This window comes from Sorangium aterium, assembly GCF_028368935.1.
Taxonomy (GTDB): domain Bacteria; phylum Myxococcota_A; class Polyangia; order Polyangiales; family Polyangiaceae; genus Sorangium; species Sorangium atrum.
Genome location: NZ_JAQNDK010000002.1, coordinates 2,305,101 through 2,362,355, shown reverse-complemented (window position 1 = coordinate 2,362,355; position 57,255 = coordinate 2,305,101). Strand labels below are relative to the sequence as shown.

Annotated in this window: 45 protein-coding genes (1 of these 45 cut by a window edge); 21 read left to right on the top strand and 24 right to left on the bottom strand. The window is 72.0% G+C overall.

Annotated elements, in window-relative coordinates; genetic code table 11:
* Positions 1-200, bottom strand: partial view of a right-handed parallel beta-helix repeat-containing protein gene (locus POL72_RS23855; RefSeq protein ID WP_272097821.1) — the 5' portion only. It extends 1,480 nt beyond the left edge of the window; 200 of the gene's 1,680 nt are visible here — the first part of the coding sequence; the start codon lies at positions 198-200; its stop codon lies beyond the left edge, outside the window.
* A gap of 133 nt (positions 201-333) precedes the next feature.
* The gene (locus tag POL72_RS23850; RefSeq protein WP_272097820.1) at positions 334-1,272 is read right to left on the bottom strand and encodes a helix-turn-helix domain-containing protein; all 939 of its coding nucleotides are present in this window, start codon (positions 1,270-1,272) and stop codon (positions 334-336) included.
* A 170-nt stretch (positions 1,273-1,442) separates the two neighbouring features.
* Between POL72_RS23850 and POL72_RS23845 the strand changes: the two genes are divergently transcribed.
* Together POL72_RS23845 and POL72_RS23840 are read left to right on the top strand one after the other, a co-directional pair.
* On the top strand, positions 1,443-1,898 hold the full coding sequence (locus tag POL72_RS23845; protein WP_272097819.1) for a nuclear transport factor 2 family protein: 456 nt from the start codon (positions 1,443-1,445) through the stop codon (positions 1,896-1,898).
* Positions 1,895-2,800: an NAD(P)H-binding protein gene (locus POL72_RS23840; protein ID WP_272097818.1), complete on the top strand. Its 906-nt coding sequence runs from the start codon at positions 1,895-1,897 to the stop codon at positions 2,798-2,800. Before POL72_RS23845 ends, POL72_RS23840 begins: the two co-directional genes overlap by 4 nt.
* Positions 2,801-2,928: 128 nt before the next feature.
* Here POL72_RS23840 and POL72_RS23835 read toward each other — a convergent pair whose 3' ends face one another.
* The 3 genes from POL72_RS23835 to POL72_RS23825 form a co-directional block, all read right to left on the bottom strand.
* Complete coding sequence (locus tag POL72_RS23835; protein WP_272097817.1) at positions 2,929-3,561, bottom strand: MarC family protein; 633 nt, start codon at positions 3,559-3,561, stop codon at positions 2,929-2,931.
* 116 nt (positions 3,562-3,677) lie between these two features.
* Positions 3,678-4,148: an MgtC/SapB family protein gene (locus POL72_RS23830; RefSeq protein WP_272097816.1), complete on the bottom strand. Its 471-nt coding sequence runs from the start codon at positions 4,146-4,148 to the stop codon at positions 3,678-3,680.
* Positions 4,149-4,266: 118 nt separating this feature from the next.
* On the bottom strand, positions 4,267-4,665 hold the full coding sequence (locus tag POL72_RS23825; protein ID WP_272097815.1) for a low affinity iron permease family protein: 399 nt from the start codon (positions 4,663-4,665) through the stop codon (positions 4,267-4,269).
* 316 nt (positions 4,666-4,981) lie between these two features.
* Here POL72_RS23825 and POL72_RS23820 point away from each other — a divergent pair, with 316 nt between their 5' ends.
* Both POL72_RS23820 and POL72_RS23815 read left to right on the top strand, forming a co-directional pair.
* On the top strand, positions 4,982-7,420 hold the full coding sequence (locus POL72_RS23820; RefSeq protein WP_272097814.1) for a molybdopterin oxidoreductase family protein: 2,439 nt from the start codon (positions 4,982-4,984) through the stop codon (positions 7,418-7,420).
* A gap of 16 nt (positions 7,421-7,436) precedes the next feature.
* On the top strand, positions 7,437-7,928 hold the full coding sequence (locus POL72_RS23815; protein ID WP_272097813.1) for a ferritin family protein: 492 nt from the start codon (positions 7,437-7,439) through the stop codon (positions 7,926-7,928).
* A 12-nt stretch (positions 7,929-7,940) separates the two neighbouring features.
* On the opposite strand, the gene POL72_RS23810 is transcribed toward POL72_RS23815, so the two are convergent.
* Entirely contained in the window at positions 7,941-10,214 is a 2,274-nt protein-coding gene (locus tag POL72_RS23810) for a peptidase associated/transthyretin-like domain-containing protein (RefSeq protein WP_272097812.1), read from the bottom strand.
* Positions 10,215-10,267: 53 nt separating this feature from the next.
* Positions 10,268-11,824, bottom strand: a complete 1,557-nt coding sequence (locus tag POL72_RS23805) for a dipeptidase (RefSeq protein ID WP_272097811.1) — start codon at positions 11,822-11,824, stop codon at positions 10,268-10,270.
* A 265-nt stretch (positions 11,825-12,089) separates the two neighbouring features.
* Here POL72_RS23805 and POL72_RS23800 point away from each other — a divergent pair, with 265 nt between their 5' ends.
* Entirely contained in the window at positions 12,090-12,536 is a 447-nt protein-coding gene (locus POL72_RS23800) for a hypothetical protein (RefSeq protein WP_272097810.1), read from the top strand.
* Between the two features lie 189 nt (positions 12,537-12,725).
* Complete coding sequence (locus POL72_RS23795) at positions 12,726-14,618, top strand: DEAD/DEAH box helicase (RefSeq protein ID WP_272097809.1); 1,893 nt, start codon at positions 12,726-12,728, stop codon at positions 14,616-14,618.
* A gap of 333 nt (positions 14,619-14,951) precedes the next feature.
* Here the strand turns inward: POL72_RS23795 and POL72_RS23790 are convergent, their stop codons facing one another.
* The 3 genes from POL72_RS23790 to POL72_RS23780 form a co-directional block, all read right to left on the bottom strand.
* Complete coding sequence (locus tag POL72_RS23790) at positions 14,952-15,194, bottom strand: anti-sigma factor family protein (RefSeq protein WP_272097808.1); 243 nt, start codon at positions 15,192-15,194, stop codon at positions 14,952-14,954.
* 6 nt (positions 15,195-15,200) lie between these two features.
* Positions 15,201-15,941 (bottom strand): RNA polymerase sigma factor, encoded by a 741-nt coding sequence (locus POL72_RS23785; RefSeq protein WP_272097807.1) that lies wholly within the window; start codon positions 15,939-15,941, stop codon positions 15,201-15,203.
* A 100-nt stretch (positions 15,942-16,041) separates the two neighbouring features.
* The gene (locus tag POL72_RS23780; RefSeq protein WP_272097806.1) at positions 16,042-16,893 is read right to left on the bottom strand and encodes an alpha/beta fold hydrolase; all 852 of its coding nucleotides are present in this window, start codon (positions 16,891-16,893) and stop codon (positions 16,042-16,044) included.
* Positions 16,894-17,186: 293 nt separating this feature from the next.
* Here POL72_RS23780 and bioA point away from each other — a divergent pair, with 293 nt between their 5' ends.
* Positions 17,187-18,488 carry an adenosylmethionine--8-amino-7-oxononanoate transaminase gene (gene bioA, locus POL72_RS23775; RefSeq protein WP_272097805.1) on the top strand — a complete coding sequence of 434 codons (1,302 nt, stop codon included), beginning with the start codon at positions 17,187-17,189 and terminating at the stop codon, positions 18,486-18,488.
* A 142-nt stretch (positions 18,489-18,630) separates the two neighbouring features.
* Entirely contained in the window at positions 18,631-19,476 is an 846-nt protein-coding gene (locus tag POL72_RS23770; RefSeq protein WP_272097804.1) for a GFA family protein, read from the top strand.
* Positions 19,477-19,550: 74 nt separating this feature from the next.
* On the opposite strand, the gene POL72_RS23765 is transcribed toward POL72_RS23770, so the two are convergent.
* The 3 genes from POL72_RS23765 to POL72_RS23755 are packed head-to-tail and all read right to left on the bottom strand — an operon-like array spanning position 19,551 to position 22,342.
* Positions 19,551-19,982: a SpoIIAA family protein gene (locus POL72_RS23765; protein WP_272097803.1), complete on the bottom strand. Its 432-nt coding sequence runs from the start codon at positions 19,980-19,982 to the stop codon at positions 19,551-19,553.
* A gap of 10 nt (positions 19,983-19,992) precedes the next feature.
* The gene (locus tag POL72_RS23760; RefSeq protein WP_272097802.1) at positions 19,993-20,829 is read right to left on the bottom strand and encodes an acyl-CoA desaturase; all 837 of its coding nucleotides are present in this window, start codon (positions 20,827-20,829) and stop codon (positions 19,993-19,995) included.
* Between the two features lie 19 nt (positions 20,830-20,848).
* Positions 20,849-22,342 carry a B12-binding domain-containing radical SAM protein gene (locus tag POL72_RS23755; protein WP_272097801.1) on the bottom strand — a complete coding sequence of 498 codons (1,494 nt, stop codon included), beginning with the start codon at positions 22,340-22,342 and terminating at the stop codon, positions 20,849-20,851.
* Positions 22,343-23,137: 795 nt separating this feature from the next.
* Here POL72_RS23755 and POL72_RS23750 point away from each other — a divergent pair.
* Complete coding sequence (locus POL72_RS23750) at positions 23,138-26,575, top strand: DUF8508 domain-containing protein (protein ID WP_272097800.1); 3,438 nt, start codon at positions 23,138-23,140, stop codon at positions 26,573-26,575.
* 50 nt (positions 26,576-26,625) lie between these two features.
* On the opposite strand, the gene POL72_RS23745 is transcribed toward POL72_RS23750, so the two are convergent.
* On the bottom strand, positions 26,626-27,540 hold the full coding sequence (locus POL72_RS23745; RefSeq protein WP_276596882.1) for a LysR family transcriptional regulator: 915 nt from the start codon (positions 27,538-27,540) through the stop codon (positions 26,626-26,628).
* Between the two features lie 93 nt (positions 27,541-27,633).
* Between POL72_RS23745 and POL72_RS23740 the strand changes: the two genes are divergently transcribed.
* The gene (locus tag POL72_RS23740) at positions 27,634-28,506 is read left to right on the top strand and encodes an oxidoreductase (protein ID WP_272097799.1); all 873 of its coding nucleotides are present in this window, start codon (positions 27,634-27,636) and stop codon (positions 28,504-28,506) included.
* Between the two features lie 111 nt (positions 28,507-28,617).
* Here the strand turns inward: POL72_RS23740 and POL72_RS23735 are convergent, their stop codons facing one another.
* Together POL72_RS23735 and POL72_RS23730 are read right to left on the bottom strand one after the other, a co-directional pair.
* Positions 28,618-28,818, bottom strand: a complete 201-nt coding sequence (locus POL72_RS23735) for a hypothetical protein (protein WP_272097798.1) — start codon at positions 28,816-28,818, stop codon at positions 28,618-28,620.
* Positions 28,819-28,860: 42 nt separating this feature from the next.
* Complete coding sequence (locus POL72_RS23730; RefSeq protein ID WP_272097797.1) at positions 28,861-29,328, bottom strand: hypothetical protein; 468 nt, start codon at positions 29,326-29,328, stop codon at positions 28,861-28,863.
* 202 nt (positions 29,329-29,530) lie between these two features.
* On the opposite strand from POL72_RS23730, the gene POL72_RS23725 reads away from it, so the two are divergent.
* Positions 29,531-30,973 carry a sigma 54-interacting transcriptional regulator gene (locus tag POL72_RS23725; RefSeq protein WP_272097796.1) on the top strand — a complete coding sequence of 481 codons (1,443 nt, stop codon included), beginning with the start codon at positions 29,531-29,533 and terminating at the stop codon, positions 30,971-30,973.
* A gap of 22 nt (positions 30,974-30,995) precedes the next feature.
* Here POL72_RS23725 and POL72_RS23720 read toward each other — a convergent pair whose 3' ends face one another.
* On the bottom strand, positions 30,996-31,394 hold the full coding sequence (locus POL72_RS23720) for a hypothetical protein (protein ID WP_272097795.1): 399 nt from the start codon (positions 31,392-31,394) through the stop codon (positions 30,996-30,998).
* Between the two features lie 516 nt (positions 31,395-31,910).
* Between POL72_RS23720 and POL72_RS23715 the strand changes: the two genes are divergently transcribed.
* Both POL72_RS23715 and POL72_RS23710 read left to right on the top strand, forming a co-directional pair.
* The gene (locus POL72_RS23715; protein WP_272097794.1) at positions 31,911-32,489 is read left to right on the top strand and encodes a hypothetical protein; all 579 of its coding nucleotides are present in this window, start codon (positions 31,911-31,913) and stop codon (positions 32,487-32,489) included.
* A 116-nt stretch (positions 32,490-32,605) separates the two neighbouring features.
* Positions 32,606-33,262, top strand: coding sequence for a hypothetical protein (locus POL72_RS23710; protein WP_272097793.1), 657 nt, complete (start codon positions 32,606-32,608; stop codon positions 33,260-33,262).
* Between the two features lie 106 nt (positions 33,263-33,368).
* Here the strand turns inward: POL72_RS23710 and POL72_RS23705 are convergent, their stop codons facing one another.
* Both POL72_RS23705 and POL72_RS23700 read right to left on the bottom strand, forming a co-directional pair.
* Entirely contained in the window at positions 33,369-35,954 is a 2,586-nt protein-coding gene (locus tag POL72_RS23705) for a bifunctional serine/threonine-protein kinase/formylglycine-generating enzyme family protein (protein ID WP_272097792.1), read from the bottom strand.
* 124 nt (positions 35,955-36,078) lie between these two features.
* A complete protein-coding gene (locus POL72_RS23700; protein ID WP_272097791.1) occupies positions 36,079-37,629 on the bottom strand; it encodes a hypothetical protein in 1,551 nt (516 codons plus the stop codon).
* A gap of 547 nt (positions 37,630-38,176) precedes the next feature.
* Here POL72_RS23700 and astD point away from each other — a divergent pair.
* On the top strand, positions 38,177-39,646 hold the full coding sequence (gene astD / locus POL72_RS23695) for a succinylglutamate-semialdehyde dehydrogenase (protein WP_272097790.1): 1,470 nt from the start codon (positions 38,177-38,179) through the stop codon (positions 39,644-39,646).
* 429 nt (positions 39,647-40,075) lie between these two features.
* On the opposite strand, the gene POL72_RS23690 is transcribed toward astD, so the two are convergent.
* From POL72_RS23690 to POL72_RS23675, 4 genes are all read right to left on the bottom strand, one after another.
* The gene (locus tag POL72_RS23690; protein ID WP_272097789.1) at positions 40,076-41,365 is read right to left on the bottom strand and encodes a cytochrome P450; all 1,290 of its coding nucleotides are present in this window, start codon (positions 41,363-41,365) and stop codon (positions 40,076-40,078) included.
* Between the two features lie 168 nt (positions 41,366-41,533).
* Positions 41,534-42,226: an ROK family protein gene (locus POL72_RS23685; protein ID WP_272097788.1), complete on the bottom strand. Its 693-nt coding sequence runs from the start codon at positions 42,224-42,226 to the stop codon at positions 41,534-41,536.
* Positions 42,227-42,459: 233 nt separating this feature from the next.
* Positions 42,460-43,527 (bottom strand): pectin acetylesterase-family hydrolase, encoded by a 1,068-nt coding sequence (locus POL72_RS23680; RefSeq protein ID WP_272097787.1) that lies wholly within the window; start codon positions 43,525-43,527, stop codon positions 42,460-42,462.
* A 75-nt stretch (positions 43,528-43,602) separates the two neighbouring features.
* The gene (locus POL72_RS23675; protein ID WP_272097786.1) at positions 43,603-44,208 is read right to left on the bottom strand and encodes a hypothetical protein; all 606 of its coding nucleotides are present in this window, start codon (positions 44,206-44,208) and stop codon (positions 43,603-43,605) included.
* 375 nt (positions 44,209-44,583) lie between these two features.
* On the opposite strand from POL72_RS23675, the gene POL72_RS23670 reads away from it, so the two are divergent.
* The 6 genes from POL72_RS23670 to POL72_RS23645 all read left to right on the top strand — a co-directional run bounded on the left by POL72_RS23670 (position 44,584) and on the right by POL72_RS23645 (position 52,656).
* Positions 44,584-45,525, top strand: a complete 942-nt coding sequence (locus POL72_RS23670) for an aldo/keto reductase (protein WP_272097785.1) — start codon at positions 44,584-44,586, stop codon at positions 45,523-45,525.
* Positions 45,526-45,530: 5 nt separating this feature from the next.
* Complete coding sequence (locus POL72_RS23665) at positions 45,531-46,364, top strand: 3'(2'),5'-bisphosphate nucleotidase CysQ family protein (protein ID WP_272097784.1); 834 nt, start codon at positions 45,531-45,533, stop codon at positions 46,362-46,364.
* 6 nt (positions 46,365-46,370) lie between these two features.
* A complete protein-coding gene (locus POL72_RS23660) occupies positions 46,371-47,519 on the top strand; it encodes an NAD(P)/FAD-dependent oxidoreductase (RefSeq protein ID WP_272097783.1) in 1,149 nt (382 codons plus the stop codon).
* 113 nt (positions 47,520-47,632) lie between these two features.
* Entirely contained in the window at positions 47,633-48,475 is an 843-nt protein-coding gene (locus tag POL72_RS23655; RefSeq protein WP_272097782.1) for an SDR family NAD(P)-dependent oxidoreductase, read from the top strand.
* Between the two features lie 220 nt (positions 48,476-48,695).
* Positions 48,696-50,453, top strand: coding sequence for a hypothetical protein (locus POL72_RS23650; protein ID WP_272097781.1), 1,758 nt, complete (start codon positions 48,696-48,698; stop codon positions 50,451-50,453).
* 256 nt (positions 50,454-50,709) lie between these two features.
* The gene (locus tag POL72_RS23645; RefSeq protein ID WP_272097780.1) at positions 50,710-52,656 is read left to right on the top strand and encodes a sigma 54-interacting transcriptional regulator; all 1,947 of its coding nucleotides are present in this window, start codon (positions 50,710-50,712) and stop codon (positions 52,654-52,656) included.
* A gap of 379 nt (positions 52,657-53,035) precedes the next feature.
* On the opposite strand, the gene rsgA is transcribed toward POL72_RS23645, so the two are convergent.
* Positions 53,036-54,100, bottom strand: a complete 1,065-nt coding sequence (gene rsgA, locus POL72_RS23640) for a ribosome small subunit-dependent GTPase A (protein WP_272097779.1) — start codon at positions 54,098-54,100, stop codon at positions 53,036-53,038.
* An 821-nt stretch (positions 54,101-54,921) separates the two neighbouring features.
* On the opposite strand from rsgA, the gene uvrB reads away from it, so the two are divergent.
* Entirely contained in the window at positions 54,922-57,081 is a 2,160-nt protein-coding gene (uvrB, locus tag POL72_RS23635; RefSeq protein WP_272097778.1) for an excinuclease ABC subunit UvrB, read from the top strand.
* The last annotated feature ends 174 nt before the right edge of the window (positions 57,082-57,255 follow it).

The window sequence follows — 57,255 nt, the reverse complement described above, 5'->3', positions numbered from 1 at the left end:
GTGGCCTCTCCGAAACGACCGTAGGCCGGGACGCCCGGCGTGGAGCCCCCGACGCCGCTCCCGCCAGAGGTGGCGCCCCCGACACCGCCGGCGCCAGGCGTGGAGCCTCCGGCGCCGGCGGTGGACTCCGCATCATCGCCATCGCCGCCGCACGCCGCCATCGCGACGAGCAGGACACCTATCCTCGCGCCTTGCCGCATCCGCAGGAGGATACGGCATCAGCAGGGCGCGCCGCGCCGAAAGCCGCGCACCACGCGCCGGTGCGTGGGAGCTGGTGTTCAGAGCCGGGTGGACATGATACCGGCTGCGCGGCTCAGCGGCGCCTCCGTCGCGTCAACCTGCGCGTCTGACGGTGGGCGCGCGGTCGTCTCGCCGCCTCGCCTGCCGGTAGCCGATGGGGCTCACGCCGTGGGCGCGCGCGAAGGCGCGCGCGAACGCGGGCTCGCTGTCGTAGCCGACGCGGGCGGCGACGAGCTTCACCGGGAGCGTCGTCTCGCCGAGCAGGACCGCGGCGCGCTCGAGGCGCAGCCGGCGCACGTGATGGCCGAGCGGCTCGCCGAGGAGCGCCGTCGCGCGCGCCGCGAACGCGGATCGCGAGAGCCCGGCCGCTCGCGCGAGGTCCCCGAGCTCCCACGCGCGCTCGGGCGAGGCGCGCACCCGCGCGAGCGCGGCCGCGATCGGCTCGTCCCGGAGCGCGTCCCGCCGCGGCAGCGACGCCGCAGGGTCGCGCAGCGCGCTCGCGAAGAGCGCGTGCGCCCACGCCTCGCCGACCGAGCGGCGCAGCGCCGCCGAGAGCGCCGGCGGGCCGGCGAGCAGCGCGAGCGTGTCGTTGAGCCAGCGCGCGAGCCCCGGCGCCGCGCCCGCGACGTGCACCGCGGGCGGCAGCAGCGCGACCCACGGGGCGCCGGCCGCGTCGACGTGCAGGTCGACGACGACGAGGCGCGTCTCCGGCGGGGCCTCCGTGGCCAGGGCGTCGTCGGCCACGGCGCGCATCCCGCGACAGAGGGCCTCCGGGTGCGCGAGCGAGGTCGTCGGCCGATCGCGGATGGCGTGCTCCTCGGCGCGCGGCAGGAACACGAGCTCTCCCGCGCCGAGCGCGAGCCGCCGGCGCGCGACGTCGATCCACCCGCCGCCGCGGAGCGCCGCGTACACGCGGGCAGAGGCGCGCTGCGCCGGCTGCCGCTTGCCCCAGCGATCGCCGAGCGCGAAGCGCTTCACCTCGGCCTCGCGGAGCACGACGCTCCGGGCCAGCTCGTCGAACGCGGCGGACATGGCGTGATCGACTCTACACCACGCGGCGGGCCGCGCCACGCCGGCGCGCGCGACCCGCCGAGAGAGCGACGCCGGCCGTGGATCGTGGACGCGCGGATCGTGGAGCCGGACGCGCGGCAATCGCGGCGTCTCTACGCTGGCCTCGTCGACACGAAAGGAAAGGACACTCCATGACCCACCCCCTCCCGCATCCCCGGCCGCTCGACGCCGCGCAGGCGCTCGACGCGCTCCTCGATCTCATCGGTCGTGACATGAATGGCTGGCTCGACCTCTTCGCCGACGACGCAACCGTCGAGTTCCCGTACGCGCCGGCGCTCGGCGCGCCGGCGCGCCTCGAGGGCAAGGAGGCCATCCGGCGCCATTTCGAGGGCATCCTCCAGAGCTTCCACGGGCTGGAGCTCCGGGACGTGCGGCGGTATCCGACGACCGATCCCGACGTCGCGCTCGCCGAGGTGCACGGCTCGGCGACCATCGGGCCCGCGCGCAAACGCTACGAGCAGGACTATGTGATGATCGTCGCGACGAGGAACGGCCGCGTCGTGCGCTACCGCGAGTACTGGAATCCAGCGCCCGTCCTCGAGGCCTTCGGCGACGAGCTCAACACGCATCGCGAGGGAGCGTCATGAGAACGCGCGCGGGGAGCGACGGGCCGCTCGTCCTGATCACCGGCGGGACGGGCACCACCGGGCGAGCCGTCGCCTCGCGGCTCGCGGCCGCCGGCGTGCGCGTCCGCACCGCGAGCCGCGCGGCGCCCGCCGCTCGCGACGGCGTGGAGCACGCCCGCTTCGACTGGGCCGACGCCGCGACGCACGATGAGGCGCTCCGCGGCGCCGATCGCGTGTACCTCATGGCGCCCGCGATGGTCGAGGATCCCTCGGCGCTCATGCTGCCCTTCGTCGAGCGCGCGCTCGCGAGCGGGGCTCGCCGCCTCGTCCTGCTCAGCGCGTCGGCCGTGGCGGAGGGGAGCCCCGGGCTCGGCCTCGTCCACCGCGCGCTCCGCGAGCGCGCTCCGGAATGGACCGTCCTCCGACCGTCGTGGTTCATGCAGAACTTCATCGACCCGCGCCACCCGCACGCGGCGGCGATCGCCGGGCGCGGCGAGCTCACGACCGCGACGGGCGGCGGCCGCGTCGGCTTCGTCGACGCCGACGACATCGCGGAGGTCGCCGCGCGCGCGCTCCTCGACGACACGCCGCACAACACATCTCACGTCATCACCGGCCCGGAGGCGCTCAGCTATGATGACGTGGCGGCCATCGTGTCCCGCATCGCCGGCCGCGCGATACGCCACGTCCGCGCCGGCGAGGAGGACGCCCGCGCGTACCTCGTCCGGGCGGGTATCCCATCGCTCTACGCCGCGTTTCTCGTGAGCCTCGACCTCGCCATCCGCGACGGGGCCGAGGACCGCGTCACCGACGTCGTTCAGCGCGTGACGGGCCGCCCGCCCCGCGCCTTCGGCGACCTCGCGCTCGCCCACGCGCACGTCTTCCGTGGGGAGCCCAGCGCGCGCGGCGGCCCGGCCGCCTAGCGACGTCCGATCCGCCGGGCCCCGCCGCGTCGAGCCGACAGGCGAGCTCGACGACGACCGCCTTCACTCGCTCCCGACCTGCCCGACCCGACCGCGATGACACACCCCTCGTCCAGCTCCACGGGGCGTCACCCGTGCCAGAGCTCCTTCACGCCGTCGGCCATGAACTGCACGGCGATGGCGGCCAGGATGAGGCCCATGACGCGCTCGAGCACGGCCATGCCGGACGCCTTGAGCGCCCGCTGCACGAGCCCTGCGCCGCGCAGCACGAAGTAGGAGGCCACGAAGGTGATGGCCACGCCCGCGAGCACCAGCCCCATGGCCACCGGGTCATTGCCCCCGCGCGCCATCAGCACCATCACCGTGGCGAGGGCGCCCGGCCCGGCGAGGAGCGGCATGGCCAGGGGCACCAGCGCCACGTCCTCCTTCGCGATGCCCTCCTGCTCCTCCGACGGGGTGGTGCGCGTCGCCGAGGAGCGGGCGCGCAGCATGTCCAGCGCCGTGACGAGCAGCAAGAGCCCGCCCGCGACGCGGAACGCGGCCAGCGAGATGCCGAAGACCCTGAAGACGACGCCGCCGAAGAGGGCGAAGAACAGCATGAGCCCGCCGGCGACCGCGCACGCCCGCCGCGCCGTGCTTCGCACCTTCTCCGGCGGATCGCCCGCGGTCATCGTCAGGAACAGCGGCACGATGCCGAGCGGATCCACGACGAAGAAGATCGCCGACAGCGACACGAGGAAGACCGAGACGTAATGGGCCATGCTCATCGGATGCGTCGCGGACCCCGCGGGCCAGGCGCATCTCCCACATCCTCGACGGCCGCGCCAGAACAGCGTCGAGGAGGGACGAAGCCCTCGTCGAGCCGCGCCGCGCGCCGCTACGCGGCCCCGTTCTCGTCATCCTCTGTCGAGATGCGGCGCTCGACGCGCCTTACGACCGTGAGGACGAGCAGGGTAATTGCGCTCCCGGCCACGACGAGCCGCCACAGCCCGTATCCAGCGCTGATGCCGAGCGCAGCGGAGACCCAGATGGCCGCGGCGGAGGTGAGCCCTGTCACCCTCGGTTTGCCGCCGGAGTGCTGCGAGAACCGGAGGATCTCACCCGCGCCCAGGAATCCGATGCCTGCCGCGATGCCCTGGACGACGCGGCTGGCCGAGTCCGCCGAGGCTTCCAGCGCGGCCATGACGAAGATCGCGGAGCCGACGCTCACCAGCATGTGCGTCCGCAGCCCGGCCGGCTTGCCGGCGGCGTGGCGCTCCCAGCCGACGAGCGCGCCCGAGGCGAGCGCGAGACCGAGCCGGAGGAAGAGGTTCAACAAGGTGCTCCGGGACGGATCCAGCGGGCTCATGTCCGACGCCGTAAAGGTCTGAGTGCTTGAACGCAAGGGCCCTCGACCACGTGCCTGGCACGGTGCCTGGAACCGTTGGTGTCTGCTCGGGGTCGGGCCACAGGGGCTGTCTCTGGGGTCAGGCGTCGGGGCAGTCGGTGTCGTCCGGCGCCTTGCGCGCGGCCCTCGCAAGCGCCTGATAGCGTTTGCGAGACCGCTCGAGCGCGCCCTCCTCCAGCTCCTCGAGATCCATCAGCGCGTTGTGGGCGCCGTGCGTCGCGCGAATCAGCTCGTCCAGCTTGAGCTGCATCGCCTCGGTGTCGCGCGTCTGCGTGTTCTGGATCAGGAACACCATGAGGAAGGTGATGATCGTCGTCCCCGTATTGATCACGAGCTGCCACGTGTCGCTGAAGTGGAAGAGGGGTCCGGTGACCGCCCAGACGACGATGACGGCCACGGCGAGCACGAACACCTTGGGCCGCCCGCAGAGGTAGGACGTCTGCTTCGCGAATCGCGCGTACCACGTCTTGTTGTGCACCGTCGCTCCTTTCCACGACCGCTCGCTCGGGCTCGGGCCTCGGTCCTCGTGAGTGCAAGCGCCGAGCCACGGCTCCGGCCGCGCGGGACTCCGCGCTTGAGCAGCGCCAGGGCGCGAGATCGCGAGCCGCAGCCCGTGCGCCGCGAACAGCCGGCGGGGGCGGAACCTCCGCAGCGCTCGGGCGCACCGCCGCAGAGAGCGTTCGTTGTCGAGGCCGGCGGACTACACCAATGACGCGCGTGCAGGCGCTTCTGTAGCAAAATGCATCACTCGCCCGACTCGCTGTTGCGCGCGACGAGCGGTAATCGGAACACCCATGCTGGACCGGATCGCGGATCCCTGGGGCGTCCGGACGCCGTACGGGCGGGACGAACCGTGGCCGACACGGGTCGATCAGCTCCTCGATCCCGGCCTCGCCGAGGGCGACGTGGAGCGCTGGGTGCATTCCGCCTGCGTGCTCTGCGCGAACGGCTGCGCCCTCGACATCGCGGTCAAGGACGGGCGCATGGTCGGCGTCCGCGGGCGGGGCGCGGACCACCCCAACCACGGTCGCCTCGGGCCCAAAGGCCTCTTCGGCTGGCAGGCGAACCGCGCGCGCGACCGGCTCACCCGGCCGCTCGTCCGCCGCGGCGAGAGGCTCGTCGAGGCCGACTGGGACACCGCCATGGGCGCGATCGTCGCGCGCTCCAGGGAGATCCGGGCGAAGCACGGCGCCGGCGCGTTCGGCTTCTACAGCTCCGGGCAGCTCCTGCTCGAGGAGTACTACACGCTCTCGCTCCTCGCCCGCGGCGGCCTGGGCACGCCGCACGTGGACGGCAACACCCGCCTCTGCACCGCGACGGCGGCGCAGTCGATGCGCGAGAGCTTCGGGTGCGACGGGCAGCCAGGCTCGATGTCCGACGTGGACCACTGCGATACGCTGTTCCTCGTCGGCTACAACGTCGCCGAGACGCAGACCGTCTTCTGGATGCGCATGCTCGATCGGCTCGATGGCCCCGACCCGCCGCGGCTCGTGGTCGTCGACCCGCGCCGCAGCGTCCCCGCGCGGCGCGCCGACGTCCACCTCCCTATCAAGGGCGGAACCAACGTCGCCCTGCTCAACGCGATCCTCCACGAGATCCTCAGGAACGGCTGGCTCGATCGCGCGTTCGTCGACGCATACACGATCGGCCTCGACGCGCTGGCCGCGCTCGTCGACCGCTACCCGCCCGCGCGCGCGGCGTCGATCTGCGGCGTGCCGGCCGATCGGATCCGCGAGGCGGCGCGCGTCCTCGGCTCCGCAGAGCGCCTCTTCTCCGCCTGCCTCCAGGGGGTCTATCAGTCGAACCAGGCCACCGCCGCCGCCGTCCAGGTGAACAACATCCACCTCGTCCGGGGGATGATCGGGCGGCCCGGCTGCGGCATCATCCAGTCGAACGGGCAGCCGACCTCGCAGAACACCCGCGAGACGGGCTGCAACGGCGAGATGCCCGGCTTCCGCAACCACCGGAACCGGCGGCACATGGAGGAGCTCGCGCGGATCTGGAACGTGGATCCCCTCGTGATCCCGAGCTGGGGAGCGCCCACCCACGCGATGAAGATCCTCCGCTACGCGGCGGAGGGCTCGATCAAGCTGCTGTGGATCATCGCCACCAACCCCGCGGTCTCGATCCCCGAGCTGCGCCGCCTCCGCTCCACCCTGGATCAGGAGCCCCTCTTCGTCGTCGTCCAGGACGCGTTCCTCACCGAGACGGCGCGCCACGCCGACATCGTGCTGCCCGCGGCGATCTGGGGAGAGAAGACTGGCACGTTCACGAACACGGACCGGACGGTGCACCTCACCGAGAAGGCCGTCGAGCCGCCGGGCGAGGCGCGGTCGGATCTCGATATCCTCCTCGATTACGCGCGGCGGATGGATCTCCGGGACAAGGACGGCGCGCCGCTCGTCAAGTGGCGCACGCCCGAGGAGGCGTTCGAGGCGTGGAAGGTGTGCTCGAAGGGCCGCCCCTGCGATTACACAGGAATCACCTACGACAGGCTTCGCGGCGGCGGGATCCAGTGGCCGTGCACCGACGAGCGCCCGGAAGGGACGCCGCGGCTCTACACGGATCACCGCTTCTTCAGCGATCCGGAGGTCGCGCAGGACTTCGGCCACGATCTCGACACCGGCGGCGCGCGCTCGGAGACGGAGTTCCGGGCGCTGAACCCGGCTGGCCGCGCGTTCCTCCGCGCGTCCGAGTACCTGCCTCCCATCGAGGAGGCGGACGACGAGTACCCGTTTCTGCTCACCACGGGGCGGACGATCTACCAGTTCCACACGCGGACGAAGACGGCGCGCGCGCCGCAGCTCCAGCGGGCCGCGCCCGACGCCTGGGTCGAGATCGCCGCGCCCGACGCGCGCCGGCTCGCCATCGAGGAGGGCGACTGGGTCCGCGTCGAGTCGCCGCGCGGCCACGTGGTGGTGCGCGCGCGGATCAGCGAGATCCGCGAAGGCGCCGTGTTCCTTCCCTTCCACTACGGCACCTGGGACGAGGACCCCGGGAGCCACCGCTGGCCGCGCGCCGCGAACGAGCTGACGATCACCGCGTGGGATCCGGTGAGCAAGCAGCCCTATTTCAAGGTGGCGAAGGTCAAGCTCCTCAGGGTGGCCGCGAGCGGCGGGGTGCCCTCTCCCGCCCCGACGACGGGGGCCGCGGCGCCCGCCCCGGGCGTCGTCGTGCCACCCACGGTGGGCGGTCCGGCGGCCGAGGAATCCAACCCCAGGCCAGGCGGCTGAGCGAGAGGAGGCCGAGTTGCTCCTGGGAAACGCGCTCCACAGGCTCCACGAGGCCGAGGCCAACCTCGGCGAGTCGTTCCGCGCCGCGGCCGAGAGGCACGCAGACCACCTCGATATCGCCCATCTCTGCCTGCGCTTCGCCGCGCAGTGCGAGCGCCGCGCCGAGGGGCTGCGGCCGTTCGCCCGGAAGCACGGCGTGCGCCTCGAGGGCGCGCTGGAGCGCCGGATCGGCGAGGAGCTGCGGAGCGGCGCGCGCCGCGCCCTCGCGAAGGTGCGCCCTCGGACGGGCGTGGCCGGCGCCGAGCTGTTCGCCGACCTGCGGCGCCTCTACCCGATGGCGCACGACTGCGAGATCGGCTGGGTGCTCCTCGGCGAGGCGGGGCACGCGGCGCGCGACGAGGGGCTCAAGGCGTTCGCGGAGGCGGCGCTCCCGGAGAAGGAGGTGCAGATCCGGTGGCTAAAGACCACGCTGCGCGAGAGCGCCGTGCAGCTCCTCGTCTTCTCCTGATCTCCGCGCTGCTCAGTCGAGCGGCACAGGCGAGGACGCCGTGGCGACCAGGTAATCGCGCGCGCCGACACCGCGCTCCTGCGCGAGGGCGAGCGGGACAGGCCGGTAGAGCAGCGTGGCGGTGACGTTCGCGGCCGCCGAGCAGCCCGCGGGGATCGCGAAGCCGTGCGACGTCACCGCGACGCTCCCCGGTGCGATGCGGTTGTCGCTGGCGATGTCGACGGCGCGGTGCTGCGGCGCGTGCCGCGCGCCCGCCGGATCGACGAGCACCTTGGCGAAGGTGTAGCCCGCGGCGCCGGCGAACGCGGCCGCGGGTAGCTCGACATCCACGGTCGGCGCGGCGAGGGGCGCGCCGAGGTAGACGATATCCCCGTCCTGCGCGGGGATCGCGCCGCTCAGGGTGATCGCGCCGCCCCCCGCGGCGACCACCCGCGCCTCGCCGACCGGCGCGCGGATCTCCAGGCCCTTGTCCGCCGCGTCGAGCGACGGGTCCGCGAAGCGGCCGATGCCGGTGTACTCGTCGTAGACGCCGGTCGGGCGGACGATCCGCACCACGTCGCCCGCCTTCGCGCGCGCCGCGCCCTCCTCCCAGGCGAGCCGGGCGCCCGTCAGGGCCGCGCCCTGGCCCACGCGCGCCTCCGCGAGCGCGCCGCCGGTGTCGTTCACGGTCATGCCGCTCGACGGCGCAAGGGGCGCGCCGCACGCCTCCGCCGTGACGAGGAGGACGAGCGCGCGCATCGGCTCCCCGGTCGGGACGGCGTGGCCCGCCGCGCCGCCGGCCAGGGAGACCGTGACCGCGAGCTCGCCCGGCGCGGCCGAGGCGTCGATGCGGACGTCGACCGCGCCCTGGATGAGCCGCGGGGAGCCCTCCAGCGGGCCGCGGAAGAGGTGGGAGCGGACCGTCCCCGCCGGGCGGACGAAGCCGAGCGAGACGCTCGCGTTCGCCTCGTTCGTCACGTCGAGGCTGCTCTTCAGCGAGAGGACCCCCGGCATGTGGCAGGCCTGGCACTGCGAGGCCGGGCGGTTCCAGGAGCTCGCGGCCCACTCGGAGAACGTCTGATGGATCGGGAGCCCGTCGGGCCAGCGGACCGGATCGAGCGCCGCGCCGGGCAGGAGCGCCGCCTGCTTCTGCTCATGGCAGCCGCCGCAGAGCTCCGAGGACGAGAACTTCGGCTGGTAGCTGCCGCCCATGAACCTGTTCGGCACGTCCGGCCGCGGGCCGAACATCACCTCCAGGAGCCTCGATGAAGGGTCAGGAGAGCTCCTCTCCTGCGGGCGCTGGACGATCAGGGCGCCGGCGACCCCGGGCGGCTTGCTCAGATCGACGTCGCGGATCTTGTGGCAAGCGTCGCAGTGATTGCCCTTCTCGAACGCGATGCCGGTGGCCTCGAGGAGGTCTCGCCCGCCCGCGGGGCCGTCGATCCCCGCAGCGTGGCAGTCGGCGCACGCGCCGAAGGCCGCCGGGCGCGCGTCCTCGGGCAGCGCGGGGTCGTCGCATGAGGGCTGCGCTCCCCCGCCGCAGGACGTGTTGAGATCCGGCAGCACGCCGCTCCCGAGATAACACCGCATCGCGGCAGCCCCCTCGCTCCCGGGGACGCGGCCGGCCTTCCAGCGCCCGCCCGCGGCGCTGCACGAGGCCTCGTCCGCGGGGGCCATCGAGATCCCGGCGTAGATGGCCTGGAGGAGCGGGCTTCTGGCCGACCGCGCGTGCCCCGACTCGAGGAACTGGGCAACGAGCGTCGTGTGGCAGTGATCGCAGAACCGCGTCGAGTTGTGCGGATCGCCGTCGCCCGGATCGCCGTAGGTGTAGCCGAGCGCGTTGTCCGGCGGCGACGCGCGGCGAATGGCGATCTCCACCGGCCCGTCGGGGACGACCTCGAACTCGATGCCGTCCGTCCGATACCCGATCTTCGCCGCGACCACCGTCGGCTGGCCCGGGATGTCCCGCGTGATCTCGATGGAGAACGCGCCGTCCGGGCCGGTCACGAGGGCCGGCTCTCCGCCGGCCTGCATCACGATGGCGCCCTCGAGCGGCGCCGCGCCGTCGGTGACGACGCCGGTCACCGTGAACACGCGCGGCAGCTCCTCCAGGGCGCCTCCAAAGCCCGTGGCCGCGCTCACGTACGTGGTCGTCGTCACAGGGTGCGCGCCGGCGCCCTGGCCTCCGCCGCCGTGGCCGCCCGGCGGCGGCGCCTCGGAGCACGCGCCGCCGAGCACGCAGGCGGCGAGCGCCGCCGGAAGCGTGGATGTTCGTGGCCGGGTCAGGGTTCGCGCCGCCGTTCGCATCCCGGAGGATCGCCACGGTAAACCCGGCTCGGCCGACTGTCGACGGCGAGAGGCTACCGCGACAGCAGGAGCTCCGAGGACGGAGACTCCGGCGCTCCGGCCTTCGAGGGCTGCGCGACAGGTCGCTGCTGCGGCGAGGACGGCGGAACACCCCCCCACGACATCGGCCCGCGCGACGGCGGGGGCGCCGGCGGCGGGGGCGCCGGCAGCAGGGGCTGGGTCGGCAGATCGCCCAGCTCGGCCGCGCTGAGCTGCTGTGTGCTGCCGTCCCCGGACAGCGTGGTCTCCGTCGAGGCCGCATAGGCCTCGGCTTGCTCGAGGACCCGCACGAAGTTCCCGCCCAGCAGGCGGAGGATGTCCGCATCCGAGTAGCCGCGACGGATGAGCTCCAGCGTGATGTTCGGGGCCCCGGCGCTGCCTGCGAGCCCCTCCTTGAGCGCCTCGTTCCCATCGAAGACGGAGCCGAGGGCGACATGCTCGATCCCCGCGACCTTCACCACGTGGTCGATATGGTCGATGATCCGCCACAGCGGCGGCGTTATCTGCCCCTCCTGGGTCCTGAGCTTCTCGATCTCCTCGCGGAGCGCCCTCGTGTCGCCCGGGAGCCTCTCGCCGAGCTCCTTGAGGTGCGCCCCGTACTTCTGCGCGAAGCGCGCCGACTGCTCCGCATACGCCTCGTCCAGGAAGAGCGCCCAGGAGTTCACCATGACGAGCCCGCCGTTCTCCGCGATCGCGCGCAGCATGTAATCGTCGAGGTTGCGGCGGCGGTGGCCGGCGGCGGGCATCGTGGAAGAGGTGATGATCGGCGCCCTGGCCACCTTCATGACGCCCTGGAACGTGCCGTCCGATGCATGCGAGACGTCGACCACCATGCCGATCCGTTGCATCTCGCGGACCACGGCCTCACCGAAGGGGGACAGGCCTCGGTCGCGCACATACCCGGGATCGAGGGCTCCTCCCGCGGAGCCTGCCCAGTCGTTCGTTGTCATGTGCGTGAGCGCCATGGTGCGGACGCCGAGGCGGTAGAACGAGCGCAGCGCAGGCAGGGAGTTCTCGATGGCGTGCCCGCCCTCGATGCCCATGATCACGGCGATCCTGCCTTCGCGCTCGGCGCGGCGCACGTCTTTCGCGTTGCGCACGAGCGTCAGCGTCTCGCGGTGGCGCTCGACCTGCCGGTGGGTCGCCTCGATGAGATCGAGCGCGCGGCGCGCGGCGCTGCCGCCGAGCCGCGAGGACGAAGGCGACGCGGACGCGCTGACGTGGATCGGGAAGAACGCGCCGGTGACGCCCGCCGCCTTGATCCTTGCGACCTCCTCGGCCATCAGCTCGTCGTCCGAGCTCACCTGAGCGAACGAGCCGCCGAGGAGCAGCGAGGGCACGCCGCTGTGGCCATCCACGAGGATCGCCTTGGCTTGCAGCCGCGCGGCCCGCTGCTCCGGCGCCTCCAGTCCCGGCGGGACCGCCGCGAGGTCGGGCGCCGACGTGTACCAGGGCCCGACGTCGTCGGCGGACGGCGCGACGACATCGGGCGCCGCCGCGGGCGCAGGGGAACGAACGCAGGCCGCGAGCGACGCGGCGGCGAGCAGCGCGAGCATTGGCGAAGTGCGCATGACCGGATCGTACCATGCGAGCTCGGCGGGAAAGCTAGCCATGGCGGCGGCAGGATCGTGCGCCGGAGAGGCGAGGCAGCAGCGCCGCTCGGCACCGACATATCGGTCCTGGTGGTGGCCCTGGCCTCGATGGAGCGGGATCTTGAACCGCCGGGGCGCCAAGGACGCTGTGAGCGTGTTCTGTTCTTGGCGTCCCTGGGGGCTTGGCGGCTCATTTCTCGCTCGATCGACGAGCTCGGTGTCCTAGACTCGAACGAAAGACCCGATGTCGCTCCGACAGCGCGACTACATCCTCCGCATGATCGAGCAGCTCGCCGAGGCCATCGGCAGGGTCGCCGGGCTCCGGCGCGCCGGTCAGCTCGACGAGGCGGAGCTGCTCGTCCGCACCACCGCCGACGGGCTCTTCGGTCCGATGCGGGACATGCTCGACCGGCTCGACGCCGCGGGCGCGGCCACGCTGCTCGGCGACCACGAGAAGATCGGCGCGTACGCGGCGCTCTCCGCGGAGCAGGCCGAGATCCTCGAGCTCCGGGGTCGGGCCGCGCAGGCGCTCGCGGAGCGCAGGCGCGCGCTCGAGCTCTACCTCGAGGCGGTGAGCCGCGCGCCCGAGGGCAGCCCCCGCGCGCAGGAGGCCGCGCGCGCGCTCCTCGGCCGGCTGGACGCCGCGCGCCTGCCGGAGCGGTACCGCGCCCTCGCCGCGAAGCTCGGCTGATGGGAGCAGCGGGGCCCGCCTGCCGCGCGCGCTCGACCGCCGCGCGCGGGCTCGACCGAAGCGCCGCGCTCCGCCGTGCGCGCGCTGCGGCGCGGCCCGCCGTGCGCGCTCCGCGACGCGGTCCGCCGTGCGCGCGCTGCGCCCGGCGCCGGATGCCGGGTTGCGGCCGCGCAAGCGCGCGACCATGACATGGGGAACCCTGTGGAGACGCCCCCCTCGTCCGCCAGCTTCGCCGCGCTCGGCATCGCGCCTGCCCTCCTCGGTGTGCTCGCCGAGCTCGGTTACGAGGAGCCCACGCCGATCCAGCGCGAGGCGATCCCGCACCTCCTGACCGGGAGCGACCTGCTGGGGCAGGCCGCCACCGGGACCGGGAAGACGGCCGCGTTCGCGCTGCCGCTGCTCCAGCGCCTCCAGATCGGCGGCGAGCCGCCCCGCCTCCCCGAGGCGCTCGTGCTCGTTCCGACCCGCGAGCTGGCCATGCAGGTGGCCGAGGCGATGCACCGCTACGGCCGCCGGCTCGGCGTGCAGGTGCTGTCGGTCTACGGCGGCCAGCCCTTCGGGCAGCAGCTCCGCGCGCTCCGCCGCGGGGTCCACGTCGTCGTGGCCACGCCGGGCCGGACGCTCGACCACATCGGGCGCGGCACGCTCGCGCTCGACGGCATCCGCACGGTCGTGCTCGACGAGGCCGACGAGATGCTCGACATGGGCTTCGCCGAGGCGCTGGAGGAGATCCTCTCGGCCACGCCGGCGGCGCGCCAGACCGTGCTCTTCTCCGCCACGCTGCCCCCGCGGATCGCCGCGATCGCCGGCCGGCACCTGCGCGAGCCGGTGCGGGTCAAGATCGCGGGCGAGAAGGCGGCCCCCGGCGAGCTCCCCCGCGTCCGCCAGACGGCGTACATCGTGCCGCGGGCGCACAAGTCCGCCGCGCTGACCCGGGTGCTCGACATGGAGGACCCGTCGTCGGCCATCCTCTTCTGCCGCACCCGCAACGAGGTCGACGAGCTGACCGAGGCGCTGCGCGCCCGCGGCTACGAGGCCCAGGCGCTCCACGGCGGGTTCTCGCAGGAGCACCGCGATCGCGTGATGGCCCGCTTCCGCGCCGGCACGGCCGAGCTGCTCGTCGCCACCGACGTCGCGGCGCGGGGGCTCGACATCGAGCATGTCTCGCACGTGATCAACTACGACGTCCCCTGCGCCCCCGAGGTGTACGTCCACCGCATCGGCCGCACGGGGCGCGCCGGCCGCGAGGGCGCGGCGATCACGCTGGTCGAGCCGCGCGAGCACTACCTGATCCGCAACGTCGAGCGGCTCACCGGGCAGCGCATCGAGGCCGCCACCCTCCCGACCGTGGCCGACCTGCGCGCGCGGCGCCTGGAGCTGACGCGCGCCTCGCTGCGGGAGGCGCTGATCGAGGGCGGCGCCGAGCGGTTCCGGGTCGTTGTCGAGGGGCTCGCCGACGAGTTCGACGTGATGGACATCGCGGCGGCGGCGGTGAAGCTCGCCCACGACGCGACGGAGGGGGAACGGGAGGAGGACGAGGCGGAGATCCCGTCGTTCCGGCCGCCTCCGCGCGGGCCGGAGCGCGCCCGCGACGACCGCGCGCCGCGCGGCCCCGCGGGGGCGCGCGGGCGCCCGGGCGAGGCGCAGGCGCGCCCGCGGCGCGAGGGGCGGGAGGCGCGGGAGACCGACGGCAACGTCGCCCGGCTGTACATCAGCGCGGGGCGCGCCGCGGGCATCCGGCCGGCCGATCTTGTCGGCGCCATCGCGAACGAGGCGTCGCTGAGCTCCCGCGACATCGGCGCCATCGAGATCGCCGACGGCTTCTCCACGGTGGAGGTCCCGGCCGACGCGGCGGACGCCGTCATCGAGGCGCTGCGCGCCACACGGCTGAAGGGCCGCAAGGTCCAGGTCCGCCGAGAGGACGCGGGGTCCCGCGATCCGCGAGGCGGGGCGGCCGAGGCCCGCGGCGGCGTGCCTGGGGCCCGAGGCGAGGCGGCCGAGACCGGGCCACGCGCCGGCTCAGCAGAGACCCGGAACGGCGCGGCGGGCATGGCGCCCCCGCGGCGCCGCCCTCGGTCCTGAGCTCCACGGAGGCCTCGGCCAGGATCCCTGTGGGATCCCCCCGCACGCACGCTCGGCGTGCCGTGGGAACCGCCAGGGACAGGCGAAGGCGCGCCGGGGTGTCCCTGAGCCTTCACCTCGTGTCGCTGGAGGCTGCCTCTGCGTCCCTGAGGGGACGCTTCCTGTCCCCGTCATGGACCGCCGTGTCCCTGGTTGCAATCCCGCAGTCGACCTAGATGCTTTTCTCGTGTCCCTGGCGGCACTCCACGCGTCGCTGGCGGCACTCCACGTGTCCCTGGCGGCACTCCACGCGTCCCTGCCGGTTAGCGCGCCGCGCCGCCCGGGGCGCCAGGCTCAGTCGGCGGTGGTCTTCCGCCGCTGGAACTGCACGAACAGCGTAGCGCGGACGTCGTCGTGCACAGGCTCGCCCGGGAGCCCCTGGAGCGCGTCGATCGTCAGATCCATCTGCTTCAGGTAGGTGCGGCACCTGTCGCACCACGCGAGGTGCCGCGCGCAGCCCTCCTCTTGCTCGGAGGACAGCTTTCCTTCGCTCCGGTCGGTGATCATCTCGGTCAGCTGACAGCACGTGACGATCATGCGCGCTCACCCCCTCGTCATGTAGCGCTCGAGCGCGGCCCTGAGCTTCGATCGGCCACGGTGCAAGAGGACCCGCTGGTTCGCCTCGCTGATACCCAGGATCTCGCAGACCTCGTCGGAGGGACACCCCTCCACGTCGCGCAAGAGCACCACCGCGCGCTGTCCAGGCGCCAGCGTCTCGAGCTCTCGCTGCAGCACGGCGCCCATCTCCTTGCGCAGCAAGAGCACCTCCGGGCTCTGCTCCGTCCACGGAACAGGCGGAGTCGACCAGTCACCGGTGCTGTCGAATCGGGCCGGATCGACCGCCGGCTCGCTGCCCAGATCCCCGTCCTCCAGCCAGGAGACAGGGACCATGCGCTTCTCTCGGGTGCCCAACGTCCTCGCGCGGTTCGTCAGGATCCTGAACACCCATGTCTTCAGCGCGGAGCGCCCCTCGAAGCGCACGAGCCCGTCGAAGACCGCCGCCCAGGTCTCCTGGACGACCTCCTGCGCGCCCGCCGGGCCGGCGACCGCCCGGGCGAGCCGGAGCATGGGTGTGTGGAGCTGGGTCACGAGCTGCTCGAAGGCCTGCTCGTCCCCCGCGAGCAGCCGGCGGACGAGCGCGACGTCGTCCGCCGGCGCCGCGCATGCGGGCTCAGCCGCGCCGCCCTGCGCGCCAGGCGCGAAGAGCGGGCCTACCTCGGCCGATGCGCGCTGCGCCGTTGCGGCCTGTTTGCCGTCGGCGGCGGCCGAGGGGTCGTGGGACACGCGGAGCACGGTATCACGCCGCCGAGCCCCGCATCAATCGACGCGGCTCTACGCAGCTCCGGAGCGGCTCGCCCCGCGGAGGACGACAGCCGTCACCCGGTCAAAGCGACGTCAGCGCATCCGCGACCTCCTTCGGCTTCGTCAGAAAGGGGGCGTGGCCCGCGTCGATCGAGATGACCCGCTCGCAGGGCAAGGCCGTGTACTGCTGCTTCTGCTCTGCAGGGCTGATCGCGAGATCCTTGAGCGCCTCGATGTAGACGCGGGGGACCCTCCCCCACCGCTCCTCCGTGACATGGATCGGCTCGTCGAACGGCTTCGCGGGCTCCTCGCGCAGGTGGCTCTCGAGCCGCGCGACGTCCTCCGGAGAGCAATCCTGGCAGAAGGCGTTCGCGGCCCACCCCTCCTTGAAGGTCAGCGTCGTGCCGTCGTCCGAAGCGGCCGCGTACTCCTTGATCGCGGCCCCTTCGTCATCGGCCCACTCCTGGCTCAGCGACTGGCCGTCCTTGATCAGGAACGCGGTCAGGTAGACGAGCTTCTTCACCTTGTCGGGCCGCTGCTCGGCGGCCTGGCTCACCACGGTGCCGCCCATGCTGTGGCCGACGAGGATCACGGGGCGCGAGGCGCTGTCGATGGCCTCCACCACGGCGTCGGTATAGGCCTGCAGGCCGGCGTCCGCGACGGGCGTCTCGTCCTCGCCGTGAGCGGGGAGATCGAGGGCGATCACCTCGTTGCCGCCGGCCTCGAGGAGCGGCACCACCTTGTCCCATGCCCATGCGCCCACGAAGGCGCCGTGGACGAGAACATACGTGTTCTTGTCCGAGGGCTGGGAGCCGCCGCCTCCCGTGCCCCCGTCCGTGTCGCTGCCGCCGCAGCCGGGCAGCGCGGACGACATGAGCGCAGCGGCCGAGATCATGGTGGCAGACCGCAGGACCTTGCGAAGCAGACCGTTCATGGATGTCTCCTCATCGTCGCCAGGCTCTCCTCGAGCGCGACGTCATCGGTATTTCGACGTGCGATGGATGCGCGCGCCCCTGCGCCCGGGCGTGTCCCCGGCGCCGCGACGGCTATCCCGCTACTTGCACAGTCTCGGAGGGGGTCCGAACGTTACAGCCTGTTCGAGGAATCGTCCGGAGGGCGCCGAGGCCGCGTCCCGCCGCAGGACGGCGCCGGGCGCGGCGGCGCGGCGACCGCCGGCGCGCCCGGCGGACCTGGTGGCGATGGGCGTTCTGGGCTAGACGCGTCGCCATGCCATCGGAGAGCGCCATTCCTGGCCGAGACGATCTCGTCGCCCGCGACCGCCGCTGCGTGATGCACCCCTACGCGGCGCCCCTCTCGAGCGCGCCGCTCTTCGCCGTCGAGCGCGCCGAGGGCGTCCGCCTCACCCTGACCGACGGCCGCGAGCTCATCGACGGCATGTCCTCCTGGTGGGCCGCCATCCACGGCTACGGGCACCCGGCGCTGACGGCGGCGATCAGCGCCCAGCTCGGGCGGATGAGCCACGTGATGTTCGGCGGCCTCACCCACGCGCCGGCGGTCGAGCTGTGCGAGGCGCTGGTGGCGCTCACGCCCGAGCCGCTGACGCGCGTCTTCCTCGCCGACTCCGGATCCGTGTCGGTCGAGGTGGCCATCAAGCTCGCTCTCCAGTTCTTCATCGCGCGCGGACAGCCGGAGAAGCGCCGTCTGGTCAGCGTGCTCGGCGGCTACCACGGCGACACGTTCGGGGCGATGGCGGTCACCGACCCGGTGAACGGCATGCACCACCTCTTTCGCGGCGCGCTCACGCAGCACCTGTTCGCCCCGGCGCCTGGCCCCGCGTTCGGCGCGCCGTGGTCGCCGCGCGCGCTCGACGGCATGGCCGAGCTGCTCGAGCGGCACGCGCACGAGGTGGCGGCCGTCATCCTGGAGCCCGTGGTGCAGGGCGCCGGCGGGATGCGCTTTTACCACCCACGTTATCTGCGCGAGCTGCGCGCCCTCTGCGACCGGCACGACGTGCTGCTCGTGCTCGACGAGATCGCGACCGGCTTCGGCCGCAGCGGGGAGATGTTCGGCTGCGAGCACGCGGGCGTCGCGCCGGACATCCTGTGCCTGGGCAAGGCCCTCACCGGCGGCACCATGACGCTCGCCGCCGCGCTCTTCACCGAGCGTGTGGCCGAGACCATCTCCCGGGGCGAGCCGCGCGTCTTCATGCACGGCCCCACGTTCATGGGCAATCCGCTCGCCTGCAGCGCCGCGCTGGCCAGCATCCGGCTCCTGCTCGGCTCGCCGTGGCGCGCGCGCGTCTCGGCCATCGAGGCCCAGCTCCGCCGCGAGCTCGCCCCTTGCCGCGCGCTCGACGCGGTGGCCGACGTGCGTGTGCTCGGCGCCATCGGCGTGGTCGAGCTCGAGCAGCCGGTCGACATGGCGCGCGTGCAGCCGGCGTTCGTGGAGCGCGGCGTCTGGTTACGGCCTTTCGGGAAGCTGGTCTATACCATGCCTCCTTACATCATCGAGCCAGCCGAGCTATCGCGGATCAGCGAGGCGATCGTGGGTGTGCTGTCGGGGATCTGAGCCGCTGGACGGCGCGCCTCCGGTGAAGGGCGCCCTCGAATCGAACCTGGACGCGCGCCTGGACACCGCGCCGTGCTAGCGTGCACGCGCAATCCATCGCTCCTGCGCACACGGAGCACCCACGATCACGGGAGATGCGAACATGACCAAGGGCGCGTGTCTATGCGGGACGGTCCGCTTCGAGATCGACGGTCCGTTCCAGACCATGCTGAACTGTCACTGCTCGATGTGCCGCAAGTTCAACGGCACGGCGTTCACCACGGCCGTCGTCGCGCCGCTGCCCGGCTTTCGCTGGCTCGCCGGCGAGGACGCCATCCGCCCCTCCTGCGCGAGCGACCGTCGCTCCTTCTGCGGCACCTGCGGCTCGGCCACGCCGATGCTCCGCCCCGAGAGGCAGCTCGCCGTGCTCCATGCCGGCAACCTGGAGGGCGATCTCGGCATCGAGCCGAAGTTTCACCAGTTCGTCGGCTCCAAGGCGCCCTGGTACACGATCACGGATTCCCTGCCGCAGTTCGAGGAGTGGCGGCCCGAGATGCAGGCGCCGGTCGTCTCGCGCCCCGTGGCCCCGCCGAAAGAGGGCGTCACCCAGGGGAGCTGCCTGTGCGGGGACGTGGCCTTCGAGTTCGACGGCGCGCCCCTCCGCATGGTGAGCTGCCACTGCACGCGCTGTCGCCTCGGGCGCAGCTCCGCGCACGCGACCAACGTCTTCGTCGCCCTGGACAGCTTCCGCTGGATCCACGGTGACGCGCAGATCGCGAGCTACAAGGTGCCCGACGCGCGGTTCTTCACCGTCGCGTTCTGCAAGCGCTGCGGCGGCGCGGCCCCCCGTCTGTCATCCGAGCGCGGCTTCGCCGTGGTGCCCGCGGGCACGCTCGACACCGATCCCGGCATCCGCCCCGCAGCCCACATCTTCGTCGACTCCAAGGCGAGCTGGTTCCCGATCACGGATGCCCTGCCGCAGTTCGCCGAGTACCCGCCCCAGGCCTGACGCCGCGATCGAGCGATCGGCCACGGCACCTTCACCGAACGGGCGTCCTGGAGCGCCCCTGTGCACACGCGCGGTCACTCAGGTGTACCCGGGCCCCGCCCGGCCCGGAGCGCGTCTCGCCGAGCAAGCAGCCACGCGTGCGCCTCGCCCTCGGTGTCAAAGAACTGCTGCGGGTAGGGCTGTCCTGTGAGCATTTGTACGCCCTTCGCGAGGAGCGCCACGATCACGCGCATGGAAAAGCTCGCTCCGATCATCGCGACCGCATCGACGCGCGTGCTCCGCACCTCTTCCGTGACCGCCTTACGCGCCGAAGCGGAGATAGGGCCCATGTGACGCGCGTCGGCGAGCACCAGGACGTCGCGGCCGCTCTCCGCCACGCGCCGGATCGCGCCGAGGACAGCGCGCACCCGGTCTTCCGAGACCTCGCCGTGGATCACCACCCGCACGATGCCGTCGGGGTCGTCACGAACATCGGAGCTCGCGTCCTTCAGGCCGAGATCGCTCATGCCAGCCATGCTAGCGCCTCGGCTGCGCGGCGGGGCGCAACCTCTCACGGTCCGCCGAGCTCGGCTGGATGTCCGAGGCGAGCCCGACCGCCGCGAGCGCGCGGATGAACAGGAAGGCGAGGTCGTGCTGCCCGGGCGCCATCGCTTGCCGGGCGGCGCGCGGGAAGGCGTGGTGGTTGTTGTGCCAGCCCTCGCCGAAGGTCAGGACCGCCACCCAGCCCACGTTGCGGCTCCCGTCGCGGGTATCGAACGCGCGGCTGCCGAAGCGGGGCGCGTGACAGACGGAGTTCACAAGGTAGGTCGCGTGCATCCAGCACACGAGCGGCACGAAGAACACGAAGGGCACCGCGGCCCAGCCGAGGGCGAGACCCGCGAGCAGGACCGCCGCGACCTGCGGGGCGAAGCGCCAGCGGAGCAGCCACCGGTAGTAGGGATCGCCGACCAGATCGCGGCAGTATTTCTCCGGATCACGGGGGTCCGTCGATCCATCGTCGAGGATCCACCCGAGGTGGGCGTACCAGAGGCCGCGGCGCGGCGAGTGGACGTCGCCTTCGCGATCGGTGTGGGCGTGGTGCCGCCGGTGCGTGGCCACCCACGCGATGGGGCTGCCCTGGCCGCTGATCATCGCCACCGACACGAGCGCGTACTCGACCCATTTCGGGCAGCGGAACGCGCGGTGCGAGAGCAGCCGGTGCAGGCCGACCACGGTGGAGAGCTGGAGCGCCGCGTAGAGCGCGGCGGCGAGGGCGATGGAGCTCGCTCGGATCGGCAGGAACAGCCCGAGGAGGGCGCCGGCGTGCACCAGGGCGAGGTAGGCGATCGCGACGAGGCGCGTGCGGCCCTTCATGGCGGATCCCCTCATCGCCTCACGCGGCCGCGCTGGAGCGGCCCGGCCGGCGGGGCCGGATCCGCGCGAGGCCGCGCGGATCCGCGCGGCACGACGACGCCTCGATGCGCTGCGGCTCGAGGCCGAGCTCCCGCATCTTCTCCGCGTCCCAGGCCTCGATCGGATCGCGCCCGGCGAGGTAGCTGCGTGAGCGGTTGGCGAGCGGAGCGCGCAGGCTCATCACCTCGGGCGCCGACATGACGACGCACGCCTTGTAACGGGGCAGATCGCTCGTCATCAGGCGATTCCACACGTGGCGGCCCACGTTGTGGAGGCTCCCCAGCGCGCGGCTCAGGCGCTGGAAATGGTCGATCACCTCCGAGGGGTGCAGCCGTGGCGGGCGGTGGCAGAGGGTGTATCCATCGAGGTCCCGGCTGATCACCCCGGGAAGGAGCCGCCCCTCGGCCGCCACCTGCGCGAAGAAGGGCGTCTCCGGGTACGGGCACACGATCCCAAGGAAGGTCGGGCAGTGATCGCCGAGGTCGTGGAGGTACTCGGGCACCCGCTCGAGGTAGTCGTTGGTGTCCCCGTCCGCGCCCACGAGGAGCCCGAAGGAGAGGACGATCCCGCTCGCGAAGGCCCGCTGGATGACCTCCCTGACCTCGCTCAGCTTGTTCTGGCCCTTGTTCATCGAGCTGATCGACTCGGGGTTCAGCGACTCGAGCCCTGTGTAGACGTAGCGGCACCCCGCCCGCCCCATGAGGCGGACCAGCTCCGGGTCGCGCAGCACGTTGAACGTGAGCGCGCAGCCCCAGATCTTCTTGAGGGGCATCAGCGCCTCGCAGAGCTCGCGCAGGTAGCGGGGCGAGCCTCCCAGGTTGTTGTCGAGGAAGCTGAACACATTGTTGGTCACCCCCGGGATGCGCTGGTTGAAGATCATCCGGTCGCGGATGTCCCGGATCACGTGGTCGATGGGGCGATAGCGATACTGTTCGTGCCCGGTCAGAACGCAGAAGTTGCAGGAGAAGGGGCAGCCGCGCGACGCCTCGATGCCGGGCAGGCGGACGAGGTTGTTCCGGTAATCGACAAGGTCGTAGCGGTAGGTGGGGATCTGCTCCGGGGGCACCGGCGGGAGCGCATAGACGGGCTGGAGTTCGCCCCGCTGGAAGTCGGCGATGAGCGCCGGGAGGTTGGCCTCCGGATCTTCCGCCACCACCGCGTCGAAGTACTGCAGCGCGTCCGCGCGGAAATGGCTCGCGTGCCGCCCGCCGGCCACGGTGGTCATGCCTTGCCGCCGGAACAGCGTGGAGAGGACCTTGGTGTGCTCGTAATACGCGTGCAGGTACGAGAAGAACACGAGGTCCCAGTGGCGGTCGAGCGGGATGTCCGTCTCCTTCTCGTTGTAGAGCTCGATCTCGGCGTCGGGCGGGCACAGGGCCGCGAGCAGCTCGGGAACGGACGATTGCATGATCGAGCGCTCCTTGCGGAGCAGTCGGCTCGGGTGCGTATAGGTCGAGATGATTGCGATGCGCATCGAGGACACTCCTGGTTCAGTTCAGGACGTATCACACCCTCGACGCAAGGAGGGCGACTACGAGGAAGCGGGCAGGAGCGCCACAAATACGCCCTACACGGGGCAGGGGTCAGTCCAGCGAGCACTCCGCACGACATGAGGACACAAGAGACACCTCGATCGGCCCCGTGGATCCCCTGGCGCTAACCAGGCTCGTCCGGTCGCGCTCAGGGCACGAACCCCACCCCCTCCCCCCCCACCATCGGTCACCAACGTGGTCGTGAACGTGGTCGTGGTCGTGAACGTGGTCGTGGTCGTGAACGTGGTCGTGGTCGTGGTCGTGGTCGTGGTCGTGGTCGTCAACGGTAGACCGTGAACGACCACGACCACGACCACGACCACGACCACGTAAACGTAAACGTTCACAGGAAGGAGAACGCGGCGCGAATCTTGGTTAACGCCTGGGCCCGGTCCCACCACCCGTCATGGTCGCACAGACGAATCGCACGATAAATGTAATTCAAATCACAAACACCAGCACGATCATCACTGAATCGAAACATCTCCTCGCGCAGCATCCGGGGCCCCCGGGATCGGCCGTACTGGCCAGTTGCGATTTCATGGAGACGTGACATTCACAATGCACGTCCTGGCGTAATGTGAAAGTGGCCGCCGCTGTCTGCTTCGGCCATTTCTTGCAATCGTCTTCGAAGGCCAACAGGTGTCATCGTGCTAAAGTCATCCTTGTTCCCGCGCGCCCTCTCGCGCGCGGGGTATTCTCTCCTTCGGCGTGACCGCATTCGATGGGTGTCGGCCATGGCGCTCGCGACCGCCGGGGGCTGCGTCGGTTCGCCGGACCCCGGTGAGCTCGGGACTGCCGAGCTCGCCGCCTCCCTCCCGAGCGGGCGCGTGGTCATCAGCCAGGTGTACGGCGGCGGGGGCAACGCGGGGGCCGTCTACACGCACGATTTCGTCGAGCTGTTCAATCGGTCGGACAGCCCGGTGTCGCTCGCGGGGTGGTCCATCCAGTACGCGAGCGCCACGGGCACGGGCGCCCTCGGGGCCACGACGACGCAGCTCACGGAGCTGCCCGCGATCACCCTGCAGCCCGGCCAGTACTTCCTCGTCCAGGAGGCCGTCGGCTCGGGCAGCGGCGCGCCGCTCCCCGCCGCCGACCTCGTCGACGCGACCCCCATCAACATGAGCGGCTCGGCCGGCAAGGTCGCCCTCGTCCGGCAGGCCGCGGGCCTCGGCTGCAACGGCGGCACCGCGCCCTGCTCGGCGGCCCAGGAGGCGCTGATCGAGGATCTGGTCGGCTTCGGCGGGGCGAGCTACTTCGAGGGCACCGCGCCGGCGCCGGCGACCGCCAACGCGACGGCGTCGCTCCGGCAGGGCGCTGGCTGCCAGGACACGGGCAGCAACGTCGACGACCTCTCGACCGGGACGCCCACGCCCCGCAACACATCGACCGCGGCGCTCGCGTGCGGGGGCGACACCCCGCCGGCGGTCACCTCGACAGCGCCCAGCGACGGCGCGACCGGCGCCGACCCGGCCGCGAGCCTGAGCGTGACGTTCAGCGAGGCGGTCGTCGCGGCCGATGCCTTCGAGCTCTCCTGCGCGGGCGGCGCGCGCCCGATCTCGGTCAGCGGCGGCCCCCTCGCCTTCACGCTCACGCCGACCGAGCCGCTCCCCCCGAGCACGGCGTGCCTCCTCGTCGTGCGGGCGAGCGGCGTGCAGGAGCAGGACCCGGGGAGCAACGGGACGATCGACCCCTTGCCCGCCGACGTGTCGGTCTCGTTCACCACGGCGCGGGCGGCGCAGGTGATCGCGATCCACGACATCCAGGGGCGCGCGCACCTGTCGCCCCATTCGGGCGCGGTCGTGAAGACGACGGGCCTCGTGGCGACCCTTCGCAGCAACGGCTTCACCGTGGAGTCGCCTGCGCCGGACGGCGATCCGGCCACCTCCGAGGGCCTGCTCGTCTTCACCGGAGCCGCGCCGTCGGTGAGGGTCGGCGACCTCGTCGAGCTCACCGGCGAGGTCACGGAGTACCGCGCCGGCTGCGCCGACCCGTGCACCGCCTCCCGCGGCAGCGCGTACCACAACCTGACCGTCACCGAGCTCTCCCGCCCGCAGATCACCGTCCTCTCGAGCGGCCAGGCGCTGCCGGCCCCGGTCTCGATCGGCTTCGCGCCCGGCGCGCGCCGTCCCCCGACACAGACCATCGAGGACGACGCCAGCGGCAGCGTCGAGGCCGCGAACGGCTTCGACCCCGGGTCCGACGGCATCGATTTCTGGGAGAGCCTCGAGGGCATGCGGGTGAGCGTCAACGCCCCGACCGTCGTGGGCCCCACCCGCGAGTTCCCGAGCTCCGGGACCGCGGAGATCGCGCTGGTCCCGGGCGACCGCGACGCGGCCACGGGCGACGCGGCCGGCCTGCGCAGCGCGCGCGGGGCCGTCGTCGTCAGCCCCGGCGACTTCAACCCGGAGCGGATCCTGCTCCAGGTGCCCCTGCGCGCCTCGGCGCCCGCGCTGGACGTGGGCGCCACGTTCGCCGGGCCCATCGTCGGGACGGTCGACTACAACTTCGCCAACTACAAGCTCCTGCCGGTCGACGAGGCGCTCCCCGCGGCGACCTCGACGCTCTCGCGCGAGGTCACGTCGCTCGGACCGCGGACCGCCGACGACCTCGACGTGGCCGCGTTCAACGTCGAGAACCTCGATCCGGGCGATCCCCAGGAGAAGTTCGATCGCCTCGCGCGGATCCTCGTCGACAACCTCGGCAGCCCCGACCTCGTCGCGCTCGAAGAGGTCCAGGACAACAGCGGCCCGACCAACAATGGAGTGGTGGACGCCTCGACGACGTTCGCGCGGCTCATCGCCGCGATCGCGGCCGTGCCGGGCGGGCCCAGCACCTATCAATTCCGCAGCATCGATCCGACCGACGGCACCGACGGCGGGGAGCCCGGCGGCAACATCCGCGTGGGCTTCCTGTTCCGGACCGACCGCGGGCTCGAGTTCGTCGATCGCCCGGGCGCCGGCGCCCTGACGCTGAACGAGGTGCTCGGCGGCCCGGGCAGCGTGTCGCTGCGCTACAGCCCCGGCCGCATCGACCCGGGCAATCCGGCCTTCGCCAGCAGCCGCAAGCCGCTGGCAGGCGAATTCCGCTGGAACGGCCAGCCGCTGTTCGTGGTGGCCAACCACTGGAACTCCAAGGGCGGCGACGAGCCGCTCTACGGGCGCTTCCAGCCCCCGACCCTCTCGAGCGAGGTCCAGCGGCGGCAGCAGGCCGCCGTGGTGGCCGGCTTCGTGCGGCAGATCCTCGACAGCGATCCTTCCGCCAACGTCGTGGTCCTGGGCGACCTGAACGACTTCCAGTTCTCGGCGCCGCTCGGCATCCTCAAGGACGCCGGGCTGACGACGCTCATCGAGACGCTCCCGCCGGAGGAGCGCTACACGTACGTGTTCGATGGCAATGGCCAGTCGCTCGACCACGTGCTTGTCAGCGCCAACCTGGCCGGGCCGAAGCTCGTGGGCTTCGACGTCGTCCATGTCAATGCGGAGTTCGCCGACCAGGCCAGCGACCACGACCCCGGCGTCGTGCGCTTCCGCATCGCGCCCGCGCCGGACATGGATGGCGACGGCGTCCCCGACGCGAGCGACAACTGCCCGGCTGCCCCCAACGCCGCCCAGGTGGACTCGGACGGCGACGGCCTCGGCAACGCCTGCGACCTCGAGTGCGTCAGCCTTCGGCGCGGCGTGTTCGGCGGCGTGCAGGACTCCTTCGTCGAGGGCCCCACGACGGGCTGGGCGTACGGCGCGTATCCCTACCTCATCACCAGCGCGAGCGCGGTCCAGCCGGCGACGGCGGTCCTGGCCTACGATCTGTCGTTCATCCCGGCAGGCTCCAGCGTGATCTCTGCGACGCTATCGCTGTCCTATGCCTGGAAGCCCGCGGGCAGCGTCGTGACCGTGCACAGCGTGAACGGCGCCTGGGAGGAATCGACGCTCCATGGGGGCGGGTTCAGCGGATACGGCCCGGCCGTCGAGGCCTCCCTCACCACGCTGGCGCAGACCGACGCGTTCGTCACCGCCGATCTGACGTCCCTCGTGCAGGGCTGGGTCGACGGCGCGCAGCCGAACCACGGTGTCGCGCTGGTCGACGGGAGCAACAGGACGGACTTCCGCGCGAGCGAGTATCCCGACGTCGCGCGCAGGCCGAAGCTCGATATCTGCTATCACGCAGCCGAGTAGCCCGCCGGATCGACGGCGCGTGCCCGCCCGATCGCCCTCGGTGACCTCCCTCATCCGCCGCGCCGCCTGCGGCTCCCGCGCCGGCGCAGGAAGTCGATGAACACCGAGAGCTTGGGCGGCACGTGCGCCCGGCTCGGGTAGTAAAGGAAGTACCCCGGGAAGGGCGGGCAGAAGCCCTCGAGGACGCGCGCGAGGCGCTTGCCGTGGAGCTCGTCCCGCACCGTCGCCTCCAGGACGTAGGCGAGCCCGATGCCGTCGACCGCCGCGCGGACCATGAGATCGGGATCGTTGCACACGAGAGGCCCGCTCACCGCGATGTCGAAGTCCTTCCCGTCCTCGGTGAACTCCCACCTGTAGACGTTCCGGCTCGTGATCTGCCGGTAGTTGATGCACGCATGCGCGTGCAGGTCGCGCGGGTGCTTCGGCTTGCCGCGCGCCGAAAGATATGCCGGCGACCCCACGACGGCCATGCGCTGTTCCTCGCTGACGCGGACCGCGATCATCTCGCTGTCGAGCGTCTCGCCGAGGCGGATGCCCGCGTCGAACCCTTGCGCGACGATGTCCGCGAGCCCGTCCTCGATCGCCACGTCGACGCGGATCTCCGGGTAGGCCGCGAGGAACGCCGAGAGCGCCGGCTCGATCACCTGCCGGCACGCGATCCTCGGGACGTTCAGCCGCAGCGTCCCGGCGGGCCTTTCGCGCAGCTCGTCGAGCGCCTCGAACGAGGCGCGGACCTCCGCGAGCGCGGGCCGGAGCCGCTCGAGGAAGCGGGCGCCGGCCTCGGTCAGGCCCACGCTGCGCGTCGTGCGCTGGAGGAGCCGCACGCCGAGCCGCCGCTCGAGCCCCGTGATCGTCTGGCTCACCGCCGAGGGCGTCACGCGCAGCTCCGCCGCCGCCCGGGTGAAGCTGCGCTTCTCGGCCACGACGAGGAGCACCGACAGGCCCGCGAGGTCGTCCTGGATCATGAAGCGCAGCTTAACATCCCGTGCAGATTCACCCCGTTTTTTGGCGCAGCACCGCGGCGTAGGCTCCCCGTCGAAGGCAGAGGAGAGAGACCCATGAGCACTGCAAACGACGGTTCCAGGATCTGGTTCATCACCGGCGCGTCCTCCGGCTTCGGCCGCGCGATCGCCGAGGAGGCGCTCCGGCGTGGCGACTCGGTCGTGGCGGCGGCGCGCGGCGTCGACGCGCTCGCGGGCCTCGCGGCGGAGGCGCCGGGGCGCGTCGAGGTCGTGAAGCTGGACGTCACGAAGCCGGACGACATCCGCCGCGGCGTCGTGGCGGCGCTCGCGCGCTTCGGCCGGATCGACGTGCTCGTGAACAACGCGGGCTACAGCCTTGTCGGCGCGGTCGAGGAGACGAGCGAGGAGGAGCTCCGCGCCGCGATGGAGGCGATGTTCTTCGGCGCCGTGGCGCTCACCCGCGAGGTGCTTCCGCACATGCGCGGCCGCAGGAGCGGCGCGATCGTCCAGATCACGAGCATGGGCGGCCTGACGACGGGGCCCGGCTTCGGCGCCTACTGCGCCGCGAAGCACGCGCTCGAGGGGCTCTCGGAGTGCATGGCCGCCGAGCTCGCGCCGCTCGGCGTCCGCGTCCTCATCGTCGAGCCGGGCGCGTTCCGCACGCGCCTCTTCGGGGGCGCCTTCCGGTCCATGCCGGCGCTCGACGCCTACGCGCCCACCGTCGGCGCGACGCGCGCGTACGCGGCCGGGTCCGACGGATCGCAGCCGGGCGATCCGGCGAAGGCGGCGCGCGCGATCGTCGATGCGATAGGGCTCGACCCGCTGCCGCTCCGCCTGCCGCTCGGCGCCGACGCGGTGAGCGGCATCCGCGCGAAGCTCGCCCGCGTCGCGGCCGACGTCGACCGCACCGAGGCGATCGCGCTCGACACCGCGCTCGACGCCGCGGCGAGCGGCGCGGAAACCTCCTAGAACCCGAATCACGTTGTTCAAGCGAGGAATGAGTCGCCAGGTCGCCATAAGACGCCATACGACCAAATATCCTGGCGTCTTATGGCGCCTTGGCGGTTCGATCGAGGCCACTTACAGCAATGGTAAGCTGAATATCACCGTCTCGGACGCAGGGACGTCGATCCAGTTCTCGGTGACCATCGAGGCGGCCACGGGTGAAGGTGGCGGGCCCACGCCGGCGATCTTCAGCGTCGGCGCGTCGGCGCCGGCCGGCGTGGCGACGATCGATGATGGCAGCGTCGGCGGCAGGACGAGGACATTCCCACGCTGCATCGAGGCCGCCTCAGGCTTGTCCCCCGCCTCGGGGCCGGCGCGTCACTTCGCGCCGGCGCGCCGCAGCACCTCGGCGCGCTCGGCGTCGGTCGGCTCGCGCTGGCAGTCCTTCCCGGCGCTCTGCAGGACATCGAGCTGGCGGACGAGATCCTGGGGATCCACGCTCAGGCACCCTTCCTCGAACTCGGAGCATTCGGCGACCGAGAGCGCGGTCCCCGCGACATAGCGGCAATCGGGATCCCCGGGCGGATACCTCAGGAAGGTGGAGGCATTCGTGAGGAGACACGCCTCGTCCGAGGGTGTGTTCGCCTTCTTGCAGCGCGCGGCGGCGAGGCGCGCCATCCGGTCCAGCTCGGCCGCCGGATACATGGGGATCCGGGGGCGAGCGGGCTCGGCGCTCGCGGCGCCGACGGCCCGCGGGCCCGCGGCGGGCTGCGGCGCTCCGGAGCACGCGCTCGCGAGGAGCGCGCACGCGGAGGCGAGGACGAGCAAGGACCCCCCAGGCCTCATGGAGCGACAAGTACCATACCCGCTTCATCGCCCGCAACGCAGCGAGGTTCCTCCGGCGCTCGCCGTCCCGCCGTGCGCGCTCCCGCCCGCCGTGCGCGGAGACCACGACGGCGCGCCAGCCGGCGCGCGCGTGGCTCGAGACGTGAGCAGACGGGGGCGGCGCGGCGAGGTAGAACCAGGCGCAGTGAACAGGGAGAGAAACGTGGCCTCGGCGAAGTCCACCCGGAACGATGTGCAGGGCGCCCTGGAGCTCGCGGTGTTCGCCGGGGGCCGCGTGACGCGGCACCCGCTGCCGGCCGAGGGCCGGGTGTCGCTCGGCCGGTCGCCGGAGAACGACGTCCCGATCGACGACAGCTCCGTCTCGCGCCGGCACGCGATCATCCACCTCGGCCCGCCCATCGCGATCGAGGACCTCGGGAGCGCGAACGGGACCCGCCTCCGCCGCGAGCGCAGCGCCGGGCCGACGACCAAGCTCGTCGAGCTCCAGCCCGAGCAGGGCAAGACGATGGAGCTCTCGGTCGGGGACGCGGTGAACCTCGGCTCGACGCTGATCGTGATCCTGCCGCGCGAGGGCACCGCGAGCGCGGCGCCGGGCCAGGGGCAGGGCCAGCCCATCGTGCTCGACCCGGCCATGGAGCGGCTCTACGCGCTGGCCGAGCGCGTGGCCGGCGCGCCGATCACGGTGCTCTTGCTCGGCGAGACGGGCGCCGGCAAGGAGGTGCTGGCCGAGCACATCCACCGGCGCTCGCCGCGCGCGCAGGGGCCCTTCGTGCGGCTCAACTGCGCGGCGCTCTCGGAGTCGCTCCTCGAGAGCGAGCTGTTCGGCCACGAGCGGGGCGCGTTCACGAGCGCGGTCCAGGCGAAGCCGGGCCTCCTGGAGACGGCCGAGAAGGGCACGGTGCTGCTCGACGAGGTGGGCGAGCTGCCGCCCAGCATCCAGGTGAAGCTCCTGCGCGTGCTCGAGGAGCGGAAGGTGATGCGCGTCGGGGGGCTGAGCCCGCGGCCCATCGACGTGCGCTTCATCTCGGCCACGAACCGCGATCTGGCCGCCGAGGTGAAGCGGGGCGCTTTCCGGGAGGATCTGTTCTTCCGGCTGAACGGCATCGCGCTGACGATCCCGCCGCTCCGGGCGCGCATCTCCGAGATCGCGCCGCTGGCTCGTTCGCTCGCGGATCGGACCGCGAGCGCGCTCGGGCGCCCGGCGCCGGCGTTCGCCCGCGAGACGCTCGCCGCGCTGGAGGCGCACGGCTGGCCCGGCAACATCCGCGAGCTGCGCAACGTCATCGAGCGCGCGGTCGTGCTCTCCGGCGGGGACACGCTGCTCCCGGAGCACCTCCTGCTCGACGCCGCCGCCGCGCTGCCGCCCGTCGAGGCGCGCCCCGCGGCGGCGCCTGCCGAGCCGCGCCCCGCGGCGGCGCCCGAGGCCGCCGCGCCGGCCGGCACGGTCCCTCCGGCCGAGGGCGGGGGCGGCCTGCGGGGCGAGCTCGACGCCATCGAGCGGAAGCGGATCGTCGACGCGCTGGAGCAGTGCGCGGGGAACCAGACGCAGGCCGCGGCGCTCCTGGGCATGCCCCGCCGCACCTTCGTGGCCCGGCTGAGCGCCTACGGCATCCCGCGGCCGCGCAAGGGCAAGGCCACGCGCTGACGCGCGCCGGGGACGCAGGGCCTCACTTCGCGCCGAGGAGCTTCAGCAGCTCTGCCCGCTCGGAGTCGGTCGGCTCGCGATTGCAGTCCTTGCCGGCGGTCTGCAGGGCCGCGATCTGGTGGTCGAGATCCTTCGCGTCCACGCTCTGGCAGCCCTCCTCGAAATCGGAGCACTCGGCGACGGACAGCGCGGTCCCCGACACGTAACGGCAATCCGGATCCTCGGGCCGATATTTGAGGAATGGTGTGGCCTCGGTGAGGAGGCAGCCCGAGTCCGAGGGCGCATTCGCCTTCTTGCAACGCGCGGACGCGACGCGAGCCACCCTGCGCAGCTCTTCCACCGGATAGCGGCGGCTCCGGGGACCGGCAGGGCCCGCCGCGGCGGCGTCGTCGGCCGGGGCCGCCGGCTGAGCGACGGCCACCCCCGGGGCACCACCCCCCAGGCTCTGCGGCGTCGAGGACGAGGGCGGCGAAGAGGAGGCGCACCCACAGGCGAGAAGCGCGGCAACTGTGATGAGATGAATTCCCCCAACCTTCATGGGCAACACATATCACACCTTGCCTCTCCCCTTCAATGCAGAGTGCAGCCTCCGAGCGCCGATCCCAGGCATCGAGCATGAATGAATATTTACAGCAACAGCACCCCGGTCGGAATTCCAGCAACAGCGCACCTTCGGAAGAGGAGGTGAGGTCCACGCCCGGGAAGGCTGTCGAGGATGGGCCGCGCGGCGCTCGCGCAAGCGCCGCTCGCGCAGGTCTTGCTCAAGTCGAGCGAGGGTGACTCGACCTGCCGCGCCGGGACGCGACAGCGCCACGGATCCGGCCTGATTCCTCGTTTCCTCGCGGTGGCACGACGCCTGCTGAAAGGCAAAGCGCCGCGCGCTGCACCGCTATCTCGGCAGGAGAGCGCGCAGGCACACCTCGAAGGGAGCTCTATCATGATGCGTGCACTGTTCGCTTCGCTGTCTTTCTCGCTGCTCGCTGGTTGCGCCGTGACGCCCGCTGGAGAGTCGGCCGCAGAGGATCTCGTCCAGGAGGACGTGGACATCGACGCTGCGGAGGGAGAGGTGGACGGCGCCGCGCTCGCCCTCTCCTCGGCGGTGACGTTTCAGGCAGAGACGCCGTTCTACATCCCGCCGCGCGTCGGCGGCGATGCCGACTTCGGCGGGCACGGGCCGCGCACCTCTCTGGAAGTGGAGCTCCACGTCTTCAATGGCAACGAGGTCTGGGCCTCCGTCCATATCGACGCCATCGAGACGAAGAGCGACTGGACGCGCGCCGAGGGGACCGGCTGGTTCCACCTCTACACCGCGCCCCGGGAGATCACCGGGATCCTCAGCCCCACGTACTTCGAGCACGAGTACCTCGACACGAACCACAGCCACGACCTCTTCTCGTTCTCGACCGGCAACCTCGTCTCGCTGCTCGACTATGTCGGCGACACGAAGGGCAACGAGGCGGGGACCAGGACCGGCGTCCAGGTCTTCTTCCAGCCCATCACCGTGGGTCTCCTGTGAACCCCCGGCGCGAGCGCGCGCCCGGCGAGGTCCGCCCCGCCGGATGTCGCGCTCGCGCCGGACGAGCCGGCTAACATTCCGAGGTTCCACACACGAGACGAGGAGTTCATCAAGCCATGAGCACTGGATCAATCACGAGCGAGCTGGGTGTCACGCGGGGAGACCTCCTGCCCAAGGGGGGCGATCAGCCGGACCGGACGCAGATCCCCATCGACTCGAAGCTCCGCTTCCTCGAGACGAGCACCGGGACGCCGCTCCTCCATGTGGCCGTGACGGGCTTGACACCCCCCGGCGGGTTCATCGCGAAGACCGAGTACTGGTCGAGGCTCGCCCCCATCAAGTCGAGGGCGATCACCCTGGCCTCGTTCGGGTTCACGAACCGCCCGGGAGCGCCGGACTACCCCAAGGAGTTCCGGGACTGGCTCGTCGGGGGCAGCGTCCTCTCGACGGACCAGGAGGCGTCCGGGCAGCAGTGGACTCAGGGCATCTACCAGCCGACCTCTCCGGCCAGCGCGCTCTACTGGGCCGTCGATCCAGACGGGCCGATCGGGCGCCGGATCGGCCTCCTCGTGGAGCTCGGCAGCGCCGGCGAGCTGCGCAACGCGATCTGGTACAAGATGGAGCGGCCCCAGAACGGCCTCATCTTCCAGAGGACCCCGAGCAAGGTGAGCTTCGCTCAGCTGTTCGTCGGGGATACGCCGTCGATCGATCCGCGCGACATCGACCCTCAGAGCGCCTGGTACTACTACCATGGCGTGATGAGGCCCGCGTGAGCGGCCAGCGCGCTTGACGCCTCGACCGGGGGCGCCGCCTTGCGCACGCCCGGGCAGGCCGCCAGCGCACGGAGCCAGCGCACGGAGGCGGAGCGCTGTGAGCCGCTCACCCCGGCGCCGGGCGCGCCAGCCGGAACCCGATCCCGCCGAAGCGATCCCCGGGCTTGCCCGCGAAGCGCCCCGCCGCGCGGCAGAGGTTCGGCGACGTCGACCACGCGCCGCCCCGCGCCGCGCGGAAATCCGCGTCGCCGTCGTCGGCCGGATCGAGCAGCACGATGCCCGCTTCGGTCCGCGCCCCCTCGCGCTTCCACGCGTTGATGCACCAGTCGCGCACGTTGCCCGCCGCGCCGCGCAGGCCATAAGGGCTCTCGTCCTGCGGGAAGTCGTCGACGGGCCGCCGGCCGGCGACGCCCTCGTGGCTGCCCAGCATGCAACCCCAGGTCGGCTCCAGGAAATCACCCCAGGGCATGCACCGGCCGTCGACGCCCCGCGCCGCCTTCTCCCATTCGAGCTCGTTCAGGAGGCGCCACGGCGCGCCGGTCCCGGCGGCGTACCACGCCGCATAACGCACCGCCGCCCGCCAGTGGACGAACGCGACAGGCATCCTCGGCTCCTCCTGGACGTCGGTCTGGATGCACCCGAGCCGGAAGCGGCCGTCGTCTCCCCGCTCGAACCGGAGCGAGTCCGGGCTCGATCCCGAGGAGGCGCGGCCGAGCGGGAGGCGCGGGCAGCACTCGAGGGCCTCGGCTTCCCGCCCGCTCGCGACGAGCGCGTTGAGGAAGGTGAGGTACTCGGCGTTGGTGACCGGGTGCCTCCGGACGATGAAGCCGTCGCACCAGAGCCGCGTCCGCGGGAGGCTGTCCCCCGCGTCCGGATCGCCGCCGGCGAGGAACCAGCCGGCGGGCACGTAGAGGTCGTCCTCGCCGAGCTCGCCGAGGTGAAGGAGGCGGACCGGGTGGGCCCCTTCCCGGCCTGGCCGGACGCCGTCCCAGCGCCGCCCGCGCTCGATGAGCACGGGATACCACGCCTCGTGGTGCCCCGGCGCGCGCACCTCGAGGAGGTAGCTGCCGCGCGGGAGCGCCACCTCGATCAGGGGCGTGGGGCCGAGCTCGCGCGCGAGTTCGGGCACGAGCCTGCGGTCGCGCTCGACGTAGCGGTGGAGGGAGACCTGCGCCCCCTCGGGCGCGGTCGCCAGCGTGAGCGCCCCGTCGCCGGCGAGCAGCACCGCATGGCGCCCGCGGTCGTGCTGCCGCAGGAGCGCCTCGGCGCGCGCCGCGCCCCGCGGATCCCGCGCCTCCTCGGCCTCGAGGAGCTCCTCGGCGTAGTGGTCGGCCAGCGCCTCGTGCGCCTCGCGGAGGTCCGGCGCCTCGTTCAGCGCCGAGCGGAGGATCTGCATCCACTCGACCTGGCCGAGCGACGCCTCCCGCTCCAGGCGCTCCGCCTCGTCCTCGAGCCGCCACCCGCGCGCCTTCTGCTCGGCCGGATCGAACGAGCTCAGGCCGTCGAGGATCGCCCGCGCCTCGTCGCGCAGCGCGCGAGCGCGCGCCCGGGTCGCCTCGATCTCCGGCCGGATCGCGCGGGCATGGTCCACGATCGCGAGCGCGCGCTCGCGCCGCCGCGCGCCGTCGAGCCAGCTCCGGAGCTCGGCGGCGAGCGCGCCCGCGTCCGGGGTGCGAGCCTCCGGGGCGAGCGCCATCGCGCGGGCGCAGAGGGCCGCGAGCTCCGCGGGCACCTCGTGGGGGGCGCTCGCCTCGACCGGCCTGAGCGCGCCGGTGAGGAGCGCGCCCCAGACCGCCGCGGGCTGGCCGCCGTAAGGGTGGCGCCCGGCGAGGATCTCGTAGAGCACGACGCCGAGCGCGTAGACGTCGCTCGCCGCGCCGAGGCGATCGCCCTCGCCGCGCGCCTGCTCCGGGGCCATGTAGAGCAGCGTGCCCAGCACCTCCCCGGGCTGCGTGAGCGGGGCCGCCTCGATCACGTCCGCCGCGCCCGCGGCGCCGGGCGACCCGCGCAGCGGCGCGGCGGGCCGCGCGAGGCCCCAGTCCATCACCAGGACCTCGCCGAACTCGCCGATCATCACGTTGGCGGGCTTGAGGTCGCGGTGCATCACGCCGCGGCTGTGCGCGTACGCCACGGCCTCGCAGACGCGGAGGAACGTGTCGACAGCCCGCCGCAGCGCGACGGGCGAGAGGCTCCCGCCGCCGGCCGCGTACGCCTCGGCGATCACCTCGCCGAATGTGCGCCCGCGGACCTCCTTCATCGTGAACCACAGCCGCCCGTCGGCGAGCTCGCCGCACTCGTGCACCGGCACGATCCCCGGGTGCTGGAGCGCCGCGGTCAGGCGCGCCTCGGCGAGGAATCGGGCGCGATCGGGCGTCGCGTCGCGCGTCTCGGACGACTGGATCTTCATCGCGAGCACGCGCCCCAGGATGCGATCGCGCACGCGGCGCACCTCGCCCATGCCCCCGCGCCCGATGCAGCCGAGATCCTCGTAGCGCTCCTCCGCGGACAGGCGCTCCGGGGCCGTGACGGAGATGGGCGGAAGCTCGGGCGCCGCGGCGCCCGGGGACTCGCGCAGCCTGAACGTGACGTCCGACGCGGCGCCGGCCGGCGGCGCGCTGCCCGACTCGGTCGAGGCGGGCGCGCTGCCTGCGGGCTGCGTCAGCGCCATCCGCTCGCGCTCGCTGAGGCTCATGCGTCGTCCACTCCGCGGATCGCGCCGGGGAGCTCCCCAGGGCCGAGGTCCGCGCAGACTCTATCGTCCGGGCGCGCTGGGCTCAACCCGACAGGCGCTGTACGACCCGATGAGCGCCGGCAGCCTAGCCGCGCAGCGCGGCCGTCGCCTGGGGCCGGAGCGCGGGGCGCGGACGGAGCGCCGGGCGCGGACGCTTGGCCATCTCGGCCTTCCTCGGCACGGACGGCCTCGCGTCGGCTCTCCAGGGCTGGAACCGCTCGTCCTTCCACATCACGAGGCCGCCCGAGAGGGGCGCCTCGGGACCCGCGTTCTCCTCGGACCGCAGCCAGACGAGGGGGCGCGCCTCGAAGACGGGCTTCGTGCACGCGATGTCCTCGAACGCCGCGGACCAGGAGCCGGTGTTCCCGAAGAACACCCCGGCTTCCCAGCTCCCCTCCGGGTTGTGGGTGTGCCCGAAGATCACGGCCTTGGCGCCGTGCGCCCTGGCCACGGACCGCGCCGCCCGGTTCACGCCCTTCCAGACAGCGTCGAGCGTGGGCTTCGGCACGGCGCACTCGTACGCGACGAGGAGCGTCGGCGCGAGCAACGCCGCCGCCGCGAGCCCCCCCGGCATCCAGCACAGGCACGCGAGCGCCGCGAGGATCCCGATCGCCGCGAGCCCGAGGCGATCCAGCCAGAGCTCGCGCGCCACGCGGCCGAGGCAGTCCTCGGCCGGCCGCGCGAACAGCCGCGCGTGCTTGACCACCGCGGGGAAAGGCGCGCCCGTCTCGCGGGCGGCCGCGGCGAGGTCCGCGCGCCGGAGCGCCCGGCGGCTCGGGTCGCGCCGGCGCACGAGCTCGATCATCGTGCGCAGCGCGCCCACGCCGAAGGCAAACACGAGGGAGCGGCCAGAGAACAGGTAGTACCGCGTCCAGTGAGAGAGATAGCCGAAGCCGGAGAGCATGAACGACGAGTCGACGTGCGGGTTGAAGTACCCCATGCGCGACACGAGCAGGCGGCTCACGAGCGAGCCCATCGTCGGCTGGATCTCCCCCGGCTTCCGGCCGAACGGCGCCATCGGATAGCGATAACAGCAGTAGGAGTCGTACTGATTGCCGTGCTCGACGATGACGCCGTCGTGCGTGCGGTGGAACCAGGCGCGGAAGGCCACCCGCGCCGCGAGCGCCGCGCGGAGCTCCTCGGTCGAGCCCGCCGGAGCGCCACCGTCCCGGGTGGCGAGCTCGCGCATGGCCGCGTCCACGATGCTCCGCTGCACCGCCTCGCGCACCTCGGGCAGCGTCAGCTGGATGTCGTGGTTGCCCGCCACGAAGACCGCTGTGTGCCCGTCCGCGACGATCCGGCCGACGGCCGCGACGAACACCGGATGATCGCGCAGGATGGCCTCCATCGCCGGCACGGCGTGCTCGGCGGTGCGCGGCAGGTCGTGGACCACGCTCTCGTTTCCGATCACCCGAGGCGCATCCAGGTCGAAGATGTCGCCGTTCAGGACCAGCGTGAGCTCGTCGCGCTCCGCGCCGGGCCCCCCGGAGCCGCCCGCCCCCTTCCGGACCTCTCCCCGGAGCGCGTCGAGCATCGCCGCGATCTCCCCGTCCGGGGAGTACGGCGCCTGCCGATAGCGCATCCAGAGGCCGTCGGTCGGCTCGAGCTCACATAGATGGATGTCTGAGATAGCCACCGTGTGATGCATCGGCGGGAAAACTGACATGAGCACGTCTCCACGCCAGCCACAGGACCGTCAAGACTTGGTGTCACCGGGCGTGGAGAGCGCCCTGCTGCAGTGCGCCCGGAGCGTGATCCAAAGCGCAAACACGGTCAGCACACCTGTTCGCCACGGGGCATTCCCGTGAATGTCGCGCGCCCGCCACAGGCGAACTCGGGACGATGGAGCACGAAGAGCATTGAGATCTCGGCTCCTGGATTCTCACCGGGAGAGCCATCGACCGAGCGGCCCCCCCGGGTTGGGGCTCAGTGGCACCGGGACACATGATATTGTGGTTGCCCCCTGACGCGGCGAAGCCCTGGCGAGGCCGGCGAGCGGCCCCATCGTTCACTGGGCGGTCGCCGGCGCGATGTTCCGTCCGGGGGCGTGCGAGCCCGGGGGACGCCGGCCTCTGGTACGATGCACACTGGCGGAGCGAGGTGGGCGCAAACCATACTGGCTGGACGGACCGCTGAGCCCGTGTGGTGTTCCGCGGAGGGAGCTCCGCGACAGAGAGGTGACCATGTCGACCCATTTCATCGACGGCAGCTGGGTGACCGGCGCGGGCGAGCCGTTCGCGAGCCGGAACCCCGTGACGCAGGCGATCGTCTTCGAGGGGCGCGCGGCGAGCGAGGAGCAGGTCGACGCGGCCGTGACGGCGGCGCGCGGCGCGTTCGCTGCGTGGCGCGATCGCGGCCTGGAGGAGCGGGCGGCGCTGGTGAAGCGGTTCGCGGGCCTCCTGGGCGAGCACAAGGCCCGGCTCGCGGACGTGATCGGGCTGGAGACGGGCAAGCCGCGCTGGGAGGCGCTCACCGAGGTCCAGACGATGATCGGCAAGATCGACGTGTCGCTGATGGCCTGGCGTGAGCGGACGGGCGAGCGTCACGCCGAGGCGGGCGACGCGACGGCCGTGGTGCGGCACCGGCCGCACGGCGTGGTCGCTGTGCTCGGGCCCTACAACTTCCCGGGGCACCTGCCGAACGGCCACATCGTCCCGGCCCTGATCGCGGGCAATTGCGTGGTGTTCAAGCCCTCGGAGCTCACGCCGAGGGTCGCGGAGGAGACCGCGCGGCTCTGGCAGGAAGCGGGCATCCCGGCCGGGGTGCTCAACCTGGTCCAGGGGGGGAGGCGCACCGGCGTCGCGCTCGCCGGTCACCCGGGCATCGACGGCCTCTACTTCACGGGCAGCTCCGGCACGGGGAACGCGCTGCACCGGCAGCTGGCGGGCCAACCGGAGAAGATCCTCGCTTTGGAGATGGGCGGCAACAACCCGCTCATCGTCCAGGAGGTCGCGAACACCGAGGCGGCGATACACCATATCCTCCAGTCGTCCTTCATCTCGGCGGGCCAGCGGTGTACGTGCGCGCGGCGGCTGCTCGTGCCGGCGACGCCGGAGGGCGACGCGCTGCTGGCGAGGCTGGTCGACGCGGCGTCCCGGCTCAAGGTGGGCAGGTACGACGACGCAGAGCAGCCCTTCATGGGCGCGGTGATCTCGCTCGCGGCGGCGGACCAGCTGCTCGCGACGCAAGCGCGGCTGGTCTCGCTCGGCGGCGAGGTGCTGCTGGAGATGCGCCGGCTCGAGGAGGGAACCGCGCTGCTCTCGCCCGGCATCCTCGATGTGTCGGCGATCAAGGAGCTCCCGGACGAGGAGCATTTCGGGCCGCTCGTGCAGGTGCAGCGCTACGAGAGCTTCGATGAGGCGCTCTCGCTGGCCAACCGCACACGTTATGGGCTCGCGGCCGGGCTGATCTCGGATCGCAGGGAGCTTTATGAGCGGTTCTGGCGGGAATCGCGGGCGGGGATCGTCAACTGGAACAAACCGCTGACGGGGGCGTCGAGCGCCGCGCCGTTCGGGGGGGTCGGGAGCAGCGGGAACCACCGGCCAAGCGCGTATTACGCGGCGGACTACTGCGCGTATCCGGTCGCGGGGCTGGAGGCGGCGAAGGTGGCGCTGCCTGGGCAGCTGGCGCCGGGGATGCGGCTCAACAACTAGAATTACAGCGGTTTCCGCCCACCTCTACACCATGCAGAGCAGAGCGGCGGTCTCCCGCACAGGAGACGGGCCCAGATCGGCGTTTTCGGCGCGCAAGCGCACTCCGGTGCGCTGAGCACCGAAAACGTCGAGGTGGGCCCGTCTCCGAAGCGGGTGACCGTCGCTCTAGGGCGCGACGGCCGCCGGGGAGAGGGGAGAGGGGGCGCGCGGGGGCGAGGGGGGCCCTTCCCGCGGACTCGCGCCTTGTGGTGGCTATGGCCGGCTGTACGGGAGAGGGAGATCTGGGGGGACTGGCTGCGGAGCGGGCCGGCGCTCGGATCCGCGGGGCCCTTCCCCCTCGCCCCCGCGCGCCCCCTCCCCTCTCCCCGGCGGCTCCAGGGTGGAACGGGCGGGGTGGAGGATGGTCTGGAGAAGCGGCGATGGGTTGGGTCAGGAAGCGGAGCTCTGGGGGCCTAGCTCTGTCGGGATAGAGGTGAGGCCGCGCATGCCGGGGTTCATGCGCCAGGTCAGCGGTCCAGGGGAGAGCTCGGCGTCGGGGAAACGGCGCAGGAACGTGGAGATGGCAGCTTGGGCCTCCACACGGGCCAGCGCGGAGCCGGCGCAGTAATGGACGCCCAGGCCGAGCGAGATGTGACGGATGTCCGTGCGGCGGAAGTCGAGCTTGTCGGGGTCGGGGAACTGGGCGGGATCCCGGTTCGCCGCGCCGAGCACAAGGAAGGCGCGATCACCCTTCGGGATGCGCACGCCGTCGAGCTCGATGTCGTCGAGCGCGACGCGGCTCATCCACTGCACCGGAGAGTCGTATCGGAGCAGCTCCTCCACCGCCGGGCCGATCAGCGACGGGGTGCCGCGCAATGCTTCGCGCTCGGAACGGTGGAGAAGGAGCGCGAGCAGGCCATTGCCGATGAGGTTCTTCGTCGTCTCGTGGCCGCCGAAGAGCAACATGCAGCACGTGGAGAGAAGCTCCTGCTCGCCGAGGATCGTGCCCTGCTCCTCCGCGAGGATGAGCTGGCTGAGCAGGTCGTTGCCAGGGCTCTGCCGCCGGGCCGCGATCACGCCGCGGAAATAGTCCTCCAGCTCGGCCACGGCGCTCAGCGCGCCCCCCGCGATCTCCAGCGTCGGCCGGCCCGCGCCGAGGAAGCCGCTGAGCGCGTTGGACCAGCCCTTCAGCCGGTGCCGGTCCTCGACGGGTACACCGAGCACCTCGCCGATCACGAGCAGCGGCAAGAGGTCGCCGAGATCGCGGAGGACGTCCATCCGGCCCGTCGGGGCGACCGCATCGAGCAGCTCGTTGACCAGCGTCTCCACCCGGGAGCGCAACCCCTCGACGAGCCGCGGCACGAACGCCTTGTTGATCAGCGAGCGGATGCGCGTGTGCTCCGGGGGATCGAGCAGCAAGGCCCACGACGCCAGGTTGCGGCGCAAGGGCTCCAGCCGCTGCCTCACCTCGTCAGGCAGCTTCGTCACGAAGGCGCTGGAGCGCTTCGCCGATAGGCGCGGGTCGCGGAAGCCCGCCGCAACCTGGTCGTAGCGGGTGATGAGCCAGCCGTTGTAAGCCGCGCTGAAGTACACGGGCGCTTCCTGGCGCAACCTGGCGTACACGGGGTACGGGTTCGCGAGGGTCTCCGGCGACTGGAGTCGAAAAGGATCGAGATCAGCGTCCGCCGCTGGATTGGCCGCGGGCGGTGCGTCGGGCTTCGGTGCGTCGGGCGAGTTCATCGGGCCAGGGTACGACGGTCACGCCCGCTTGGGAACCGGCGCGGCCCCCCGCGCGGGCCCGCCCCGGGCCGGCGCGTTGTCTCAGGCGCGAAGGCGGCCAGACGAGGAGGCCGCGCTGGCGAGGAGGCCAGCCTCCCCGCCAGCACACGCGCGCGCGGCCGCCCTGGGCTAGGCCCAGAGCTTGATTCCGCCGAGCAGGCCAGCGACGTTGTCCACAACGACGACGTTCTCGGGCAACCGCGAGGCGTCGAGCAGGCGCGCGTTGCCGCCGCCGAGGTAGAGCTTGCGGTAATTGAAGATCGGCTCGACCTGCGCGATCATCTTGCGCACGCGCTTGTTCCAGCGCTTCGCGCCGATGCGCTTGCACTCGGCGTCGAACACGCGGTCCTCGTACTTCAGGTCCCTCTTTCCGTACGGATGGTGCCCGAGCTCGAGGTTCGGCACGTAGCGGCCGTCGATGTACAGGGCACAGCCGAGCCCCGTACCGAAGGTGAGCACCATCTCGAGCCCCTTGCCCTCGATGACGGCGAGCCCCTGGATGCCCGCGTCGTTGGCGACGCGGGCAGGCTTGCCGAGGCGGCGCTCGACGGCCTCGCCGAGCGGGTAGCCCTTCCACTTCTCGTTGTCGAGGTGCGGCGCCGTCTTGGTCACGTTCTCCATCACGACGCCGGGGAAGCCGATCGAGACGCGATCGAACTCCCCTTGCGCGCGGGCGAGCTCATCGATGAGATCGAGGATGGGTTCGGGCGAGGCCGGCTGGGGCGTCGGCACCCGCACACGATCCGTCATCGGATTCCCCTGCTCGTCGAGGATGATGGCCTTGATCCCCGTTCCGCCGATATCGATACAAAGCGTGCGCATGAATCCCTCTGTCTCCCCCCGGAGCTCTTCCTCCGAGGCCGCCGCGGATGCGCCCACGCGCCCGCGTTCGCGGCGGACATAATCTTGAGCTCTGGCTGCGCGTCAACTGCCGCCGCAACGGAGCGCGTCCGCTCGGGCCACGACGCTTCCCGCGCCCCCCCGCCAGCGCCCGCCAGCGCGCTGGCCGCGCCCGTCGGTTCCTCGGCCGCCGCGCCGCCCGTCCCCGGCGGCGCTCAAGGCGAGCCGCAAGCGTCGCAGGCGACGCTCGGCGGCTGCGCGCCGTTCGCGAGCCCGTCCAGCCATCGCACGAGGCGCGTCCCGCGCGACTCGAGGGTGTAAAATTCTGGCCGCCAGAGGATGCAGTGCGCGGTGCCGGCGGCAAGGAACGACCTGAAGTTCGGCGTCGATGCCTCGATTTCGGCGATCTCTGCCCGCATCGCGTCTGACCACGCCTGGGCGTCGCCGCCGCCCATCGCGCTGAAGAAGAAGGCCTGCTCCTCATCATAGGCGGTGTTGTACTGCGACAGGCGCATGTCGGGGTAATGGGCGCCGATCTTCTCGTAGAGCACCGACAGCCGCGCGATCTCGGCCGGATCGAGGCCAGGTATCCACGTGGGATAAGCGCCCTCGGGCTTCCAGGAAGGAAGGCTGTCCCTGAAGAACGTCTCGGTGATGATCCCTGCCCCGCTGTCGGCGAACTCGATGACCGACGCGCTCTTGTAGTGCTCTCGCAGGTGCGCGGACCAGAGGATGGCTCCATACGCGCCCGCGCTGCAGCCGGTCACGAAGATCGTCTCTGGCGCAGGGACGTTCTCGTAGATCCAGCCGAGCACCGCGCGGACGTTGACGGCGCCCTTGTGCTGGATGGTGACGGCCTGGCTCCCCTCCCCATACGTGGCCACGTTGTCGCCCCAGTGGACGTCCCCGGTGCAATAGGGGATGTACACATGGTGCCAGTCCTTGAAGGGGTTGTCCGGGTTCTCATGATCGTAGATCCCGGTCGCCAGGGCGTCGTCGCCGACCGTCTCCTGGAAGAGCGATCCCGCGGCCGAGCAGGTGGTCGCGTTCCAGCACGCGCCGCCGCCGCGAAACTCGACGATGAGGCGATTGACGGTGCCCGGACGGACGAAGTACTTGAAAGGATCACCGCGCGAGCACGTCGTCTCGCCGCCCGGCTCGATGGAGTTCCAGCCGGACGGCAGGCTCAGGATCCCGTCCGGCGACTCGCTGCCACAGCCGAGGACGGCGAGCGGGCAGAGCAGGAGTTGAACCGGCAGGGGCGGAACGATCTTGAATCGCATGGAGGGCAGAGACTACCACTCCACGACGCGCGGGCATCACCCGCCGGTGACGGCCAGCTCGGCGGTGCCCTCACGTCATGGCGCAGGGATGTGGTCTGGCCACAGCTGCGCCGCGGCCTCGCTGACCGCCCGGCGGATCGACCCCTCGTCGAGGCGGGCGCGGTCGCGCGGCGCGAGGGCGGCGCAGATGCCGAGCGCGACGAGGTAGAGGGCGCCGATGAGTCCGATCCAGCGCAGTCCGGACGCACCCAGGCGTGAGATGATCTCGATGGGCACGATCTGCGCGCGGATCTGGACGGCCCCGATCACGAGCACGGCGCGGTCTCCCTCCTGGAGCTCGATATCGACCGGGCCCGTCAAGAGGCGCGCGAGCCCGTCGGCGCCGTGGAGGCGCGCCCGCGTCCGCCGCGGCACGTGCAGCACGTAGCGGGCGCCGATCACCTCCGCGATGACCGGGGCCGCTCTATCGAGCTCCCCCGACGGCACGCGCACGATGGACGCGGGCGTGTCGCCGATGTGCGCGCGCCCCTCGGCCAGCACGTGGCGGACGCCGAGCACGTCTTTGCCTCGGACGGCGACGAGCTCCAGCGCGCGACGCGCCGTGGTGCTCGCCGCGGGCGGCCGCGACCTCCGGTCGCTGACGGGTTCGGCCGCCGATGCCTCATTAGGCCCTTTCGCCATACTCTCCAGCCCCCTTCGTCGTCCACCGGCAGGGCTCGACTCGACATGTCACCCGAAGACCCTGCCCTCGGCGGCGCCGCCCCGCGCGCTTCCGCATCACTCCCCTTCCCTGGCTCTCTGGCATGGAGCGTTCCGTGGCCGAGCGCGCAGGGACGTGGCGGCCCGACGGCCCGCGCCGGCGCGTGAGGCCCCGGAGGACGCGCCCTGCGACCGCGCGCCGAGGGTCGACCGGGGACGCCCGCCCCGGGGGGAGCTCGGCCGCGCGGTCGCAGGGCGCACGGCGCACGGCGCACGGCGCGCGACGCGGCGCGCCGTGCCCCGGAGCTCCGCCCCTATTTCGTGGCGCCCTCCCGGCGCTGGTGTAGATCGCCGCCCGTGAGGAAGCGCCCCCTCGGCAAGACGACCCTTCAGGTCTCGGAGCTCGCCCTAGGCACCTGGGGACTCTCCGGCGACGGCTACGGTCCCATCGCCGACACCGAGATCGATCGCGTCATCGATCGCGCGCTCGCGGTCGGCATCGATCTCTTCGACACCGCCGACGTCTACGGCCGCGGCGAGATGGAGCGCTGCCTCGGCAGGCGGCTCCAGGGCGCCGGCACGACGTTCGTCGTCACCAAGATCGGCACCGTTCGCGACGGCGATCCCCCGACGAAGCGGTTCGACCCGGCCCACCTCCGCACCGCGTTCGAGCGGTCCCAGGAGCGCCTCGCCCGCGAGGTGGTCGACGTCGTGCTGCTCCACAACCCCACCGTGGCCGCGATGCACTCGACGGAGGCGATCGGCTTCCTGAAGGACCTGAAGCAGGCCGGGAAGATCCGCGCCTTCGGCGTGAGCGCCGGCTCCGCGGACGTCGCCCGCTCCGCGCTGCGCGACGAGGTCGACGTCATCGAGATCGCCTACAACGCCTTCCTCCCCGGCGACCTCCACGAGGTCGCCGGCGACGTCTCCGAGTCCGGCGCGGGCGTCCTCGCCCGATCGGTGCTCGCGCACGGGCTGCTCGCCGGCCAGTGGAGCGCCGATCGCGAGTTCTACCTCGACGATCACCGCTACCAGCGGTGGACCCGCGAGGAGCTCAGGACCCGGCTCCGCCAGCTCGACGCGCTCAGGCCGCTGGTCTCCGGCGCCGTCACCTCGCTCCGCTCGGCGGCCCTGCGCTTCGTCCTCGCGAACCGCGTCGTCTCGTCCGCCGTGCTCGGCCCCCGCTCGGTCGCCCAGCTCGACCAGCTCGTCCGCGAGGCCGGCATGCCCCCCTACCTCCAGGACTCGGCGCTCACGGAGCTCTCCGCGCGCCTCAAGCAGGCAGGGATCGAGGTGTGAGCAGGATGGACCAGAACGACAGGGAGCTCGACGAGATCGTCCGCATCGCGCGCGCCGCGGCGGCGATCGTGATGGACGTGTACGCGACGCCGTTCGCCGTCGAGATGAAGGGCCCCGGCGACCCGGTGACCCGCGCCGATCGCGAGGCGAACGCGCTCATCTGCAGCGCGCTCGAGGCCGCGTTCCCCGGCGAGGCGATCCTCGCCGAGGAGAGCGTCCCGACCAGCGACGAGCTCGCCGCGCGCCTGCGGAAGGAGCGGGTGTTCTTCGTCGATCCGCTCGACGGCACGCGCGAGTTCGCGGACAGGAACGGCGAGTTCGCCGTGATGATCGGGCTCGCGGTCCGCGGCCGCGCGGCGCTGGGCGTCGTGGTGATGCCCACGACGGGCGAGGCGCTGGCCGGCCGCGCCGGCGAGGGCGGCGCCGCCTTCATCGAGGCGAGGGACGGCAGCCGCAGGCCGCTCCGGGTCTCGGCCGTGAGCGCTCCGGCCGACGCGACGCTCATCATCTCGCGCTCGCACCGGCCGAAGGAGATCGAGCCGCTCCTCGCGCGGCTCGGCATCTCGAAGGTCGTCCCCTGCGGCTCCGTCGGCGTGAAGATCGCCCGGATCGCGACCGGCGAGGTCGACCTCTACGTGCACGGCGGCGGCGGCGCCAAGCTCTGGGACAGCTGCGCGCCCGAGGCCGTGCTCCTCGGGGCGGGCGGCAGCTTCACCGACCTCTCGGGCGCGCCCATCGACTACACCGGCCCCGGGCTCAAGCTCGGCCGCGGCATCATCGCCTCGAACGGCGCCCTCCAGGCCGCCGTCGTCGCCGCGGCGAGGTCGGAGCTCGGCTGAGGCGCGATGCGGGGGCAGGCCGAGATCGTCATCATCGGCGCGGGGATCATGGGCCTCGCGATCGCGTACAACCTCGCGCGGCACCACGGCATCACCGACGTCGTCGTCGTCGACCGGAGCTACCTCTGCGGCGGCGCCAGCGGGCGCAACGGCGGCGGCGTCCGGGCGCAGTTCTCGAGCGAGGGGAACATCCGGCTCATGCAGGAGAGCATCCGCATCTGCCGCGATTTCGCCCGCGAGATGAAGATCAACATCTGGTTCCGGCAGGGCGGCTACCTCTTCCTCGTGCGCAGCGAGGCGGGCCGCCGGACGCTCGAGAAGAGCGTCGCCGTGCAGAACGCGTGCGGCCTCGGGACGCGGATGCTCACCGCCAACGAGGCGCGCGCGATCGTGCCGCAGCTCTCGACCGACGGCGTCGTCGCGGCGAGCTACAACCCCGACGACGGCGTCGTGTTCCCCTGGCCGTTCGTCTGGGGCTACGCCGAGCGCGCGCAGAAGCTCGGCGTCGACATCGCCACCTTCACGAACGTCCTCGGCTTCCGCACGCAGGGCGCGCGGATCGACGCCGTGGTCACCGATCGCGGCGAGATCCGGACGCACCGGGTCGTCAACGCGGCCGGCGCCTGGAGCCCCGAGGTCGCGCGCATGCTCGGCGTGGAGCTGCCCAACCACCCGCACCGCCACGAGATCTGCTCGACCGAGCCGCTCAAGCCCTGGCTCGGCCCGCTCGTCGCGGACCTCTCGAACGGCCTCTATTTCTCCCAGTCGATGCGCGGCGAGATCGTGGGCGGCATCTCCAACGAGGACGTCCCCGACGGCCTCGACATGGGGTCGAGCCACAAGTTCCTCGCCCTGTACGCGCGGGCGCTGGTCGCCGCGTGCCCGATCCTCGGCAGCGTCAAGGTGCTGCGGCAGTGGGCCGGCTGTTACGACCTCACCCCGGATCAGAACCCGATCGTGGGCGGGGTCGACGAGGTCGAGCACTTCTACCAGGCCTCCGGGTTCATGGGGCACGGCTTCATGATCGCGCCCGTCATGGGCAAGCTCCTCGCGCAGCACATCGCCGAGGGCGCCTCCCTCCCCCTGTTCGATCGCTGGAACCTGCGGCGCTTCAGGGAGGGCCGGCTCCTCAGCGAGGCGATGATCATCGGCTGAGCGCCTGCCGCGGCGGCGCGGTGGCGCGGTGGCGACGACTCGACGTGCCGCGCGCCGCGCATGCCGCGCTCCCCCGCCGCACCGCGCTTCGCCTATACTCGCGCCCCTTCGTCATGGGTCACCTTGTTCTCGTTACCGGCTCCTCGAGCGGCATCGGCCTCGCGACGGCGATCGCGTGCGCGGCCGCGGGCCACCGGGTCATCGCCACGATGCGCCGCCCCGAGAAGGCCGGCGCGCTCCTCGCCGCCGCCGGCGCGCGGGGCGTCACGCTCGAGATCGAGCAGCTCGACGTCGCCGCGGCGAGCGCGCCCGACAGGATCCGGGAGATCCTTCAGAAGCACGGCCCCGCCTACGCCCTCGTCAACAACGCCGGCATCGCGGTCGGCGGCGCCTTCGAGGAGCAGGCGGACGGCGACGTCCGGGCGCAGTTCGAGACCAACGTCTTCGGGCTGATGGCCGTGACGCGCGCGGTGCTCCCGGCGATGCGCGGCGCGGGGCGCGGCCGCATCGTCAACGTCTCGAGCATCTCCGGGCTCGTCGGCCTCCCCGGCGTGAGCGCCTACGCGGCAACGAAGCACGCCGTCGAGGGCTTCAGCGAGGCGCTGCGCTGGGAGGTCGCCCCGTTCGGCGTCCACGTCTGCCTCGTCGAGCCCGGCACCTTCAAGACCGAAATTTTCTACGAAAACCAGCGGCGCGGCGCCCACGTCTCCCTCGACGGCCCTTACGGCGCGATGACCAGGGCGATCGAGCAGATCGTCCTGAAGGACGCCGCCAAGGCGCCGCCGCCCGCCCCGGTCGCGGCGGCGATCCTCCGCCTCATCGACGACCCATCGCCGCCTTTCCGGACCCTCGTTGGCCGGGACGCACGGGCGCTCGTCGCGCTGCGCCGTGTCATCCCCGACCGGCTCTTCGCCACGGGGATCCGTCGGCTCGTCTCGGCGCCGCGCTCGCGTTGACACGTTCTCTGGCGGCGAATAGCGTCGGCTTCGCCGTTTCCATGGCGGAGCGGCGCCACGTCGTGGCCGAAGGGGGGCCGCGCCCCCTGCCGCGCGCTGTTTTTGTCCACTTTCGTCCCCTCAGGCTAACGAAGGCTAGCCGCTGACCGCCTCCCCCGAAGCGCACCGTGCGACGGCGAGGTCAGGCCGGCAGCATCACCGAGGTCCCGGAGGAAACACCATGTCCCGCTCAGCACGCAGCATCCTGCCGCTCCTTCGCTCGCTCCTCCTGGGGGCCGCCACCGCGTCGTCGATGGCGCTCTCCGCAGGGGTCATCGTCGGATGCGGCGACGAGAACGACCCCGAGACGCACGTCAAGCGGCTCGACGACCCGGCCACGCTCACCGCCTCCGTCAACCGGCTCGTCCAGTTCTTCGAAGACGCGATGACGCGTGACAACAAGGACCGGACCGGGCCGACCGTGAAGCCGCTCCTCGACAAGATCATCGAGCCGATGACGCAGAAGTGCGTGGCCGGCGATCTCGACGAGCGCACGAACTCGAAGCTCATCAAGTTCATCTCCGACACGAGGGACCCGCGCGGCGAGGCCTGCCTCATCAAGGCGCTCAAGGACTACAAGCCCGAGTCCACCGAGGAGGACGTCCGCTGGGCCGTGCGCGGCCTCGGGGCGATGAAGTCGGAGAAGGCCGCCGAGCCGCTCATGGCCGTCTTCTCGAAGCTCCAGCACGGCAAGCCCAAGGGCTCGACGATCTCGCGCGACGTGCACGACGCGATGGTCGACATCAACAGCAAGTCCTGGGAAGACGGGCTCATCACGATGATCGGGCGCCCGATCAACGACCCGAAGGACGTCGCCACGATGCGGAACGAGCTGTTCTGGCAGATCACCGCCGCGGAGCTGCTCGGGTGGCAGCGCAGCGAGAAGGCGGTCGTGCCGCTGCTCAAGGTGGTGCTGTCGCCGCTCAAGGCGGACGCGGCCACGACCGCCATCCTCGCGCTCACGAAGATCGGCAAGCCCGCGATCCAGCCGACGATCGCGCTACTCCAGGGCGACCAGAAGGAGCTCGTCGAGTACTCGAAGGTCGAGAACCTGAAGGGCGCCGGCGGCGACAAGGCGAGCGCGGAGCAGAAGAAGGCCGCGGAGACCGCCCACGTGGCGGCGGCCGCGCTCGTCCTGGCGACGATCGGCCGGCAGGAGTCGTCGCAGCCGCTGCTCGCCGCGCTCGAGAAGGCCGAGGACGTGCCGCGCGCCATCATCGCGCGCGAGCTGACCAAGGTGCCCAAGACGCCGGAGACCCTCGCGGCCTTCCAGGCGGCCTACGACAAGACGCCCGCGGGGCTCGAGATGCCGCCGGCCGGCATCAACGCGCGGGTGATGCTCGCCGAGGCGGCGAGCAACTTCTTCGACGCGAGCCTCGTGCCGTGGCTCGTGAAGACCGGCCTCGAGGCGCGCGGCGAGGAGGACGACGTCGCGCAGATCCGCGACGTCTCGCTGCAGACGGCGCTCAAGCTGATGAAGCCCGACCAGATCGCCGACGTCGACCGGCTCGCGGGCACCAAGACGAGCGGCGGCGGCACGGTCGGCAAGTCGATGGAGAAGGAGATCAAGATCGCGAAGGATCTGCTCTCGGCCTGCGGCACCAAGCTCGACTGTTACGTCGGCAAGCTCGGCGATCCGGCGTCGCAGGCGAAGGAGACGCAGTTCCAGGGGATCAAGTCCGCCTACATGGCGGGCGTGCTCGGCACCCCCGAGGTCCGGCAGCAGATCATCGACGCGATGCCGAAGATCACGAACGCGGCCGTGCGTTTCGTCTCGGTCTCGGTCATCGACGCCCTCTCGCCGAAGGGCGACGCCGAGGTCGCGACCAAGCTGCAGAAGATCGTCGACGAGGGCGAGACGTCGAAGGACGCCGAGAAGATCGCCGGCAACGCGCCCTTCAAGACGGTCATCTACCGCCTCGCCGCCCGCGCGCAGTGACCCGAGCGCCGCGCGCCCCGTCCCGCGGTCGGCCGCGGGTCGGGCGTGCGGGGCGCGTGGAGTGAGCGGAGCGCGCAAGCGGGCACATCACCCAGATCCAGATTTTCCTTGATTGGCGCCGCCCGGGCGCGATGCTTGCGGCGCTCGCAGGACGCTCTACTGACGCGCCTGGGTCCTGATTTTTCCTGGCATCTCCGCCGTCTTGACGGTTTACTCCGGCCCTTGTCACGGGGTCTTCCCGGCTGAAGAACGAACCATGATCGTGCTCGAGGTAACCCAGGGTCTCGCTGCCGGGCGCACCTTCGAGCTCCAGGGCGAGCTGATCACGCTCGGGCGCTCGTCGGACAACCGCGTCGTCCTCGACGATCGCCACGTCTCCGGGGCGCACGCGCGCATCGTGAGCGGCGCGGACGGGGTGATCCTCGAGGATCTGCGCTCGACGAACGGAACGAGCGTGACGCGGCGGGGCGAGCGGCTGGAGCTCGGCGCCGGGCGCAGCGCGATCGCCCTCCAGACGGGGGACGTCATCGAGCTCGGCTCCGGGGACGCGGTCACCCGGATGGTGGTGAAGATCCCGGAGGAGGCCGACGACGCGCGGGTCGTCTCGATCCGGCGCCTCGACGAGATCGAGCCTGCCGAGGCGAAGATCGAGCGCGATCCGAGCGCGCTGTCGGCGATGTACGCGGCGCAGAAGCGCATCGGCGCGGCGAACGATCTCGACGAGGTGCTCGCCGAGATCGCCGACGCGGTGCTCGCGCTGGTGCCGAGCTCGACCCACGTCACGGTGGTGCTGCGCGACGACGACCAGGAGCCGGGCGCGGCGCCGGCGGCGTTCGTGCCGGTGCTGACGCGGGTCCGGTCCGCGTCGGGCAAAGGGGGGCCGCCTGCAGGGCCGGTCCCGATCACGCGCAGCGTGTACCGGAAGGTGATCAAGGAGCGGGCGGCCGTGCTCGCCGCGGACGCGCCGATCGAGGTCGGGCAGTCCGAGTCGCTGATGGGCGCCTCGATCCGCAGCACCCTCGCCGTGCCGCTCTGGAAGGGCGAGGAGATCATCGGCGTGCTCCAGGCCGACAACCGGAGCGTGCCGGGGATGCTGAACGCCGGCGACCTGGAGACGCTCCTCGTGCTGGCGGCCAACGCGTCGCTCGCGGTGGCGAACGCCCGGCTCATCAAGCGGCTCGTGCTCGCGGAGGAGCGGCTCCAGAAGGAGAACAGCTTCCTCAAGGGGCGCGAGGAGCGTCGCCGGGGCGGCAGCGGGGGCGCGGTCGACATCATCGGCAACAGCGACGCGATGCGGAAGGTCATCGGGCAGCTCGACAAGGTGGTCGACACGCGCGTCACGGTGCTGATCGAGGGCGAGACGGGCACGGGCAAGGAGCTCATCGCCGCCGCCGTCCACTACCGCTCCCGCCGCCGCGACAAGCTGTTCGTCGCGCAGAACTGCGCGGCGCTGGCCGAGAGCCTCCTGGAGAGCGAGCTCTTCGGCCACAAGAAGGGGTCCTTCACGGGCGCCACCGAGGAGAAGAAGGGCCTGTTCGAGATCGCCGACGGGGGCACGCTCTTCCTCGACGAGATCACCGAGACCCCGCTGTCGCTGCAATCGAAGCTCCTCCGGGCGCTCCAGGAGGGCGAGATCCGCCCCGTGGGCGCGACGAGCCCGAAGCACGTCAACGTGCGCATCGTCGCCGCGACGAACCGGAACCTCGAGGACGAGGTGGCCAAGGGGCGGTTCCGCGAGGATCTCTACTACCGCCTCAAGGTCTTCCCGATCCGCCTGCCGCCGCTGCGAGAGCGGCGCGACGACATCCCGCTGCTCGCGACGCACTTCCTGGAGCGCTACGCGGACGAGATCGGCAAGCCGTGCGGCGGGTTCAGCCAGCAGGCGATGGAGCTGATGGTCGCGTACGACTGGCCGGGCAACGTGCGGGAGCTCCAGAACGAGGTGCAGCGGATCGTCATCCAGCTGGAGCCGGGGGCGTTCGGGACGCCGGAGCTGCTCTCGGCGAGGATCCGGCAGGTCGAGGGGCTCGTGGCGCGGGCGGGGACGCCGAAGGGGTCGCTCAAGGAGATGATGGACGCGGTCGAGAAGTTCTTCCTCCTGGAAGCGCTGCGCGGGCACAACAACAACAAGACCAACGCGGCGAAGTCGCTCGGGATCACGCGCGAGGGGCTCCACAAGAAGCTCCGGCAATACGGGATCTGACGGGACGGAGGGAGAGGGAGCCCTGGACGCGGGGGGAGCCCTCGGGAGGGGGTGTCGCGCGCGGGGCCGGCGGGGGGCCCTTCCCACGAACTCGCGCCTTGTGGTGGCTATGGCCGGCTGAACGGGTGGGGGAGAACCGGGGGCGACTCGCTTCGATGCGGGCCGGCGCTCGGGTTCGTGGGGCCCTTCCCCCGCCGGCCCCGCGCGCGACACCCCCTCCCGAGGGCTCTCTCCAGGGGATGGGAAAGAGCGTTTTCGAAGGTGCGCGCGGGCGGACGGGGGCGGAGATCGGGCGGGATGGAGTCGGGGATTTGCGGGCGATCTCTACGCGGCGTGGCGGGGACGCTGGGGTCTGGACGCGGGGGCGGGGGGGAGGCTCTTATCGCTTCGGATTGGCGCGCATCTGCTTCGAGATCTGCTTCCAGCGCCGCTTTTCCTCGATCCTCGCGCGCACGTCCTGCTGCCCGGCGAGGTGGCGTCGCTCGGCAGCCAGCTTGAGGTAGCCGCCGAGGCGCTCGGGATCGAGATCGCCGTCCTTGATGGCACGGAGCACGGCGCAGCCGGGCTCGCCGTCGTGCGCGCAGTCCCGGAAGCGGCAGGCCGCGGCGTGGGCCTCGACATCGTCGAAGCCGGCCGGGGCGCTGCCGCCCGCGGACCAGAGGCCGAGCTCCCGTATGCCCGGCGTGTCGATGAGGAGGCCACCGCCAGGGATCAGGAACAGCTCGCGGTGAGCCGTCGTGTGGCGGCCGCGCTCGTCCGACGCCCGGATCGCGCCCTCGCGCTGGACCTCCATGCCGAGCAGGCGATTGCTGAGCGCGGACTTCCCCACGCCGGACGAGCCAACGAGGGCGATGGTCTCCCCTGCCCCGATCTCGGCGCGGAGCGCGTCGAGGCCGGCGCCTGAGAGCGCGCTGACGAGCGCGACCCGCGCGGTGGGGGCGACGTCCCGCGCCGCGTCGATGTACCGCTCCGGATCCGGGCAGACATCGGCCTTGTTGAGCACGAGGACCGGGCGAGCGCCGCTGTCGAGGACGGCGTCGATGTACCGCTCCAGGCGGCGCAGGTTGAAGTCGGCGTTCAGCGACGTGACGATGAACACCTTGTCGATGTTGGCCGCGAGCACCTGAGCCTCCACCGTGGGCCCCGCGGCCTTGCGGCGCAGGCACGTGCTCCGCGCGAACGTGTGCACGATGTACGCGGGCCCGGCGCCGTCGCCAGGCCTGAGCCCCACCCAGTCACCGACGGTGGGGAGCGCCGCGCGATCCGCGGCCTCGTGCGCGAGGCGCCCGCTGACCACCGCGAGGCGCGGGCCCTCCGCGGTCTGAACGTGGTGCCTGGACGCGGAGGCGAGGACGACGCGCGCAGGCTGCACGGCATCCTCCAGACAAGCGAGCTGGCTCGCGAAGAAGGGAGTCCATCCGAGCCCGATCAGATCGGGCTGCATTTCGTGCTGCGAAGACGGATCAACGAGACAATCGAGGTGAGTTTGCATGACGGACGAGCGCTCCATGGCGTTCGGCCGCGCCCGAGCTCGGTGCGCGGCGATCGACGGACAGGGCGCGGCGGCGCACAAGCGCGCACGCGCCGGCCATTCCACGCGCGGGGCCGCCGCGGAGCGGAGCTCGTCGATCGATCAGGACGTCACGCCAGAAGACACGCCCGGCCAGGGCAGATCCCTGCGAGGGGCACGCGCTCAGGGCACACACGCGCCCCTCAGGGCACGCGGGCGACGTCGCGGAGACGTGGAGACGAGCTCAGCCGACCGCGGCGGAAACGACGGCGGCGGCGCAATGGGTGTGCGATGTGTTGGCACTCATGACCTAACCTCCGTGTCGGCTCACGTCACCACGACGCGACAGCAGCCAGAATCCTATGGTCCCGCGCCCACGTCAAGCGCTCTCGGGTCGGCCCGTCTGCAACGACAGCGAGCACAGCGCACGGAGCGCAGGCGACGAGCGCACGGAGCCCGCGTTGGAGAAGCGACGAGCGCGCGGCGAGGTGCGAGGCATGCGGCGAAGCGGGGACGTGCGTGGGCCGGACGGAGGCGCGCGGGACATGGGACGCGCTCGTTCCAGGTGCGCTCGTTCCAGGTAACAGCGGGTCGACAATTTCCGCTCGGGCGATGGTTGCCAATGGTTGCCGATAGTTGGAAGACCGACGAAGCCGGACGAGACCGCGCCTTCCCGGCGAGGCCACCCCGCCCTCCGGCCCTGACGGCCGCGGAGGTTGCGAGGAGCGCCTCGCCGCACTAGGGTCCTCCGCTCCATGCCCACACACTTCGAGCTCGTCTCCGAATTCAAGCCGTGCGGTGACCAGCCTCGCGCGCTCCAGGAGATCTGCTCCGCTTTCGAGCAGGGCGAGGCCTTCCAGGTCCTCCTCGGCGTCACGGGCAGCGGCAAGACGTTCACCGCCGCCAAGGTGATCGAGAAGCTGCAAAAGCCGACCCTCATCATGGCGCCGAACAAGACGCTGGCGGCCCAGCTCTACGGCGAGATGCGGGAGCTCTTCCCCAACAACGCGGTCCACTACTTCGTCAGCTACTACGACTACTACCAGCCCGAAGCCTACGTCCCGACGAGCGACACGTACATCGAGAAGGACGCGATCATCAACGACGCGATCGACCGCATGCGCCACGCGGCGACGCACGCGCTGCTCTCGCGGCCGGACGTGATCATCGTCGCCTCGGTGAGCTGCATCTACGGCATCGGCTCGGCCGAGAGCTACCACGGGCTCCTCATCAAGCTCGAGCGCGGCACCGAGATCCGCCGCGACGAGCTCCTGCGGCGGCTCGTCGACATCCAGTACACGCGGAACGACGTCGATTTCCACCGCGGGACGTTCCGCGTCCGCGGCGACGTCGTCGAGATCTTCCCGGCCTACGAGGAGGCGCTCGCGATCCGCGTCGAGTTCTTCGGCGACGAGATCGAGGCCATCAAGGAGGTCGACCCGGTCCGCGGCAAGGTGGTGGGCCAGCTCGATCGCTACGCGGTCTTCCCCGGCTCCCACTACGTCACCGAGCAGCAGCAGCTCAGGCTCGCGATCCAGGCGATCCGCGAGGAGCTGCGCGAGCGCATCGACTTCTACGACAGGGCCGTGCGCTTCCTGGAGAAGCAGCGTATCGAGCAGCGCACGATGTACGATCTCGAGATGCTGGAGCAGATGGGGTTCTGCAACGGCATCGAGAACTACTCGCGCCACCTCTCGGGCCGGAAGTCCGGCGAGCCCCCGCCGACGCTGATCGACTATTTCCCGAAGGACTTTCTCCTCATCATCGACGAGTCGCACCAGACCGTCCCGCAGGTCGGGGCGATGTACCGGGGCGACCGGGCGCGGAAGGAGACGCTCGTCGAGTACGGGTTCCGGCTCCCCAGCGCGCTCGACAACCGGCCGCTCAAGTTCGAGGAGTTCGAGCAGCACTACGCGCAGGTCCTCTTCGTGAGCGCGACGCCCGGCGACTACGAGCTGCAGAAGTCGGCCGGCTCGGTCGTGGAGCAGATCATCCGGCCGACCGGGCTCATCGATCCGCAGATCCACATCCGCCCGGTGTCCGGGCAGGTCGACGACCTGCTCGCGCGCATCCGGGAGCGGGTCGGCCGCGGCGATCGCGTGCTCGTGACGACGCTGACCAAGCGGATGGCCGAGGATCTGACCGAGTACTACACGGAGCTCGGCATCCGGGTCCGCTACCTCCACTCGGACGTCGACACGCTCCAGCGCGTGGAGATCCTGCGCGATCTCCGGCGCGGCGAGTTCGACGTGCTGGTCGGCATCAACCTGCTGCGCGAGGGGCTCGACCTCCCCGAGGTGTCGCTGGTCGCCATCCTCGACGCCGACAAGGAGGGCTTCCTCCGGAGCCCGCGCTCGCTCATCCAGACGATCGGCCGCGCCGCCCGCAACGTGAACGGCGAGGTCGTGATGTACGCCGATCGCATCACCGAGGCGATGAAGCGCGCGATGGACGAGACGAACCGGCGGCGCGCGATCCAGGAGGCGTACAACAAGGAGCACGGCATCACGCCGGCCACGGTGAAGAAGGCGATCCTCGACCTGTCGCCCACCTCGGGCACGCGCGACTACTACGCCGTGCCGAAGGGGACCGCGAAGCCGGCGGCCGAGGCGGGGCGCGCCGCGGTGGACCTCGTCGACCAGATCGACGCGCTCCGGCAGGAGATGTTCGCGGCGGCGGAGAACCTCGAGTTCGAGAAGGCGGCGCGGCTGCGCGATCAGCTCCGGCAGCTCAAGGCACAGCAGGGGGACGGGGACGCTGGCGCGGCGCGCGAGGCGGCCGAGGAGAAGCCGGCGCGGTCCGGGCGGCCGGCGAGCCGGCGCGGTCCGGGCGGCAAGGGGGGCGGACGGGCGGCGACGGGCGGCAAGGGGGGTGGACGGGCGGCGGCGGGGCGAGGGGGCGGGCGCTACCGATAGCGACGGAGCCCGCGGGGGAGGAGGCTGCGCGCGCGGGGGGCGGTGGGCCCTCCCACGAACTCGGGCCTTTTGGGGGGCTGTTGCCTGCTGGACGGGGTGGGTGAGTCCGCACGGCAATGGCTGCGCTGCGGGCCGGCCCTCGGGTTCGTGGGGCCCGCCCACCGCCCCCCGCGC

Bases quoted from the DNA above. Each gene is read 5' to 3' on its own strand.
- POL72_RS23850 (WP_272097820.1), bottom strand. From the start codon at position 1,272: ATGTCCGCCGCGTTCGACGAGCTGGCCCGGAGCGTCGTGCTCCGCGAG.
- POL72_RS23845 (WP_272097819.1), top strand. From the start codon at position 1,443: ATGACCCACCCCCTCCCGCATCCCCGGCCGCTCGACGCCGCGCAGGCG.
- POL72_RS23840 (WP_272097818.1), top strand. From the start codon at position 1,895: ATGAGAACGCGCGCGGGGAGCGACGGGCCGCTCGTCCTGATCACCGGC.
- POL72_RS23835 (WP_272097817.1), bottom strand. From the start codon at position 3,561: ATGGCCCATTACGTCTCGGTCTTCCTCGTGTCGCTGTCGGCGATCTTC.
- POL72_RS23830 (WP_272097816.1), bottom strand. From the start codon at position 4,148: ATGAGCCCGCTGGATCCGTCCCGGAGCACCTTGTTGAACCTCTTCCTC.
- POL72_RS23820 (WP_272097814.1), top strand. From the start codon at position 4,982: ATGCTGGACCGGATCGCGGATCCCTGGGGCGTCCGGACGCCGTACGGG.
- POL72_RS23810 (WP_272097812.1), bottom strand. From the start codon at position 10,214: ATGCGAACGGCGGCGCGAACCCTGACCCGGCCACGAACATCCACGCTT.
- POL72_RS23805 (WP_272097811.1), bottom strand. From the start codon at position 11,824: ATGCGCACTTCGCCAATGCTCGCGCTGCTCGCCGCCGCGTCGCTCGCG.
- POL72_RS23800 (WP_272097810.1), top strand. From the start codon at position 12,090: ATGTCGCTCCGACAGCGCGACTACATCCTCCGCATGATCGAGCAGCTC.
- POL72_RS23795 (WP_272097809.1), top strand. From the start codon at position 12,726: ATGGGGAACCCTGTGGAGACGCCCCCCTCGTCCGCCAGCTTCGCCGCG.
- POL72_RS23790 (WP_272097808.1), bottom strand. From the start codon at position 15,194: ATGATCGTCACGTGCTGTCAGCTGACCGAGATGATCACCGACCGGAGC.
- POL72_RS23780 (WP_272097806.1), bottom strand. From the start codon at position 16,893: ATGAACGGTCTGCTTCGCAAGGTCCTGCGGTCTGCCACCATGATCTCG.
- bioA (WP_272097805.1), top strand. From the start codon at position 17,187: ATGCCATCGGAGAGCGCCATTCCTGGCCGAGACGATCTCGTCGCCCGC.
- POL72_RS23770 (WP_272097804.1), top strand. From the start codon at position 18,631: ATGACCAAGGGCGCGTGTCTATGCGGGACGGTCCGCTTCGAGATCGAC.
- POL72_RS23765 (WP_272097803.1), bottom strand. From the start codon at position 19,982: ATGAGCGATCTCGGCCTGAAGGACGCGAGCTCCGATGTTCGTGACGAC.
- POL72_RS23760 (WP_272097802.1), bottom strand. From the start codon at position 20,829: ATGAAGGGCCGCACGCGCCTCGTCGCGATCGCCTACCTCGCCCTGGTG.
- POL72_RS23755 (WP_272097801.1), bottom strand. From the start codon at position 22,342: ATGCGCATCGCAATCATCTCGACCTATACGCACCCGAGCCGACTGCTC.
- POL72_RS23750 (WP_272097800.1), top strand. From the start codon at position 23,138: ATGGCGCTCGCGACCGCCGGGGGCTGCGTCGGTTCGCCGGACCCCGGT.
- POL72_RS23745 (WP_276596882.1), bottom strand. From the start codon at position 27,540: ATGATCCAGGACGACCTCGCGGGCCTGTCGGTGCTCCTCGTCGTGGCC.
- POL72_RS23740 (WP_272097799.1), top strand. From the start codon at position 27,634: ATGAGCACTGCAAACGACGGTTCCAGGATCTGGTTCATCACCGGCGCG.
- POL72_RS23735 (WP_272097798.1), bottom strand. From the start codon at position 28,818: ATGCAGCGTGGGAATGTCCTCGTCCTGCCGCCGACGCTGCCATCATCG.
- POL72_RS23730 (WP_272097797.1), bottom strand. From the start codon at position 29,328: ATGAGGCCTGGGGGGTCCTTGCTCGTCCTCGCCTCCGCGTGCGCGCTC.
- POL72_RS23715 (WP_272097794.1), top strand. From the start codon at position 31,911: ATGATGCGTGCACTGTTCGCTTCGCTGTCTTTCTCGCTGCTCGCTGGT.
- POL72_RS23710 (WP_272097793.1), top strand. From the start codon at position 32,606: ATGAGCACTGGATCAATCACGAGCGAGCTGGGTGTCACGCGGGGAGAC.
- POL72_RS23705 (WP_272097792.1), bottom strand. From the start codon at position 35,954: ATGAGCCTCAGCGAGCGCGAGCGGATGGCGCTGACGCAGCCCGCAGGC.
- astD (WP_272097790.1), top strand. From the start codon at position 38,177: ATGTCGACCCATTTCATCGACGGCAGCTGGGTGACCGGCGCGGGCGAG.
- POL72_RS23690 (WP_272097789.1), bottom strand. From the start codon at position 41,365: ATGAACTCGCCCGACGCACCGAAGCCCGACGCACCGCCCGCGGCCAAT.
- POL72_RS23685 (WP_272097788.1), bottom strand. From the start codon at position 42,226: ATGCGCACGCTTTGTATCGATATCGGCGGAACGGGGATCAAGGCCATC.
- POL72_RS23680 (WP_272097787.1), bottom strand. From the start codon at position 43,527: ATGCGATTCAAGATCGTTCCGCCCCTGCCGGTTCAACTCCTGCTCTGC.
- POL72_RS23675 (WP_272097786.1), bottom strand. From the start codon at position 44,208: ATGGCGAAAGGGCCTAATGAGGCATCGGCGGCCGAACCCGTCAGCGAC.
- POL72_RS23665 (WP_272097784.1), top strand. From the start codon at position 45,531: ATGGACCAGAACGACAGGGAGCTCGACGAGATCGTCCGCATCGCGCGC.
- POL72_RS23660 (WP_272097783.1), top strand. From the start codon at position 46,371: ATGCGGGGGCAGGCCGAGATCGTCATCATCGGCGCGGGGATCATGGGC.
- POL72_RS23655 (WP_272097782.1), top strand. From the start codon at position 47,633: ATGGGTCACCTTGTTCTCGTTACCGGCTCCTCGAGCGGCATCGGCCTC.
- POL72_RS23650 (WP_272097781.1), top strand. From the start codon at position 48,696: ATGTCCCGCTCAGCACGCAGCATCCTGCCGCTCCTTCGCTCGCTCCTC.
- POL72_RS23645 (WP_272097780.1), top strand. From the start codon at position 50,710: ATGATCGTGCTCGAGGTAACCCAGGGTCTCGCTGCCGGGCGCACCTTC.
- rsgA (WP_272097779.1), bottom strand. From the start codon at position 54,100: ATGCAGCCCGATCTGATCGGGCTCGGATGGACTCCCTTCTTCGCGAGC.
- uvrB (WP_272097778.1), top strand. From the start codon at position 54,922: ATGCCCACACACTTCGAGCTCGTCTCCGAATTCAAGCCGTGCGGTGAC.